Here is a 57,671-nt window from a genome sequence, read left to right as displayed (position 1 = left end):
CAGTGGACGTAGTTCAGCCCTTCGGGGAGGCCGTCGATCTCCTCGGGCGGGATCGGGAGCCATACGTCCTTCGGGGCGGGGTTCGGATCGGTGCGCGGGCCGGGGCGCCGGTCGGTTGATGCCATGGCCAGAGGCTATGCGAAGAGGCGTTCCCCTCAGACGTTAGTTTGGACTGGCCCTTGACCGGGGGCGAGGGGACGGAGGCACAACCAGGTGGAGCGCAGGACGATCGGCGCGGGGGCCCTCGAAGTGGGCGCCATCGGGCTCGGCTGCATGCCGATGAGCTGGGGGTACACCGAGTCGCAGCGGAGCGGGGAGGGCTCCCTGCGGGCCGTGCACGCCGCGCTCGACCGGGGCTGCAGCCTGCTGGACACCGCCGACATGTACGGGCCCTTCACCAATGAACTGCTGGTGGGCCGGGCGCTCAAGGAGCGGCGCGAGGACGCCTTCGTGTCCACCAAGTGCGGGCTCCTCGTGGGCGAGCAGCACATCGTGGCCAACGGGCGGCCCGGTTACGTCAAGCGGGCCTGCGACGCGTCGCTGCGCCGGCTGCAGACCGACCGTATCGATCTCTACCAGCTGCATCGCGCCGACCCCGAGGTGCCCATCGAGGAGACCTGGGGGGCGATGGCGGAGCTGGTGGCGGCGGGGAAGGTGCGGTCGCTGGGGCTGTGCGCGGTGGGCGCGCGGGCGGTGCGGCCGCCTCGGGCGGCCCGTACGGAGCGCCTGGCGGCGGCCGGCGGGGCGCGCGTACGGTCGCGGATGCATGACGGCACGCTGCGCCAACTGGAGCGTATTCAGCAGGTGTTCCCGGTCAGCAGTGTGGAGGCCGAGCTGTCGGTGTGGTCGACGGAGGCGCTGGAGGCGCTGCTGCCGTGGTGCGAGTCGCGCGGCGTCGGCTTCCTGGCGGCGATGCCGCTGGGCAACGGCTATCTGACCGGCACCCTCACCCCGGGGCAGGGCTTCGAACCGGAGGACATACGGGCCCGCCACCCGCGCTTCACCGCCGAGATGATGGCGGCGAACCAGCCGGTGGTGGCCGGGCTGCGGAGGATCGGCGCCCGGCACGGCGCAACGCCGGGCCAGGTGGCCCTGGCCTGGGTGCTGGCGCAGGGGCGGCATGTGGTCCCGGTGCCGGGCACGAAGAAGGAGCGCTGGGCGGCGCAGAACGCCAAGGCCGCGGATCTGGTGCTGACCCGCGAGGATCTGGCGGAGATAGCCGGGCTGCCGCCGGCGCGGGGGTCCTGGTACTGAGCCGGTACCGCCCGGTGCCCGCACCGGCCGCCGCGTACGACGACGCACTCCGCGCAGGCCCTCGTGCGCATCCCCGATCGCCCCGCCCGTCCCCGGATCCTGGCAGGTCGCGACGGGCCCGGAACCCCGAACGCGCGGCACCGGGCCGCGCGATGTGGTGTCCTTGTCCACGCCCTGCCGACGAGAGGACCCCCTGCCGTGCAACGCCGCTCCCAGACCGCCGTGTTGGCCGCCGCTTCGCTGCTTCTGGCAGCGGGCTGCTCGTCCGGCGGCGCGCAGCCCGAGAAGGGCGGGCCGTCCGCGGATGCCACCGCCAAGAGCCCGGGGGCCTCCGCCGCGCCGGCCTCGCCGAAGGCCACGCCGTCGCCCGCCGCGCCGCCCGCCAAGGGGTCGGTGAAGGTGACGGCCACGCTAACCACCGGGCTGAAGTCGCCGTGGGGCGTGGCGCCGCTGCCGGGCGGGGATCTGCTGGTCGCCTCCCGTGACACCGGGGACATCTTCCGTATCGCGGCGGACGGGAAGAAGACCCTGCTCGGGTCGGTGCCAGGGGTCGAACCCGGCGGTGAGGGCGGCCTGTTGGGGCTCGCGGTGTCGTCGGACTTCGGCGCCGACCATCTGGTGTACGCGTACTTCACCACGGCGACCGACAACCGCATCGCCCGCATGATCTACGACGAGAAGCGGCCGCCCGGCATTCAGCTCGGCCAGCCCGACACGATCTTCAAGGGCATTCCCAAGGGCCAGATGCACAACGGCGGCCGGATCGCGTTCGGCCCGGACAAGATGCTCTACGCCGGTACCGGCGAGACCGGTGACAAGGGCCTGGCACAGGACAAGGAGTCCCTGGGCGGCAAGATCCTGCGGATGACACCGGACGGCGAGCCGGCGCACGGCAACCCCTCGGCGGACTCCGTGGTGTACGACTACGGCCACCGCAATGTGCAGGGGCTGGCCTGGGACGGCGAAAAGCGGCTGTGGGCCTCGGAGTTCGGGCAGGACACCTGGGACGAGCTCAATCTGATCGAGCCGGGCAAGAACTACGGCTGGCCGGAGGTCGAGGGCCGGGCCAAGGGCGCCGAGGGGAGCGGGGCGGGCTTCGTGGACCCGGTCGCCCAGTGGAAGCCCGCGGACGCCTCGCCCAGCGGTATCGCGTACGCCAAGGGCTCGATCTGGATGGCCGGGCTGCGCGGCGAGCGGCTGTGGCGGATCGCGCTGAAGGGCACCAAGCCGGTGGGCGCTCCGCAGGCGTTCCTGAACGGCGAGTACGGGCGGCTGCGGAGCGTCGTCGCGGCCGACGACGGGGGGTTGTGGCTGGTCACCAGCAACACGGACGGACGGGGCGACGTCCACAAGGGCGATGACCGGATTCTCCACCTCAAGGTGACCTGATCCCTTTTCGCGTGACCTGCCTACACTCGGGTAATGGGGGGCGGGTCACGTCGATAGGGGGCACATTGTTCAACGTCGTCGAAGAGCTTTTCGCACCCGGCCGCAAGCACACGGACGAGGAGCGGCAGAAGATGTCGCTCGTCGTCGACGATGTGGGGGACAGTGACCCCGGGGAGGGCCCGATAGACCTTTCGTCCGGCAAGGTCGTCGTCAGGGCACGACAGAGCTCGGACTCGGCCGGCGACACCGGCTGAGTACGGCCCGGTGGGGCGCGGCCCAGGAGGTGCTCCGTCAGCTCGCTGCCGGCTCACTGAACAGCCGCAGGCGGTGGGCCAGGGCTCCCGCCTCGCCGCGGCCGGAGACGCCCAGCTTGGCGAGGATGTTGGAGACATGGACGCTGGCGGTCTTGGGCGAGATGAACAGGGCGTCGGCTATCTGGCGGTTGCTGCGGCCGTCGGCGACCAGGCGGAGCACATCCCGTTCCCGTGGGGTGAGGCCGAGGGACTCGGCGGGCGCGACACAGCCGGCCGGGCCGGCCGCGTCGGATATCTCCTCCGGTGCGGCGGACGCGGACAGACCGGGGAGCGGGATCCGGGCGCGCTGGGCGAGGAGTTCGAGTTCGGCGATCAGCGGGCCGGCGCCCATCCACGAGGCGGCGGCATGCGCCTGGACGAGGAGCAGTCCGGCGGCCTCTCGGGGCGTACGGCCGTCCAGCCCCTCGGTCGCCCGCTCGGTGCCGTGGAGCAGTGATTCAGCCCAGCGGTAGCAGCACCTGGCGAGTTCGTGCGGACGCTCCAGGGGGCGGAAGGCGGCGACCGCCGCGGCCCAGGCGTCCGGTGTCTCCCGGCCCTCGGCGCGCCGGAGTTCGGCGTCGACGGCGCACCCGTACGCCTCCCAGACCGGGGAGAGCCGGGGCAGTTTCCTGGCGGCGTCCCGGATGCGGGCCACGATCGCGGCCCGGCCCGGCTCCGCGGCTGGCAGACCGCGGGCGTCCGCCTCGGTGGCGGTGGCCGACCACAGCAGCGGCCAGGCGTAGCGCTGGGTGCCGGGCGGGAATCCGGCGTCCAGCGCCTGCTGGAGGATGTCGCGGGCGTCGAGGACCCGGCCCTGGTGGGCGGCGATCCGCAGGGCGTGCCGGGCCAGCGGGATGACGTGCTGCGGCTGGGGGTCGTGGGTGCCGTAGTGCTCCCGGGCGATGGCCAGCTCCCGCTCGGCCTCCGCCAGCTCGCCCCGGTCCAGGGCGAGGTCGGTGAGGCGGCTGGAGGCCAGCGCGGTCGACCGGGCGCTCTGGGAGAGGCCGCGGGCGTCGGCGGCGGCACGGGCGGCCTCCGCCCAGCGGCCGAGCGACTGGAGCGACTCGGCACGGTTGCCCGTCACCCAGCTGGTCGCATCCTTGAGGCCGTAGCGGGTGGTCAGTTCGACGCCCCGCTCGGTGACCTCGACGGCTTCACGGGAGCGGCCGACGCCTTCCAGGGCGGACGGCAGGTTCACATGGCCGCGGCCGATCACGGCCATATAGCCGCGGTCGACGGCGAGATCGAGGGCCGTACGGAACGCGGCGATGCCGTCGTCGACCTCGCCGGCGTCGACACGCAGGCCCGCCAGCGTCAGCCGGGAGTTCAGCTCGGCCTCTTCGTCGCCCACCAACTGGGCGAGTTCCACGGCCCGTTCGGCGGTGGCGAACGTGCCGGGGCCCGGTTCGTGCAGCACCGCCCAGCTGGCGACGGCGGCCATCACCTCGGCGTGCACGGACGACGGCGGCAATCCGCGCATCAGCTCCTGCGCCTTGCCCAGGTCCTCCCAGCCGTTGCCGCGGCCGGTGCCCTGGACGAGCCGGGAGCGCTGCACCAGGAACCATGCCTTGCGGGGGGCGTCGTCCTCGTCGCGCAGCGCGCGCAGGGCGCGCTTGGTGATCGTGAAGGCCCGCTCGCTGTCGCCGGACAGCCGGGCGGCGACCGCGATCTCGGCGAGCAGGTCCAGGAACCGCAGGGCGTCGTCGTCGCAGCCGCAGGCCGGATAGGCCTCGGCATAGTCCACCGGGCGGACCCCCTGGCGGACCTCCTTGGGCACGTCGTCCCACAGCTCCAGGGCGCGGTCCAGCAGCCGCAGTTGTTCGGCGTACGCATGGCGGCGGCGGGCCTTGACGGAGGCGGCGAGGACGGCGGGCAGCGCCTTCGCCGGGTCATGGGCCTTGTACCAGTAGCTGGCCAGGCGGGCGGCGCAGGCGTCGGAGGAGCGGACCAGGGAACGGTCGGCCTCCAGCGCCTCGGCGTAGCGGCGGTTGAGGCGGGTGCGCTCTCCGGGCAGCAGGTCGTCGACGACGGCCTCGCGGACGAGGGCGTGCCGGAAGCGGTAGCCGGTGCCGTCCTGGGTGGGCACCAGGGTGTTGCTGCCGACGGCGGACCGCAGCGCCTCGATGAGGTCGTCCTCGGGCATCTGGCAGACGGCGGCGAGGAGTTCGTGCTCGACGGTGGAGCCGCCCTCGGCGGCGATCCGCACGACCTTCTGGGCGTCCTCGGGCAGCGCCTCGACACGGACCAGCAGCAGATCCCGCAGCGGGTCGCTGAGGCCGTGCAGACAGCCGTCGGCGAGGCTGCGGGCCAGCTCCTCGACGAAGAAGGCGTTGCCCTCGGAGCGCTTGAAGACCCGGTCGACGGTGTCCTCTTCGGGCTCGCTGCCGTTGATCCCCGCTATCTGGGAGCGGACCTCGGACCGGTTGAAGCGGGCCAGCTCGACGCGCCGGACGGTGCGCATCCGGTCGATCTCGGCGAGGAAGGGGCGCAGGGGGTGCCGGCGGTGGATGTCGTCGGAGCGGTAGGTGGCGACCAGCAGGACGCCGGCGGCGTGCAGCGCGCGCAGCAGGTAGGCGAGGAGTTCGCGGGTGGAGCGGTCCGCCCAGTGGAGGTCCTCGATGACGATGACGAGCGTGCGATGGGCGGCCAGCCGCTCCAGGAGGCGGGCGGTCAGCTCGAAGAGGCGGGCGCGGCCGATCTCCTCGTCGTGTGTCTCGCCGGCGGTCTCCCCCAATTCGGGCAGGATGCGGGCGAGTTCGCCCTCCTGGCCGGCGACGGCGGCGGCGAGCTCGTCGCGCAGATGCACATGGAGGGTGTGCAGGATCGCGGAGAAGGGCGCGAAGGGGAGGCCCTCGGAGCCGATCTCTATGCAGCCGCCGAGCGCGACCAGCGCCCCCTGGGAGCGGGCGGATTCGGTGAACTCCTCGATGAGCCGGGTCTTGCCGACCCCGGCCTCGCCCCCGATCAGCAGGGCCTGGGGCTCGCCGGACGCCACGGTCCGGGCGAGCGCGTCGCCCAGCGCGGCGAGCTCGGCCGCTCGGCCGACGAACACGGGACTGACTGACCTGTTCTCCACGCTGCCGAGCATCGCACAGGGGTCCGACAATCCGGCAGCGGGTTTCGCCACGCGAAACACCCGGCCCGGTGCGTTGCGCACCTGGGGCCGGGCGAACGGTGGTTGGGCGGGCGGCGAGGCCGGCATGTACGACTGCGGTCGGGGCGGCACGTGGCACGGCACGCGAGCCGCCGGCGGTCAGGCGGCGGCGCGGCGTGCCCGCGCCCACCGGTTCCGCTTGCGGCTCACCCGCCCTTCGGGATCGTTCGCCCCGGACCGGGCCGCGGCCCGGCGCGCGGCGCGCTGCCCCTCGGTCGCCTCGCGCACCAGGCGGTGCCGGTCGGCCTCGCGGCGCAGTTCCTCGTAACGGACGCGGAGTTCCAGCTCGGAGCTGTACATGGTGTCTCTCCCCTGAAGGCGGTGTCTCGTGACTCGACAGTGCGTCGATGTCGTCAAGCCTCGTCTCCAAGGTGGCCCCGGCACATCGGGAGAGTTCCCGATCTCCGCGCCCGTACGGTCCTTAGAATCCCGCGCCGCCGCGCCCGCGCTCCTTAGGCACAGCCCCCGGCGCCCGTAGGGGGCTTAGGAGCCCGCTCCGGCGCCCTTAGGGATGCTGGGCAGACTCGCGAACAGGTCGAGATACATCCCCGCGGAGATCAGCAGCCCCAGCACGCCGAGCGCCAGCCCGCCCCATGCCACGGCCCGTACCCAGGTGGTGCGCGGCCGGCTCAGCACCACGGTGGCGACGAGCATGGCGAGCAGCGCGAACAGGCCGTTGACCAGGGCGGTGGTGTGCCACGGGGCACCGTAGACGGTGCCGATCTGGTCGGTGGCCCGGCCCGACTGGAGCTTGATCTGGCCCAGCAGGGTCTGCCGCTCGGCCATCAGCGTGCCGAGCCAGGTGCCGGTGACGGAGGCGAGGCCCAGCCCCGCGGCGACGACGGAACCGGCGCCGGCGGCGACCCCGGCGGGCGGTTCGGCGGCGTCGGCCTCGATGTCGAGGTCGTCCGCGTCCGCGTGGGGCTCGGCGTCCTCGGCCTCGGTGATGTTCTTGTTGTCGGTGGTATCGGCCTCCGCGGCGGCGGCCTGGCCGGGCACCTTCCCGTCCTCGGCCCGCTTGTCGGTCGGCCCGGTCGGCTCGGTCGTCGCGGTGTTCTCGGTGGTCTCAGTGGTCCTGGTCGTTCCCATGCCCGCGACCGTAGGGGCCGCGTCTGAGAGTCCTATGAGAACCGCCGTCGCTACACGCCGACCAGCGGGCTCTCCCCGTCCCGCGGGCTCTCGCCATCCCGTGGGCTGCCCCCGTCCCGGGGGCTGTCCCCGTCCCGGGGGCCCGGCAGCGCGGCCGCCGGGTTCGGCTCGGGCGGCGGTTCGATGCTGATCCGGGGCAGCCACCGGTCCAGCCAGCCGGGCAGCCACCAGTTCGCGCCGCCGAGCATATGCATCAGGGCCGGGACCAGCAGCGTACGGAGGACGAAGGCGTCCAGGGCGACCGCGGCGGCGAGTCCGATGCCGAACATCGCGATGATCCGGTCGCCGCTGAGGACGAACGCCGCGAACACCGCGATCATGATGACCGCCGCCGAGTTGATCACCCGGCCGGTCTCGGCGAGGCCGACCCGTACCGAGCGGCGGTTGTCCCGCGTCAGCTGCCACTCCTCGTACATCCGGCTCACCAGGAACACCTGGTAGTCCATGGAGAGGCCGAAGAGCACCGACACCATGATGACCGGCAGGAACGGCTCGATCGGGCCCCCGCTGCCCAGTCCCAGCGCCTCGCTCCCCCACCCCCACTGGAAGATCGCGACGACGATCCCGAAGGACGAGGCGACGGCCGCGACGTTCATCAGCGCGGCCTTGAGCGGGATGCCGATACTGCGGAAGGCGAGCAGCAGCAGGATCGAGCCGAGCGCGATGACGACGCCCACGAAGAGCGGCAGTTTGCCGACGATGAGGGACGCGAAGTCGTCGTAGCTGGCGGTGACGCCGCCGACGTGCACCTGCATGGTGGTGCTGCCCGCGGCCTCGGGGAGAACCTCGGCGCGCAGTCGTTCCACCAGGTCGGAGGTCTGCTGGGACTGCGGTGAGCTGGTCGGTACGACCGTGATGACGCCGGTGTCGCGGCTGCCGTTGAACTCCGGGCCGCTGACGTGCGCGACCCCGGGCGTGTCCCGCAGCTCGTCCGGCAGCTTGTCGAAGGCCAGCCGGTCCTTGGCGCCGTCGAGGCTGCCGACCAGGGTCAGCGGCCCGTTCACGCCGGGCCCGAAGCCGTGCCCCGAGCCGCCGTGTCCGCTGCCACCGCCCGCCAGCAGGTCGTACGCCTGCCGGGTGGTGGATGTGGCGGGGTTGTTGCCCTGGTCGGAGGTGCCGAGGTGGAGGCCGAGGGTGGGCAGCGCGAGGACGAGCATGACGGCGGCCGCGGCCCCACCCAGCAGCTTGGGGTGCCGCTCGACGAAGCCGGACCAGCGGGCGGCGATGCCGGCGCGCCGCGCGACCCGCGGCCCGCCCTCCGCCAGCCGCCGGCGTTCGCGGCGGCTCAGCGCCCGCATCCCGATCAGCCCGAGCAGGGCGGGCAGCAGGGTGATGGAGGCGGCGACGGTGAGGACGACGGTGAGCGAGGCGGCGAGCGCCACGCCGTTGAGGAAGCCCAGCCGCAGGATCAGCATGCCGAGCAGCGCGATGCAGACCGTGGCGCCGGCGAAGACGACCGCGCGCCCGGAGACCGCGACGGCCCGTTCGGCGGCCTCCTGGACCGACAGGCCGGATTTGAGGCCCTTGCGGTGCCGGGTGACGATGAACAGCGCGTAGTCGATGCCGACGCCGAGGCCGATGAGCATGCCCAGCATGGGGGCGAAGTCGGCGACCGTCATGACGTGGCCGAGCAGCGTGATCCCGGCCGAGGCGGTGCCGACGGCGGCCAGCGCGGTGATGATCGGCAGGAAGGTCGCGGCAAGCGAGCCGAAGGCGAGGAACAGCACGACGGCGGCGGCGCACAGGCCGATGATCTCCGGGAGCTGGGCGCGCGGCGCCTCGGTCAGTGCGATCCCGGCGCCGCCGAGTTCGACCCGCACCCCGTCGCCGGCGGCCTGCCGTGCGGTGTCGACGACCTTCTGGACCCGGCCCGCGTCGAGATCATCGGTGGGCACGTCGAAGACGACGGATGCGTAGGCGGTGTGCCCGTCCTCACTGATCTGCCGCGCGCCGTGCGCACCGTAGGGGCTCAGGACCTCGGAGACGCCGGGCAGCCCGGATATCTCCTTCAAGGTGCGCGTCATCTTCTTCTCGACCGCGCCGGACCGTACGGTCCCGGAGTCGGTGTGCCAGACGATGCTGTCGGTGTCACCGGACCGGTCGGGGAACGCCTCCGCCATCAGAGCGCCGGCCCGCCCGGATTCGGTCCCCGGGACCTCGTAGTTGTTCGAGTACGCGGACCCGGCCACCCCCGCGGCGACGGCGACCCCCGCGAAGGCGGCAAGCCAGAGGACGATCACCACGATGCGGCGCCTGAGGCACCACCTAGCCAGAGCCGTCACGGATCTCGACCGCTTCCCGGGTTGTGCGTCGATGACTCCGGGGTGACCGGTGATGCCGAACGCGGATGTACGGGGTCATGGCGGACCCGCCGCGACCGATCGAGGAAGCGGCGGGTCCACATTTCTTTCAGCAGGGTGACAGGCCGAAAAGATCCTTTGCGGCTTTTGTGGATTACCCCACAAGAGGAGCAATAGGGGACCAGGTGATCGAATCCGCCTCCGGTGCGCGGATCGGCCCGTAAACGTTTCTCCGCCCGCACCGGAGAACTCCCGCGGAAACGGCTGATGCGGCCCCCCTCGCCTACGGGGGACCGCATCACCATGCGCAGCGGCAGAGGCCGGAGGATCAGCCCTCCACGCCCAGCTTCTCCAGGATCAGTTCGCGCACCCGCGCCGCGTCGGCCTGGCCGCGTGTGGCCTTCATGACGGCGCCGACCAGTGCGCCCGCCGCCGCGACCTTGCCGCCGCGGATCTTGTCCGCGATGGCCGCGTTGGCCGCGATGGCCTCGTCGACGGCGGTGCCGAGGGCGCCCTCGTCGGAGACGACCTTCAGGCCGCGCTTCTCGACGACGGTGTCCGGGTCGCCCTCGCCCGCGAGCACGCCCTCGATGGTCTGGCGGGCCAGCTTGTCGTTGAGGGAACCGTCGCTGACCAGCGCGGTGATCCGGGCGACCTGCCCGGGGGTGATCGGCAGGGCGGCCAGCTCCACGCCGTCCTCGTTGGCGCGGCGGGCCAGTTCGCCCATCCACCACTTACGGGCCGAGGCGGAGTCCGCACCGGCGTCGACGGTGGCGGTGATCAGGTCGACGGCGCCCGCGTTGAGGATGGACTGCATGTCGTGCGCCGAGATGCCCCACTCCTCGCGCAGCCGGTTACGGCGCACTCGCGGCAACTCGGGCAGCGTGGCCCGCAGTTCCTCGACCCACTCGCGGGAGGGGGCCACCGGCACCAGGTCCGGCTCGGGGAAGTAGCGGTAGTCCTCGGCCTCTTCCTTGACCCGGCCGGAGGTGGTGCTGCCGTCGTCCTCGTGGAAGTGGCGGGTCTCCTGGATGATCGTGCCGCCGGAGGAGAGCACCGCCGCGTGGCGCTGGATCTCGTACCGAGCCGCACGCTCCACGGAGCGCAGCGAGTTGACGTTCTTCGTCTCCGAGCGGGTGCCGAACTTCTCGGTGCCCTGGGGGCGCAGCGACAGGTTGACGTCGCAGCGCATCTGGCCCTGCTCCATGCGGGCCTCGGAGACGCCGAGCGCCTTGATGAGCTCGCGCAGCTCGGCGACATACGCCTTGGCGACCTCGGGGGCTCGCTCGCCCGCTCCCTCGATCGGCTTGGTGACGATCTCGATCAGCGGGATGCCGGCCCGGTTGTAGTCCAGGAGGGAGTGCCGGGCGCCGTGGATACGGCCGGTGGCACCACCGATGTGGGTGGACTTGCCGGTGTCCTCCTCCATGTGCGCGCGCTCGATGTTCACACGGAAGATCTCGCCGTCCTCCAGCTGTACGTCGAGGTAGCCGTCGAAGGCGATCGGCTCGTCGTACTGGGAGGTCTGGAAGTTCTTCGGCATGTCCGGATAGAAGTAGTTCTTCCGGGCGAAGCGGCACCACTCGGCGATGGTGCAGTTCAGGGCCAGGCCAATCTTGACGGCGGACTCGACGCCGGTCGCGTTGACGACCGGCAGCGAGCCGGGCAGGCCCAGGCAGGTGGGGCAGGTCTGCGAGTTGGCGTCGGCGCCCAGGGTGGTGGAACACCCGCAGAACATCTTGGTCTTGGTGCCGAGTTCGACGTGTACCTCAAGACCCATCACGGGGTCATAGGCGGCCAGCGCGTCCTCGTACGACACCAGGTCGGTGACAGTCACGGTGAAACTAACCTCTCAGGTCCGGCGCCGGTCAGTCCGCGAGGACGTCGCCGCTGTCGATACGGCGCAGTTCGCGGATGAGCAGGGCGACGCCGGTGACGATGGCGGCGGCGGAGACGACGGCGTCGACGAGCTGGAGCGTGTCCTGCTCCGACTTGGCCTTCTTCGCCTGCTTGACGACGCTCACCGCGCCGAACAGCGTGGTGCCGATGGACAGATACGTACCGGGCTTGGACTTCTTGAAGCCCTTGGCCTTCGCAAGCGTTCCACTCACAGTGACGGTGCCTCCTCAAGCAGCGGGTGGCCCCAACGCTCGGTGAACGCGGCCTCGACCGCGGCACCGACCTTGTAGAGCCGGTCGTCGGCCATGGCGGGGGCGATGATCTGCAGACCCACCGGCAGGCCGTCCTCGGGGGCCAGGCCGCAGGGCAGCGACATGGCGGCGTTGCCCGCCAGGTTGACGGGGAGCGTGCAGACATCGGCGAGGTACATCGCCATCGGGTCGTCGACCCGCTCGCCGATCGGGAAGGCGGTGGTCGGCGTGGTCGGCGAAACGATCACGTCGACCTGCTCGAAGGCCTTCTCGAAGTCGCGGGTGATCAGCGTCCGCACCTTCTGCGCGGAGCCGTAGTACGCGTCGTAGTAGCCGGAGCTGAGCGCGTACGTACCGAGCATGATCCGGCGCTTGACCTCGGCGCCGAAACCGGCCTCGCGGGTCAGGGCGGTGACGTCCTCGGCGGACTTCGTACCGTCGTCGCCGACCCGCAGGCCGTAGCGCATGGCGTCGAAGCGGGCCAGGTTGGACGAGCACTCGGACGGCGCGATCAGGTAGTACGCGGCCAGTGCCAGGTCGAAGGAGGGGCAGTCCAGCTCGACGATCTCGGCGCCCAGCTCCTTCATCAGCGCGACCGACTCGTCGAAGCGCTGGAGCACGCCCTCCTGGTAGCCCTCGCCGCGGAACTGCTTGACGACGCCGACCCGCATGCCCTGGACCGAGCCGTTGCGGGCCGCCTCGACGACCGCCGGGACCGGCGCGTCGATGGAGGTGGAGTCCAGCGGGTCGTGCCCGGCGATCACTTCGTGGAGCAGCGCCGTGTCCAGGACCGTACGGGCGCAGGGGCCGCCCTGGTCGAGGGAGGACGAGAAGGCGACCATGCCGTAGCGGGAGACGCCGCCGTAGGTGGGCTTGACGCCGACCGTGCCGGTGACGGCGGCGGGCTGGCGGATGGAGCCGCCGGTGTCCGTGCCGATGGCGAGCGGGGCCTGGTACGAGGCGAGGGCGGCGCTGGAGCCGCCGCCGGAGCCGCCGGGGATCTTGGTCAGGTCCCAGGGGTTGCCGGTCGGCCCGTAGGCGCTGTTCTCGGTGGAGGACCCCATGGCGAACTCGTCCATGTTGGTCTTGCCGAGGATGACGACGTCGGCGGCCTTGAGCTTCTTGGTCAGCGTCGCGTCGTACGGCGGGATCCAGCCTTCGAGGATCTTCGAGCCGACGGTGGTGGGAATGCCCTCCGTGGTGAAGATGTCCTTGAGCGCGAGCGGCACGCCGGCCAGCGGGCCGAGCTTCTCGCCGCGGGCCTTCTTCTCGTCCACGGCGCGGGCCTGGGCGAGCGCGCCCTCGCGGTCGATGTGCAGGAAGGCGTGCACCTTCTCGTCGACGGCCTCGATCCGGGCCAGATGGGCCTCGGTCACCTCGACGGCGGTGAGCTCGCCGGAGGCGATCTTCGCCGCGATCTCGGCGGCGGTGAGCTTGATCAGGTCGGCCATGTCGGTCACTCCTCCCCCAGGATCTGCGGCACCTTGAAACGCTGCTGCTCCTGGGCCGGGGCGCCGGAGAGCGCCTGCTCGGGGGTCAGCGACGGACGGACCTCGTCCGGGCGCATGACATTGGTCAGGGGCAGCGGGTGGGAGGTCGGCGGTACGTCTTGGTCGGCGACCTCGGAGACGCGGGCGACCGCGCCGATGATGTCGTCGAGCTGTCCGGCGAAGTGGTCGAGCTCTTCGTCCTTCAGCTCCAGACGTGCCAGCCGGGCGAGGTGGGCGACCTCCTCGCGCGTGATGCCAGGCATGCAGCGATCCTCTGGTGTTCTTGGCGGAGTGTTTCTCTGAGCTTTTTCGGCCCAATCCTATTGCCAACGCAATGAGGATCGCGCAGCCCTTTCCACCAGGGCGCCGGCGGCGGACGTCCCGCGGATCGCCGACGGGCACCCGGCCGGCTAGGGAGCCTCCGGCTCGCCGGGCGCGGTGGGCGCGTCGGGGCCCTGGGGCGCGTCGGGTGCGTCCGTGTCTTCGGCCTTGCCCGACGCGCCGGGTGCGCCGGACCGATCAGCCGTACGGGACTCGTCGGACTCGCCGGACTCGCCGGACTCGTCGGACTCGCCGGATGTCGACGGCGCCTCGGACTCTCCGGGCGGAAGCTCTGCTGCTGGTGACTGCGAGGGTTTTTCGGAGCGGGGACACGGGACGGCCGGTGGCCGGGTCGTCAGTTCAGGACCTGTCCCGAAGGGCTTTCAGCTGCCTTCTCCGCCGCCAGGGCGGCCGTCTCCGACTCGCGGTGCCAGCCGTGCTCGCCGCGGGCTCGTAGCCATGCCGTGGTTTCCTCCGGTGGCATCGCGGCGGCCACCAGCCAGCCCTGCACGGCGTCACAGCCGAGGTCGCGCAGCCGCTCCCAGGTCTCGTCGTCCTCGACGCCTTCGGCGACGACCAGCAGGCCGAGCGAGTGGGCGAGATCGAGGGTACAGCGGACGATCTCGGCGTCCTCGTTGTCGACGGCCAGCCGGGCCACGAACGACCGGTCGATCTTGAGCTCGCTGACCGGGAGGCGGCGCAGATGGACGAGGGAGGAGTAGCCGGTGCCGAAGTCGTCGAGGGACATCTTCACACCGTGGGCGGTGAGTCCCGCGAGGGTGTCGGCGGCCCGCTGCGGGTCCTCCAGGAGGACGTGTTCGGTTATCTCCAGCTGGAGGGCGCCCGGTGGCACCCGATGGCGGGCGAGCCGGGCGGCGACCGCGCCGGCGAAGCCCGGGGAGTGCACGTCGCGCGGGGAGACATTGACCGCGACCGGCACTTCGAGGCCCATCCCCCGCCAGCGCGCCACCTGGGCGAGGGCGGTCTCCAGGACGTACTCGGTCAGCCGGGGCATCAGGCCGGAGGACTCGGCGATGGCGATGAACTCGTCCGGTGGGACTCTGCCGCGGTCCGGATGCACCCAGCGGACCAGTGCCTCCAGCCCGGCGACATGCCCGTCGAAGCCGACCTTGGGCTGGTAGTGCAGCTCGACGTCGCCGGCGTCCAGGGCGCGCCGCAGATCGCCCAACAGGCCCAGCCGGTCGGGGGTGTTGCCGTCCCGCTTGGCCTCGTAGAGCTCGACGCCGCTGCGGTCCCGCTTGGCCTGGTACATCGCCACATCGGCGCGGCGCAGCAGGCCTTCGGCGTCGAGGGCGTGGTCGGGGAAGACGGCGACGCCGGCGCTGGCTTCGAGGACGAGGGTCAGGCCGTCGAGGTCCAGCGGGGAGCCGAGGGCCGCGACGAGGTTGCGGGCGACCCGCTGGGAGCTGGTGAGGGAGTCGGTGGCCGGCAGGAGGACGGCGAACTCGTCGCCGCCGAGCCGGGCGGCCTCGGCGCCGCGCGGGAGGGCGTGCCGCAGGCGGTCGGCGATCTGGAGGAGCAGGCGGTCGCCGGCGAGGTGGCCGAGGGTGTCGTTGACGGAGCGGAAGCGGTCCAGGTCGATGAGGACGAGCGCGGAGCGGACGTTGACGCGCTCGGCCTCGTCCAGCGCGCTCCATGTGCGCTCCAGCAGCCACTGGCGGTTGGGCAGGCCGGTGAGCGGGTCGCGCAGCTGCTCCTCGGCGCGGGCGCGGGCTATCCACAGGGTGGAGTCCAGCGCGATGAGCGGTACCGCGAACAGCGGGAGCAGCAGCGGCGCGTGGACCGCGCACACCGCGATCAGGGGGGAGATGCCGAGCAGGGCGATTCCGACGAGAACCTGCCGTACCAGGGCCGTTCGGGCGATGCTGGGCAGTCCGCCGGACCGCGGGGCCAGGCTGAACCAGAGCAGCGCGCGGCTGACGAGGAGGTAGCAGCCGGTCGCGGTGACGACTTCGGGCAGGACGGTGAGGTCCCAGGCGTCCGGTGTCCAGGGGTGGCGCACGCTGGAGACGACGCCGAAGACGGCGAGGCCGAGGGCCGCGGCGCCGATGCCGAGGATGTCCACGGCGCCGTGGACCACGGCCTGGCGCCAGCGGTGCCGGCGGGCCGCGGCGACGAGCACCACGACGGCGAGGCTCACCAGGACGGCGGCCACCCAGCCGTAGAGGAACAGGACGGCGAGGGCCAGGGCGGCACCGGAGCCCGTGCCGCCCCACCAGCGGTCCCGGCCGAGGGCGACCAGGTGGCCGACGATGACGCCGGTGAGGATCGCCAGCGCCCAGCCGACGGACCCGCCGGGGAACAACGCCTCTTGTCGGCCGAGGGTCCGGATCACGCCCGTGGCGAGCGCGAGGCTCGCCACGGTGACGATGGTCGCGGGCACCGCGGGCACGACGAGCTGCCGGAGCCGCGACGCCGGAGCGGCGCTGTCGGTCGGTTTCATTCCGATCCCTCTCACAGCCGGCTGTGCCCGCGCCACGGCAGGCGCACCCCTCAACAGTAGGCCGCGGAAGGCCGCCACGGGCAGCGATCGGCAACGGTTGCCCGAATGCGACCTGGCCTCCCCGAACAATCTGGTATGCGCCGTTGGGGTGACGCCTCACTCCTCCTCAGGTGGAGTGACCGCTACCGCTCGCGCCGCGTCGGGACCCTGTTCCAGCAGCACCGCGAAGCCGTCATCGTCCAGCACAGGGACCTTCAGTTGCATGGCCTTGTCGTACTTCGAACCAGGGTTGTCGCCCACCACCACGAAACCGGTCTTCTTCGAAACGGAACCGGTCACCTTCGCTCCGAGTCCTTGGAGGGCCTCTTTCGCGCCATCTCTGGTGTGTGACTGAAGTGTGCCCGTCACCACAACGGTGATGCCTTCCAGGGGTCGCGAGCCTTCATCGCCCGTTTGTTCCTCTTCCATACGGACGCCGGCCGCCCGCCAGCTCTCGATGATTTGCTGGTGCCACTCCTCGGCGAACCACTGCTTCAGCGACGCGGCGATGGTCCCGCCGACGCCGTCGACGGCGGCCAGCTCCTCCTCGCTCGCGTCCCGGATACGGTCCAGCGAGCGGAACTCCCGAGCCAGCGCCTCCGCGGCCACCGGTCCCACATGGCGGATCGACAGCCCCGTGATGATCCGGGCCAGCGGGCGCTGCTTGGCGGCCTGGATGTTCTCCAGCATGGCGAGGGCGTTCTTCTTCGGCTCGCCCTTCTGGTTGGCGAAGAAGGTAACGACCTTCTCCTCGCCGGTCTTCGGGTCGCGCTTGGGCAACCCGGAATCGGGGTCGAGGACATACGACTTGATGGGCAGCAACTGCTCGATGGAGAGGCCGAAAAGGTCGCCCTCGTCCTTCAAAGGCGGCTCCGCGGGCTCCAGCGGCTGGCTGAGCGCCGTCGCCGCCACATAGCCGAAGTTCTCGATGTCCAGGCATTTGCGGCCGGCCAGGTAGAACAGCCGCTCACGGATCTGGGCGGGGCAGGCGCGGGCGTTGGGGCACCGCAGGTCGATATCGCCCTCCTTGGCGGGCTGCAGCGCGGTGCCGCACTCGGGGCACTCGGCCGGCATCACGAACTCCCGCTCGCTGCCGTCCCGCAGGTCGACCACCGGGCCGAGGATCTCCGGGATGACATCGCCCGCCTTGCGCAGCACGACCGTGTCACCGATGAAGACGCCCTTGGCCTTGACCACGTCCTGGTTGTGCAGGGTGGCGAACTCCACCTCGGATCCGGCCACCGTCACCGGCTCGACCACCGCATACGGGGTGACCCGGCCCGTGCGGCCGACGCCGACCCGGATGTCCACCAGCTTGGTGTTGACCTCCTCCGGCGGGTACTTCCAGGCGATCGCCCACCGGGGAGCGCGCGAGGTCGAACCCAGCCGGCCCTGGAGCCGGATCTCGTCCAGCTTGACGACCACACCGTCGATCTCGTGCTCGACGGCGGTGCGGCGGGTGTCGGGGTCGCCGTAATGGGCGATGAACTCGCGTACCTCGGCGAGGGAGTCGACGACCTTGGCGTGCGCGGCCGTCGGCAGGCCCCACTCGCGCAGGATGCCGTACGCCTGCGACTGGCGGTCGATGTCGAAGCCCGTGCGGGCGCCGGTGCCGTGCACGACCATGTGCAGCGGGCGGCTGGCGGTGATCTTGGGGTCCTTCTGGCGGAGCGAACCGGCGGCGGCGTTCCGCGGGTTGGCGAACGGCGGCTTGCCGTCGGCCACCAGGCGTTCGTTGAGCTCCAGGAACTTCTCCATCGGGAAGTAGACCTCCCCGCGGACCTCGACCAGCTCGGGGATCCGGTCGCCCTTCAGGCGGTGCGGAATCTCGGCGATGGTGCGGACGTTGGGGGTGATGTCCTCCCCCGTGCGGCCGTCGCCGCGGGTGGCGGCGCGGGTCAGCCGTCCGTGCTCGTACGTGAGGTTGACGGCGAGGCCGTCGACCTTCAGCTCGCACAGGAAGTGGTACCCGGCACTCTTGGGGTCGCCGCCCAGTTCACCGGCGAGGCGCTCGGCCCAGGCCGCCAACTCCTCCTCGTCGAAGGCGTTGTCGAGGGACAGCATCCGCTCGCGGTGCTCGACCTCGGTGAACTCCGTGGCATACGCCCCCGCGACCTTCTGGGTCGGCGAATCCGGGGTGCGCAGCTCCGGGTGCTCGTCCTCCAGCGCCTCCAGGGAACGCAGCAGCTTGTCGAACTCCGCGTCGCTGACGACCGGGGCGTCCTTCACGTAATACCGGAAGCGATGCTCCTCGATCTGCTCAGCGAGCTGCGCGTGCTTCTCCCGCGCCGCTGCGGGCACCTTGGATACCGCTGCGTGCTGTTCGCCAGCCACCGTCTTGTCCTCCCGTGGTCCTTGAGTGCCGTCACTCAGGGTTGTCTGCGAGCGATCTCGCCGCCCGGACGCAGTGGGCGAGAGCCGATCGGGCATATGCGGGCGAAGCGCCCGCGAGCCCGCACGACGGAGTGACGACCACGGACTCGGCGAGAGTCCCCGGTGTCAGCCCCAGCCTGCGCCACAGCGTCCTGACACCCATGACGCTACCGGCAGGGTCTGACAATCGACCGTCCACGCCGGGCACCACGCCCGCGAACAGCGCCGTACCGGCCTCGACGGCCTCGCCGATCGCCTCCTCCTCACGCTCGGTGAGCAGCCCGAAATCGAACGAGACGCCCGCGACACCGGCCCGCCGCAGCAGTCCGAACGGCACTGCCGGTGCGCACGAGTGGACGACGACGGGACCGTCGCCGGCGACTCCGACAAGATCGCGCAACGCGCCCTCGACGACGGCCCGGTCCACCGCCCGGTGGGTGCGGTAGCCGCTCGCGGTCTTCACCCGGCCCTGGAGCACCGACGTCAGCGACGGCTCGTCGAGCTGAAGCACGACCTGGGCGCCGGGCACCCGCCGCCGTACGTCCGCGAGGTGGCCGCGCAGCCCCTCGGCCAGGGACGCCGCGAGATCCCGGCAGGCACCGGGGTCGCCGAGGGCGGCCTCGCCGTTGCGCAGCTCCAGGGAGGCGGCGAGCGTCCACGGGCCGACCGCCGAGACCTTCAGCGGCCCCTCGTACCCTTGCGTGAACTCCTCCAGCGCGTCGAGGTCTTCACCGAGCCAGGAACGGGCGCGCCGGGTGTCGCGGCCCGGCCGGTCGCTGATCCGCCAGCCGCTGGGCTCCACATGGGCGTAGACCTCGACGAGCATTCCGAGGGTCCGCCCGATCATGTCGGCGCCGGGGCCCCGGGCCGGCAGTTCCGGCAGATGCGGGAAGTTCTCCAGCGACCCGGTGACGGTTCTCGCCGCCTCCCGCGCATCGCCGCCGGGCATCGACCCGATCCCGGTCGCCGCGGCCGCGGGCCATTTCTGCGTGCTGTTCTCGCTCACCTTGGAAGGGTATGCGGCGGGGCGGGAGGGTTGGGTGAGGGGTGAGGCGGTACGGGGGATGAGTGAGGTGCGGAGGGATGGGATGGGACGGGTGATGAGTGAGCGCTGGGCGCCCTCTCACCCCCGGGTCCGTACGCCCAGCCACCCGGCCACCGCCGCGACGGCCAGCGCCCCCGCCGCCAGCGCGAAGGCGTACGCCGCGCCCTGGTAGCCACCGCCCGCCCCGGTCAGCACCGCGCCCATCCCGGCGATCCCGACCAGCGAGCCGATCTGGCGGTTGGCGTTCAGCGTCGCGCTGCCGATGTCGGTGTGCTCCCGGCCCGCGGCCTCCATCAGGACGCCCGTCATCGCCGGGGAGCTGACGCCGGCGCCGATGTTGGTGAGGGCGAGGACCACCGCAAGCACCCCGTACGGAAGGCCGGGCGCGACGAGGAGGAACAGGACGAGATAACCCGTTGCGGACAGCGCCAGTGAGCCGGCCAGCGCCGCCCGGTTGCCGATGCGCGGCCCGATCCGCGCGTAGAGCATGTTGCCGAACGGGATGACCAGGACGGCGGGCAGCATCTGGAGTCCCGCGGTCACCGGGCCGGAGCCGCGCGCGGTCTGGAGGAAGAGCCCGAGGACGAACAGCGCCCCGTAGAAGGCGAAGTTGAAGAGGAAGCCGACCACGTTGGCGGCGGAGAAACGGCTGTCCGCGAAGAGCGCGACCGGCAGGATCGGCGCGTTCGCGGTCCGTTCGCGGACCACGAACCCGGCCGCGGCCAGCACCGCGACCGCGAACGCCGCCAGCACCCAGGTCGAGGTCCAGCCCCTGTCGGGGCCCTCGATGAGCGCATAGCTGAGCGAGCCGAGGGCGAGCAGCCCCAGGACGTGTCCGGCGCCGCCGAGGGCGGAGTCGCGGGCCGGGATCGCCGCGATGACCCGCCGGGTGAGCAGCAGTCCCGCGATCCCTATGGGGAGGTTGACGAGGAAGATGCTGCGCCAGCCCAGGGTGCCGACCAGGAGGCCGCCGATGGTCGGGGCGAGCCCGACGGACGTCGAGATGATCGCCGACCAGATGCCGAGGATCTTCGCCCGGCGGGCCGGCTCGGGAAAGGCGTTCATCAGGAGGGACAGCGAGCTGGGCATGAAGAGCGCCGCGCCGGCACCTTGGGCGAACCGGGCCGCCACCAGGACCGCGCCGTTCGGTGCGGCGGCACCCAGTAGGGACGCGGCGGTGAAGACGGCGAGGCCGATGAGGTAGATCCGCCGGGCGCCGAACCGCTTGGCCAGCGAGCCGGCGAGGAGGAGCAGCGCGGCGAAGGCGAGGACATAGCCCTCGACGACCCAGGTCAGGCCGGACATGCTCAGGCCGAGCCGGGTGTGCAGCTCGCTGGAGGCGACGTTCATGATGCCGGTGTCCAGGCTCGCCATCACGAAGCCGAGTGCCAGGACGAGGAGTTGGACCGCGCCGCGGGGCTTCCGGGAGGTGCGTTCCGGGCTCGCCGTCGTACGCGGCGCCGCTTTCTCAGTGATCATGGATTTAGTTAAAGCTGTAGCCATCCCCGGGCGCAATGGTTATAGCTATAACTTTACTGAAGGCGTGCGAACCGGCCCCGGAGACGCCGAAGGCCCCGGGGTACGCCCCCAGGGCCTCGGTTCGGCTGATGCCGGTGGCTACCGGGGCGGCTCGTCCCGCCCCAGCGCCTTCAGCAAGTCGTCGCGCAGCGCCGCCCGCTCCTCGTGCGAAAGGTGATCCAGCGGCGATTCCGTCCCCATCCGGCGCAGCAGATCGAGCCGCAACTCCCGCCCCGCCTCGGTCAGTACGAGCTGCTTGGCACGCCCGTCCAGCGGGTGCGGCTGCCGTACGACCATGCCCTGTTTCTCCAGCTTGGAGATGACATAGGTGACGTTCGGCGGCTCGCAGCACAGCGCCCCGGCCAGCTCCCGCGCCGTCTTCGGCTCGCCGAGCTCCTCCAGCGCCTTCGCCTGCGTCGGCGTCAGATCGAGCTCGGCGATCCGGCCGCGCTGATGGGCGTCCAGCCGGCGGCTCAGCTCGGTGACGAGCCCCCGGATCTCCCGGAACCCGCACCCCGCCGCCGCGGTCGGCTTCGCTTCATTGGTCACTCAGGCAGCGTACGTCGCCGCGGCGGAAGCAAGCCGTCCGGAAACCGAAGGAACCAGGGGCGGCCCCTACGGGGTCAGCGCCCCGGCCGCACCGACACATCGTTGATCTCCGCGTCCCGCGGCAGATCGATGGTGGCGAGGATGGTCGTGGCGACCGACTCCGGGTCGATCCAACGGGACGCGTCGTACTCCTTGCCCTCCTGCCGGTGGGTGCTCTCCTGCATGGGCGTGGCGGTACGCCCGGGGTAGACGGAGGTGACCCGGACGCCGTTGCCGTGCTCCTCCGCCCGCAGCGAGTCGGCCAGCGCCTTCAGACCGTGCTTGCTGGCGGCGTACGCGCTCCACTGGGCGTGCGCGTTGAGCCCCGCCCCGGAGTTGACGAAGACGATGTGCCCCTGGGCGGCCCGTACCCGCGGCAGCAGCAGCCGGGTGATCTCGGCGGGCGAGACGAGGTTGGCGGCGAGCTGCCGCTGCCACGCCCCGGCGGGCAGGTCACCGACCGCGCCGAGTTCGATGACACCCGCGATGTGCTGAAGCGAATCGATACGGTCCGGCAGCGGCTGGCCGTCGAAGGCCGCGGCGAGCTGCTCGGGAGCGGCGAGGTCCGCCACGATGGTGCGGGCACCGGGGAACTGCGCGCCCAGCTCCTTCGCCCGGCCCGCGTCCCGGGCCAGCAGCCACAGGTCCTCCCCGCGCTCCGCCAGCCGCCGTGCGACCGCCGCCCCGATGCCCGATCCTGCGCCCGTGATCAAGTGCGTACCCATGGGCCGATCCTAACGAGCGCGAGGGCCGGAAAGTGGGGCGATGGGGGCACCTCCCACATCCTTGCGGCGTGCGGGCGGCGCCTCCGGGGCGCCCGCCGGGTCCGCGCCCTCAGCCCCGCACGCCCGCCGTCTCCTCCAGGTAGGCGAGCGCGCCCACCTCGTCCTCCGCGAAGAAGACCAGGTCGGTGAGGGGAAGCGGCAGGAACCCCTCGGCGTCCATCCGCCGGAACTGCTCCTTCAACCCGTCGTAGAAACCGGCGGTGTTCAGCAGCACCACCGGCTTGGTGTGCATCCCGTGCTTGCGCAGCTCCAGGATCTCGGTGGCCTCGTCCAGCGTGCCCGTGCCGCCGACCATGATGACGACGGCGTCGGCGCGTGCCAGCATCTGCGCCTTCCGCTCGGCGAGGTCCTTGGTGACGATCATCTCGTCCGCACTCGCGCGCGCCTTGGCCGCCAGGAACTCCACGGATACGCCGATCAGCCTGCCGCCGGCCTCCTGCACACCGTCCGCCATGACCTGCATCAGGCCGCTGTCTGAGCCACCCCAGACCAGCGAGTAGCCGCCCTTGCCGATCAGCTCGGCGAACCGGCGGGCCGGGGTGACATAACGGTCATGGAGGTCGGCGGCGGAGCAGAAGACGCAGATGTTCATGCGGGCCACCTTACGGCCGGGGCCGCCGCTCGCAGCGGCTCCGCGAGCGGGTCGGGTCCGGTGACCGGGCGGGGCCTGGTGCCGGGGCGGGTCATTCCGGCAGGGGTGGCTCCTTGCGCCGGATCGCCCCCGCCGTCAGGTCACCCCCGCCCCCTCAGGTCGGCCCCGCCCTCAGGTCACCCCGCGAGGCCGCCCTTCGTCACCCCGTCCCCGTCAGATCAGTCCCTGGTCCAGCATCGCGTCCGCGACCCGCTCGAAGCCGGCGATGTTCGCACCCGCAACGTAGTCGCCGGGCAGACCGAACCGTTCGGCCGTCTCGTAGCAGGTGTCGTGGATCCCGCGCATGATCGCCGCGAGCTCGCCCTCCGTACGCTCGAAGGACCACACCTCGCGCGAGGAGTTCTGCCGCATCTCCAGTGAACTGGTCGCCACACCGCCCGCGTTGGCGGCCTTCCCGGGACCGAAGGCCACACCGGCGTCCTTCAGGAGGGCCACCGCATCGGGTGTGGTCGGCATGTTCGCGCCCTCGGACACCGCCTGCACACCGTTACGGATCAGGACCCGGGCGGCGTCCGCGTCCAGCTCGTTCTGCGTCGCCGACGGCAGCGCCACGTCGCACGGGACGTCCCACACCCGCCCGCCCGGCACATACGTGGCCGACACCCCGCGCCGCTCGGCGTACTCGCTGATCCGGCCGCGCTCGACCTCCTTGATCTGCTTGAGCAGCGGCAGGTCGATGCCCTTCTCGTCGACGACATAGCCGCCGGAGTCCGAGCAGGTCAGGACGTTGGCGCCGAGTGCCTGGGCCTTCTCGATCGTGTAGATGGCGACATTGCCGGAGCCGGAGACGACGACCTGCTGGCCGTCGAGCTCCTCGCCGCGCCGCTTGAGCATCTGCTCGGTGAAGAGCACATTGCCGTAGCCGGTGGCCTCCGTACGGGCCTTGGAACCGCCCCATGCGAGGCCCTTGCCGGTCAGCACACCGGCCTCCCAGCGGTTGGTGATCCGCCGGTACTGGCCGAAGAGATAACCGATCTCGCGGCCGCCGACACCGATGTCGCCGGCCGGGACGTCGGTGTGCTCGCCGAGATGCCGGTGCAGCTCCGTCATGAACGACTGACAGAACCGCATCACTTCGGCATCCGACCTGCCGTGCGGATCGAAGTCGCTGCCGCCCTTGCCGCCGCCGATGTTCAGGCCGGTCAGGGAGTTCTTGAAGATCTGCTCGAAGCCGAGGAACTTCACGATGCCCAGATTCACCGAGGGGTGGAAGCGCAGACCGCCCTTGTACGGGCCGAGCGCGCTGTTGAACTCCACCCGGAAGCCCCGGTTCACATGGATCGCCCCGGAATCGTCCTGCCAGGGGACCCGGAACATGATCTGCCGCTCCGGCTCGCACAGCCGCTCCAGGATCTTCGCCTCGACGAACTCCGGGCGGGCGGCGAGCACCGGGGCCAGCGTCTCCAGAACCTCCAGGGCGGCCTGATGGAATTCGGGCTCCCCCGGATTCCGCCGGACCAGCTCCGCGTGCAGGGATGCCGGCCCGGACGTATGGGCGCCGGGCGCGGCCCCGGTCCGAGGCGCGGTCTGGACCTCAGGTTGAACAGTCGACATAACTTCCGTTCCCTTCGTGGCCGTGGAACGCCGCCTGCGGTCCGGATCGCGGCATGTCCCCGGACCCTCGGCGCAGCGGCCTCTGCCCCCGTCGCTCCCTCGACCCTATTGGCCGCCCGCACACTCAACCGGCGATAGCCGAAGGAAACGCCGGCTCCTCACCACTTTGCCAACTTCCCTTTCCTCGACCCCCGTTGACTCTCCCGCCCCGCACTCCAGGTCAGCGAGCCGGCGACGCCCGCCCCCGCGCGCACACCGTCCCGACGGCCTGTGCGTCACTTCACAGCAGGCTCACTCCCCCGCGTCCGCTGCCGGTTGACCTCGGCCGGGTGCCCCCGCCAGGGGGTGGACACGCCGGTGCCCCCGTGCTCGTACGAGTACGGGGGCACCGGCGGGCGGGTCAGTGCTGCTGCGCCTTGCGGCGTCGGAACACCAGGTAGCCGCCGGCCGCGACCAGCGCGGCGGCACCCGCGGCCAGCGGGCCGACGGGAGCGCCGTTGCCGGTCTCGGCGAGGTCGCCGCCGCCCGGTGCGGAGGGCGACGACGAGGGGGAGGAAGCCGCGGGCGTCGGGGTGGCGGACGCGGGGGCGGACGAGGTGGCGGACGCCGACGGCTTGCCGCCGCCCGGCTGGGTCTCACCGGGCTGGGTGGCGTCCTCGCAGTCGGTCCAGAAGACCTTGTGCTTGGCACGGCCGTGCTCGCCGTCGAAGTTCCAGAACAGTTTGTAGTGACCGTCGGGAAGGGACTGGTCCGGGGTACGGCCATGTCCCTCGCCGTCGAGCGTCAGCGAACCGGACTTCACGGTCTCGCCCTTGACGTCGGCGGTCGGGGCCCAGCTCTCGATATGCCAGTCGACCTGCTGGCCGCCGTCGAAACCGAAGGCGTCGAGATAGAAGGTGCACACGTGAGGCTCGTTTTTGCGGAGCTCCTCACCGGTCTTGGCGTCGTGGATCTTCACGGTGCCGTTGTCACCGGGGCCGGTGGCGTAAGCGGAGGGTGCGAGCAGCAGGGCCGCGGTCACGGCGGCCGTGAGCGTGCCTGCGGAAACAAGCGGGCGCATGGGCAATCCAACTGTGAAAGAGGAGGGGTGCCGTGGGGGGCGGCTCAGCTTCCTGCGACCTCGGGGGACCGTCAAGGCACGCGAAAACGCTTATGCCACATAGGACACCGGTCGCCCCATTAGTCCCACATAACGATTAGGGATGGGGCCTTCTACGAGCCCTTCTACGATCCCTTTTCCAACCCCCTCTACGACCCCGTTCGCACGTGGCCGGGCATCCCGCCGGGCATGCCGGCCAGGCCCCGAAGGGCCTTCGTGGTGAAGTCGTCGAGCGGGTAGAACAGTTCGATCGCCAGCTCCGACAGCGTGACATCGGCCGGAGCGCCGAACGTGGCCATGGTGCTGAACATCGATAGCTCGCCGTGCGGTGTGCGGACTCTCAGGGGCACCTGCACCGGGCTCGGCCGCGCCCCCGGGGAGTCGGGCACGGCCGCCGTCTCCTCGTCCGGAGGGACGGGATGCCGGCGCACCTCCTCGTACAGTGCGCGCAGTTGCGCGTCCCCGGTGGCGCTGACCTGGCGCAGCAGTCAGGCTCCCTGACGGAATCCGACTACTACGGAATCCGACTACTGGAGGACCGGCTCGGCAACCTGGGCGTCCGGGGCAGCCATCCCCGCCTCGCCATGACGAGTGTCGGCGTCGCGCTTCACCTCGGCCTTGACCATCTTCTCCATCGGGTCGGCGCAGCTGCCGCCCGCGATGACCATCGCCAGCAGCAGGGCTACCACCGTCAGCACCGTGCCCAGCCAGACCATGGTGTGCACCGGCACGGTGTACGCGCCGATCACCTTCGCCACGCACTCGACCAGCAGCACGGTTCCCCATATCAGCGAGAACCGCCGCTCGGCACGGCGGAACGGCGCGGACTCGGCTATCAGCCGGTCCCAGGCCGCGTTGCCGGCCGCGCTCCCCTTCGTCACCCAGGGCTTGAGACCGGCGGTCATCAGGGGCCGCCCCATGAACACCGAGATGATCACGGCTATGCCGACCATGCTGCTCACCCCGCTGTCCTTGGCGAGCATCAGCCGCGCATCCCCGGACATCGTGCTCACGACCAGACTCGCGATGTTGACGATGAGGATCAGCAGGGCGAGGCCGTTGACGCCGCTGCCCCTGACCACGCCCCAGAGCGTACGGAGCGCCGGGAGCACACTGCTCCAGCCCAGCGCTGCCACCGTGCTCAAGCCGAAGCCGTCGCTGAGGATGTAGTAGGAGGCGAGCGGAATCGCCACATCCACAATCAGCGGCAGGAAGCTCTCCAGCAAGGGATTGCGGGCGGCTTTCGCGCCGCTCGGGTCGTCACTACCCCCGTCAGCGACGACCTGCCCCTTGCTGCCGCTCTGACTGCCGCTGTGACTCCGGCTCTTGATCTGAACGCTGCCCTGACTGCTCATGCGGGCTCCCCCAACTAACGCTGTGAACTGTGCCGTTACTGCGTCGGTCCGGACTGTGCCGGTCCGGCTTTTTTCGACACGTTCAGCTTCGGGCACAGCTCCGCCCCGCAACAGTCGCGCTTGTCCTCAGATCTTCATGACATTTGTCAGGGTCAGGCGACACCCGGCGGCACCATCTGGTGCCCGAAGTGGCGCGATACGGCCGCTACGAGCGCCGGAGCACCACCCCACCGGTTACGTCGCAAGCCTCCGGGGCAGCTACGTCCTCGCACAGCCAGCCCGATGACATCAGTGTGAGCGTCTGCCGACAGGAGAGACATGAACACCGAACTGGCGTGGTTCAAGAGCAGCTACAGCGTCGACGATGGCGCGTGCGTCGAGGTCGCCGCCGGCCCCTGCACCGTCCACATCCGCGACTCCAAGGACATCTCGATGCCCTCCATCGCGGTCACCCCCGCCTCCTGGGCGTCGTTCGTCGCATACGCGCAGGTCGCGCCGGAAGCCGGCTGACCGGACGCCGGTGGGGCGGCACCAGGTTCCGCCCCACCGCCCGCCGGTGACCCGGCCGGCCAACCAAAGAACCCGGGCAGAGAACCACACCCACCTACCGCCCCCACCGTCGCCAACTCCTCACCCCATCGGGTGACTTGGGCGTGGGGGCGTCCGGAATGCGGTTACTCTCGGTGCGGATCCAGCACCACGAACGCTGCGATCTGCGACCACAATCCGAAAGAGAACGGCCCCCGGCGGGATGGCAGTCCCGAACCCGAGGGCCTCATCACAGGAAGCAAGCCCTTCCCAATGACTTCAGCGCATTCTAACGCGCCGTCGGCCGCATCCAGCGGCGTCATTCACATCCGCGCGCGCCAGACGTCCCACTTCACCGTTCTCGCCAACCGCCTTGCGCAGCGCGCCGGTAGCGCGGTCACGGTCGGCGTCGCCGCGTACATCATGTCGCTCCCCGACGGGGCATCGATCACCATCCAGGCCCTCTGTGCGCACTTCGCCGAGGGGAAGATCACCATCGCCGAGGCGTTACGCGAGCTGGAGGACGAGGGCTGGCTGGAGCGGCGCGTCGTACGCGGGCCGCACGGCCGGATCATCACCCGCACGTTCGCGTACGACCTGCCGGGGGCCGCCGGGGACATGGCCGATGGTGAGGCCGGGGCGGATGGTGAGACCGCGTCCAACGGCGAGGCCGGGACCGATGGTGGGGCCGGTGCCCATGACGTTGCCCGCGCCTCAGAGCCGCCCCGCACCCCCCGCCCCGCACGCGCACCCGAGCCGGAAACCACGCCGGAATCAGCCCCGGACACAGCCCCGGAACCAGACCCTGAACCCCAGGCCGTCGACCTCCTGGCCCGTCTCCACCATCGGGACCGCCGCCTGCTGCTCTCCGGCCTGCCGCCATCCCGCTCCAGAACTGCGACGGCTGCGATCGCGCGTTCCGCGCCGACCGCCCTGGACGCTGCCGCGACTGCAGCGACTGCCGTACCGCCGCGAGGGAGGTGCGAGCGGCCGCCTGAACGGACCTGAACGGACCACGCACCCACGACGCCCCACGACCATCACCAGCCCGCATCAAGAACCAAGCCCGTAGCCTGAGAGGACACCAATGAGTTCCGCACTCGCCGAGAAGGGGTCGCCCATGACGTCTTCACCGCCCCATGACGAGCCGCACCGGACCGGCGGCCGTAAGAGCACGCATCCGCTGCGCACCATTCGCGAAATCCGGGATTCACTGCCCGAGGATCAGCTGCATCACTTCGACGCCGAACTCTCCGAGACCGACATCGACGACCTCCCCGCGATGCTCACCCGCTGGGCGAAGCTGGGGAACGACGGGTTCATGGAGTTCCTGCTCTCGACCCCGTTCGAGGGACTGGAATTCGGCGAGCGGTCCTACGACGAGCAGGATGACAGCAAGTGATCTATCTCCTGGACACCAACGTCATCTCCGAGATCTCCGTCAGGCCCAGGCCGGCACCTGAGGTCGTCGACTGGGCGAAGTCCATCCCGGCCGCCGACGTGTACATCAGCGTCATCACCATCGCCGAGATCGAAGCAGGCATCGCGGCAGCTCCCGACATCACCCGTCGCGCGCGCTACGCCCAAGCCCTGGACGATATGCGCCAGGAGTATCAAGATCGCATCGCCGTCATCGACGAGCCGGAGGCGATCGCGTACGTCAAGCTGCATCGGCATCTCAAGGCCACGGGAACAGGCATCGACCCACCCGACGCCCTGATCGCCGCGACCGCACTCGCCAACAACTGGACCGTGGCCACCAGGAACGCCAAGCACTTCGAGCGCACCGGGGCCGCCGTCGTCAACCCTTGGGAGCACGCCGCATAGCCCAGGTCAGGCCAGGCCCCGCCGCAGCCCCCGTTACGCCTCCGCCCGCACCCGCCGGTCCGTAGTCGCGATCGTTGCCGAGCCGACGACCCGGGTGCCGTCGTAGAGGACGATCGCCTGGCCGGGGGCGACGCCACGCACCGGCTCCGTGAAGGTCACCTGGACTTCGGTTTCGTCGATCAGCTCGGCGGTGACCTCCGTCTCGCCGCCGTGGGCGCGGAGCTGGGCGGTGTAGGTGGCGGGTCCGGCGGTCGGGGGGCGGCCGCACCAGCGGGGCCTGATGGCGGTCAGGGCCGTGACGTCGAGGGACTCGACGGGGCCGACCGTGACGGTGTTGTCGACCGGGGAGATGTCCAGGACGTAGCGCGGCTTGCCGTCGGGGGCCGGGTGGCCGATGCGGAGGCCCTTGCGCTGGCCGATCGTGAAGCCGTACGCGCCCTCGTGGGTGCCGAGGACGGCGCCCGACTCGTCGACGATGTCGCCCTCGGCCGCGCCGAGGCGCTTGGCGAGGAAGCCCTGGGTGTCGCCGTCGGCGATGAAGCAGATGTCGTGGCTGTCGGGCTTCTTGGCGACGAACAGGCCGCGGCGGGCGGCCTCTTCGCGGATCTCGGGCTTGGTGGTGATCGTGTCGCCGAGCGGGAACATGGCGTGCGCCAGCTGCTTCTCGTCGAGCACGCCGAGGACGTAGGACTGGTCCTTGGCCATGTCGGAGGCGCGGTGCAGCTCGCGGCTGCCGTCCTCGCGGAGGACCACCGTCGCGTAGTGGCCGGTGCACACGGCGTCGAATCCGAGGGCGAGGGCCTTGTCCAGCAGCGCGGCGAACTTGATCTTCTCGTTGCAGCGCAGGCAGGGGTTCGGGGTGCGGCCGGCCTCGTACTCCGCGATGAAGTCGTCGACGACGTCCTCACGGAAGCGCTCGGCGAGATCCCAGACGTAGAAGGGGATGCCGATGACGTCGGCGGCGCGGCGGGCGTCGTGGGAGTCCTCGATGGTGCAGCAGCCGCGGGCGCCCGTACGGAACGATTTCGGGTTCTCGGACAGGGCGAGGTGGACGCCGGTCACGTCGTGGCCGGCCTCGGCGGCACGGGCGGCGGCGACGGCGGAGTCGACGCCGCCGGACATGGCGGCGAGTACGCGGAGGCGGCGGGGAGCGTCGTCAGTCATAACCTCTCCAGAGTAGACGGAACCACCGACAGCGCGGAAAGCGTTAAGCAGCGCATGGGGAAGAGAGATCACGAGGCGGGGCCGGGGGACGGTCGGGAAGCGGCCGCCGGGACGGGGGTCTCGCGGCGGCGGGCGCTGTGGATCGGGGGCGGCGGGCTGGTGGCGGCCGGGGCTGCGGCGCTGGGGGCGCGGGAGGAGCTGGCGCACTTGTGGTGGCGTCTGCCGGGCCATGACAAGCCGCGCAAGCCGGGCGAGGTCGACTACCGGGGCGCGCAGTGGGTGGCGGCGTCCACGGAGAACTGGCGGCGCGCGGACCGGCCCGCGGACTACGAGATCGACCGGGTGGTGATCCATGTCGTCCAGGGAAGCTACGCGACCGCGCTGAAGGTCTTCCAGGATCCGGATCACGAGGCCGCCGCCCACTACGTCATACGCAAGGACGGGCATGTCGCGCAGCTGATCCGCGAGCTGGATGTGGCGTTCCACGCGGGTGATCGCGGCTACAACGAGCGCAGTGTGGGGATCGAGCACGAGGGGTTCGTGGACCGGCCGGAGTCGTTCACGGATGCCATGTACGCGTCGTCGGCGCGCCTGACGGCGGGGATCTGCCTGCGGTACGGCTTCCCCGCGGACCGGGAGCACATCGTCGGGCATGTGGAGGTGCCGGGGACGGATCACACCGATCCGGGGCCGCACTGGGACTGGGGGCGGTACCTGCGGCTCGTACGGGCGGAGATGCGGCGGGCGGGGTCGCGGAAGGCGTGAGCGGTGACGGGCGGACGGGGCGCGGGCAACCCCGGCCCCCGCACCGCCCCCGCTAGCTGAGGCCCGCGCTGCGTGCCCGTTCCACCACCGGGCCGATGGTCTGGGCCAGTGCCGCGACATCCGCGGCGGTGGAGGTGTGGCCGAGGGAGAACCGCAGGGTGCCGCGGGCCAGGCGCGGGTCCATGCCGGTGGCCAGCAGGACGTGGCTGGGCTGGGCGACACCGGCCGTGCAGGCGGAGCCCGTGGAGCACTCGATGTCCTGGGCGTCCAGCAGCAGGAGGAGGGAGTCGCCCTCGCAGCCGGGGAAGGAGAAGTGGGCGTTGGCGGGGAGGCGGCCCGCGGGGTCCGGGTCGCCGCCGAGGACGGCGTCGGGCGCGGCGGCGCGGACGGCCTTGATCAGGTCGTCGCGGAGGGCGCCGATGTCGCGGGCGAACTCCTCGCGGTGCTCGGCGGCATGCCGGCCGGCGGCGGCGAAGGCGGCGATGGCGGGGGTGTCGAGGGTGCCGGAGCGTACGTGCCGCTCCTGGCCGCCGCCGTGCAGCACCGGCACCGGGGCGTACTCGCGGCCCAGCAGCAGCGCGCCGATGCCGTACGGGCCGCCGATCTTGTGGGCGGAGACGGTCATCGCGGCGAGCCCGGAGGCGGCGAAGTCGACCTCCAGCTGACCGAACGCCTGGACCGCGTCGGCGTGCAGCGGGACGTCGAACTCCCTTGCCGCCTGGGCGAGTTCACGGACCGGCTGAATGGTGCCGATCTCGTTGTTGGCCCACATGACCGTGGCCAGCGCGACATCGTCGGGGTTGCGGGCGATGGCGTCGCGCAGCGCGTCGGCGTGCACCCGGCCGTGGCCGTCGACCGGCAGCCATTCGACGTTCGCGCCCTCGTGCTCGGCGAGCCATTCCACGGCGTCCAGGACGGCATGGTGCTCGACGGGGCTCGCGAGGACGCGGGTGCGCGCCGGGTCGGCGGCCCGGCGGGACCAGTACAAACCCTTGACCGCGAGATTGTCGGCCTCCGTGCCGCCCGAGGTGAAGACGACTTCGCTCGGGCGCGCGCCCAGGGAGGCGGCGAGCGATTCCCGCGACTCCTCCACGGCACGCCGGGCCCGCCGGCCGGCGGCGTGCAGGGAGGACGCGTTGCCGGTGACGGTCAGCTGGGCGTTCATCGCCTGCACCGCCTCCGGGAGCATCGGAGTGGTGGCGGCGTGGTCGAGGTAAACCATGGTGGGCTGATTCTACGAGGCGGCGCCGGGGCGCACGCCCGGCGCGGGGGTGCATGCGTTCGACGGGGGCGGCGTGGGGCTCGGGCTTGCGAGGTCCCGACCGGCCATGGGGCCCGACCCCACCCGGCGCGGCCCCACCCCGGCACGGTCCGCACGTGGTCTGAAGCCCGGTAGGCCGGCACTCTCGACAGTGCCGTAAGGAGTAACTAGCCTTACGGTCATGACACAGTGGCTTCTGGACCGTACGTTTCGCAGCTCGGCCGGTGAGGTGCGGTGGGCCGTGCTCGGCGAGGACTCTGGGGCGCCGCCGGTGGTGCTGCTGCATGGAACGCCGTTCTCCTCGTATGTCTGGCGGGGTGTCGCACGGTCCCTCGCCGGGCGGCATCGCGTGTTCGTGTGGGACATGCCGGGCTATGGCGCATCGGAGAAGCGGGCGGGCCAGGACGTCTCGCTCGCCGCGCAGGCGGTGGTGTTCGGGGAGCTGCTGGCGCACTGGGGACTGGCCCAACCGGCCGTCGTCGCCCATGACTTCGGTGGTTGTGTCGCGCTGCGGGCACATCTGCTGCATGGCGTGCGGTACGACCGACTGGCGCTCGTCGACCCGGTGGCAATGGCGCCCTGGGGATCGCCCACGTACCGGCTCATGGGTGCGCATGCCGGGGTCTTCGCGCAGTTGCCGCCGGACCTGCACCGGGCGCTGGTCAGGGAGTACGTCTCGTCGACGAGCCATCCGGGCTTGCATCCGACCGTCCTCGACGCGCTGGTCGAGCCGTGGTGCACGGAGGACGGACGGCCCGCTTTCTACCGGCAGATCGAGCAGAACGATCAGCGGTTCACGGATGAGATCGAGGGGCGCTACGGGGAGATCGCGCCGCCGGTGCTGATCTGCTGGGGCACGCAGGACAGTTGGACCCCGGTGGCCAAGGGCCACGAACTGGCCGCGCGGATCCCCGGCGCGCGCCTTCGGCTCATCGAAGGGGCGGGGCATCTTGTGCAGGAAGACGCGCCCGCGGAGCTTGCGGGCGCGTTGGCGGAGTTCCTGCGGGCGCCGGGGGCGGGGGCTCGTGGCTAAGGGCCGAGCCGGCGGTCGACCTCGCGGGCCGCGTCGATGGTGGCGGCCGGGAGTGCCTCGGAGGCGGTGACCGCGTCCACCACGGTGCGCAGTCGGTCCAGGTCGGCCCCGGGCGGCCGTGCCAGCCGGCCGGTGCGCTCGAAGTCGCCCACTCGGCCGTCGAGTTCGGCTTCGGCGGCTTCGAGGATGACGAGGTGGGTGTCGAGGTCGGGGGTGTCGATGTACGGGGCGCCGGGGTGCGGGGTGTCGGGGTGCGGGGTGCCGGTGTGCGGAGTGTCGGCGTGCGGGATGTCAGCGTCGGGGGTGGCGGAGGGGAGCACGTGGGCGGCGGCCTGTAGGCGGAGTTGGTCGCGCAGGGTGCGGACGGCCGCGGTCAGGTCGCGGAGGGCGGTGCCGGCTCTGGCCGTGTCGGCGGTGCGGGACATCTTGCGGGCGGCCGACGACGACGGCGCGTCCTTGTCGCGCAACAGGGCGCGCGTGCCGTGCGCCTCCGGTGCGCCGAACGCCTCGTACACGGCGAGCGCCTCGCGCCAATGCGCCTGAGCGCTCTGCTTGCGCCCCAGCGCGGTCTCCGCGTGCCCCAGCGCGAGCAGCGCGTCGGCACGCCACCGCTCCCCGCCCGGCACCAGCAGCCGCGTCGCCGCGTCCTGAGCCGCGGCCTCCGCTTCGCTGGGCCGGATCAGCGAGACCATCGCCTCGGCCGTACGGCACCGGGTCCGGCCCGCCCAGAGCCACTGCCGGTCCGCCTCGAAGAGCGGCAGCGCCTGGAAGAGCTCACGGAGCGCATCCGCGTACCGGCCGCTCGCCAACAGCGCCTCGGCCAGCGCGTACAGCCCGTGCGCGAGCCGCGGGCCGGCGCCGCCGACCCGTCGGTGGATGGCCACGCTCCGCTCGGCGAAGAGGACGGCCTCGTTGCCGGTACCGGTCGCCGCCCAGAGCCGGGCCAGCGCGGCCAGCACGGCGGCCTCGCCCAGCTCGTCGTTGCGGGTCCGGCAGTGTTCCCAGGCCTCGGTGAGATGGCGCTCGGCGTCATCGTGGCGCTGCTCGTGGAGCGCGCCGAGGCCGGCCGCGAGCGGGGCGCGAAAGCCGGTCAGGGGGTCGTGGGAGGCGCGGGCGAGACGGCCCGCCTCCTGCGCCTCGTGCTCGGCCTCGGCGAACCTCCCCACCGCGAGGTATGCCTCGGCGAGCGCGACCCTGGCCCGGCCCTCCGCCCTGCCGTCGCCCTCCATCGCCGCGCGCGTCGCCACGACACGCGCGGCCGGCTCGAACGCGGCGGCGTGCGCCCCCGACTCCGCCGTCACCTGGACGAGGAGCAGGAGATCGGCGGCGTGCCGGACGCTCCCCGCGTTCCCGACCATGGCCTGGCGGACCAGCGTGAGGACGTCGGGCGTCTCGTCGGACCAGTCGGCCAGGGCCTGGGCGCCATCGGTCACGGCCGGCAGCTCGTCGGTGGAGGCTCGGGCGAGGTCGTTCACCATCCGGTCGCCCGGGTACCGGATCTCGTGCACCTGCCGGCCCATGGCCAGATGGCGGGCGAGCCGGTGGGACAGCGTCTCGTCGTGCTGCGCGTCGGGCGGCTCCGTCGAGGCCATCGGCGCAACGGCGCTCGTCTCCGCTTCCTGCCGCTCGAAGGGCCGGTACGCCGCGTCCTCGAAGGGCCGGTACACCCCGTCCATGAGGTCCTGCCGCCACCGCTCCAGACGCTCACGCTGCGCCTGTGCGAACGGTCCCGGTAGGCCGGCCAGCGGCTCACCGTCCCACAACGCCAGTGCCCTGTCACGCAGTTGGCGGGCGGCGTCCGCGTTCCCGGCGTCGCGTGCCTGCTGGATCAGTCGCTCGGCCTGTGCGAGGTCGAGGGCGGGCGGGCTCCCGTCGGGGGCGCGGAGCGCGAAGCCGTCCGCTTCCCGGATGAGGGCTACCGGGTCGTCACGGAGTTCCCTGCGCAGCCGCGCGGTATACGCATACAGCGAATTGCGCGCGGCCTGCGGCGGTTCGTCGCCCCAGAGGGCGTCGATCAGTTCCGCCTCGGTGGCGGGGCGCCCCCGGCCGAGCAGGAGCGCGGCGAGCAGCGTGCGCTGCCGCAGGGAGCCGGACACGAGGGGGGTGTCCCCGCGCCAGGCCCCTACGGGACCGAGCACGGTGAAGCGCAGCTGCCGCGGGGAGGGGGAACGGGGCGGGGACTCCACGGTCGCGGGCGGCGCGGGCGTCGATGTCGCGGCCCCGGTGGCCGGCGCGGACGCAGCGGACGGCGCGAACTCCGGCGCCGTCCCGCCCATGCGCTCCAGCACCGGACTCGCCAGCACCGCGAACGCGCGGGCCGACCGATGCAGCCGCAGCTCCCCGGCCGCGTCCCCCATCAGGACCGGGAAGTCCGGCAGCCGTCCCATATACGGTTCGAGGGACCGGCCGACCGACTCGACGACCTCCACGGCCTGTTCCGCGCCGAGCCCGCTGAACAGCAGCTCGCGCACCCCGGGGCGGAAGTCGTAGACGGGCTGGACGAGTTGGCCCGGCGGCATGCCCAGGGCGCGGTCCAGTGTCCGTGCGGCGGCCGCCGGCCCGTCCTCGTCGGCACGGTCGGCGCGTTCCAGCAGGCCGCCGAGGAGGATCTCCGCGACATGGGTGGGGCCGGCGTCGCGCATCGTCGCGGCGCGCACCAGCTGCATCAGCGGCGTGGTGAGCGGCCTGATCGCGGACAGGCGGACGGCGAGACGGTACGCCTCGGGCGAGAACGCGCCTCTGAAGTGCGCCACCAACTCCTCGGCGGTGCCGTGCGGTCGGTGCGGCGTCCGCGCCGGAGCCTCGGCCAGCAGCGCGGTCTCTACGAGATGCGGAACGCCGGGGCGCGTCAGCAGGCCGGCCCACTGGCCGACGGCGGAGGCGGTCGGGTGGAGGACGGGCAGCGCGAGGGCACCGGCCGCGTCCGGATCGGGCTCGCCGCTCAGCGGGTCGCAGACGACGAGCCGCCCGACGGGATCGAACGCGTCCGGTGCGGCCAGCAGCCGGGGCCGTGCATCCAGGGCGGTGCCCCGCCACAGCCGCCGCGGCAGCGGGTTCAGTACGGCCATCGGGCCGCCGCGCGCCCATGCGGACAGGGTGCGTACGGCCTGCGGACCGCGCCACCCGTGGCTCGTGCCGTCGGTGAGGAGGAAGGTCACCGCCGCGCCCGCCGCCTGTTGGTGCCGCACCGGGGCGCCGGGATTCTGCGGGTCGATCGTACGGAGCCGGACCGAGCGGAAGACGGTGCTGCGGCTGAGCAGGTGGCGGAGCTCGGCGGCGAGCGATCCCCACACCTGCATGGACGGGGAGCAGTCCACCAGGAGCACCGCCGACCAGCGGCGTTCCTGGTCGGGCCGGGAGACGATGTCGAGGAAGCCGGTCTCGGCGGCGAGCCGGACGGTGGCCTCGATGTCGGTGACGGTGCGGTGCGGGTGGTCCCGGGACCGGCGCAGCGGACGCAGCGCCCGGCCCAGCTGCTGGGCGTCGGAGAGCGCACGCCTGCCGGGGGCCCGCGCGGGCCGGGCGCGCTCACCACCTGCACCGCCGCCCTGGCTGCCGATGGCGTAGAGGGCGCGACGGGGCGGGGTGTCGGGGGCGAGGCGGGTGATGGGGTCAGCGGGGTCGGTGGAGCCAGTGGAGTCGGCAGTGTTGAGGGGGTCGGTGGGGCCGGTGGGACCCGTCCGGCCGTCGGGGACGGCCGGATCCGCGTACTGCGAGCAATCCGCCGCCTCACCAGACCCGGCGCATTCCGCTCCCTCAGCATCCTCCGCGCCCGCCGCTCCCTCAGCGCCCTCGGCAAGCTCACCGGATTCAGCAACCTCACCGGACTCGGAGCCCGCAGCAGCCGACCGGGCCGGGTCGGCCGGGTCGGCCCCCTCAGTCTCCCCTCGCTCCCCCGCGCGCCCCTCCATCACCCGTGCCAGCCACAGCACATCGAGGAGTTCCGTGGCGCCGAGGTCGTACCCGGCGGCCGACATCGCCTGTCGCAGTCGGTCGATCATGGCGACATGGGCTCGTCGAGGCGGTGCAGCACGGCGGCGAGCAGTTCTTCCTTCGTCAGGTCCGCGCCGCTGAGCCGCAGATGCACCGCGGCCAGCAGCTGGTCGGTGGCGAGCGTCTGGGTCTGGGAGCGCTGGTGGAAGACCTCGATGAGGTCCTCCGCCGCCGCCAGCGCCCGCTCCCCCAGGTTGTGTTCGATGATCTTCCGCAGCCGGTCGCCGGTCGGCTCCGGAAGATCCAGCCGTACGCAGCGGCGCATGAACGCGGGTGGGAAGTCCCGCTCGCCGTTGCTGGTCATGATGACGATCGGGAAGTGGGCGCAGCGGACCACCCCGCGGTGGACCGCGACCCGCTCGCGGCTTCCGCTGAGCAGGACCTGCACCTCCTGCTGGTGCTCGGGCAGCCGGGCCAGCTCCGGGATCTCGAACTCGCCTTCCTCCAGGACGACCAGGAGGTCGTTGGGCAGATCGATGTCGGCCTTGTCGAGCTCGTCGACGAGCAGCACCCGGGGCCGGTCCGCCGCCAGTGCGCTGCCCAGCGGGCCGAGCCGCAGATACTGGCCGATGTCGCTGCCGGCGGCCGAGCGCCGGGCCCTGGGGCGGCGCGCGGAACCGCCGCGCTGCTCGCGCTCGCGCCGTAGCGAGGTCTCGCGGAGGCGGCCCACCGCGTCGTAGCGGTACAGGGCGTCCTGGAGGGTGGAGCGGCTGTTCACCGACCAGCGCAGTACGTCTCCGAGCCCCAGCTCTTCGGCGACGGCGCGGGCCAGCGAGCTCTTGCCCGCGCCGGGGCGGCCGGTGACCAGCAACGGGCGGTGCAGATGCAGTGCGGCGTTGACGACGGAGATCTCATTGCGTTCCAGGAGGTACGGGGCGCGGTCCCGGCCTTGCCGGGTGGCGGGAAAGCGTCGCCACGGCGGCGGGGCGGGCAGGTCGGAGGGGCCGCGGAACACCCACCAGTCCTCCGGCGCCGCCGCCGGGTCGTCGGGTGCGCCTGTCGCGCTCTGTCCGGTCACCGCGCGGTTCTCCTCGTTCGTGGCTGGGTTCACGACTGCGTTCATGGCTGGGTTCACGGCTGCGTTCATGGCTGCGTTCGTGGCTGGGTACGTTGCTGCGCTCACGGCTGGGTCAATACCCACGCATCGGGCGCGAGTTGCGGCGGCCGGTGATCCGGCGCGTCATACAGCAGCGAGAGCCGGCGGCCATGATGGGAGGCGCTCTCCGGCTCGGCCATCGCCTTGGCCCGCTCCAGGCGTACCGCCTCGGGGACCTGGGTGTGATCGGTGCCCTCCACGATGGCCAGCAGGTCCCGGGCGATCTGCGCACCGTGTTCGGCGCGATGCCACAGGACGGTGTGCACCCCGGCCTGGACGCATTGCCGCAGCAGCGTTCCGTGGTGGTGCGGTTCGCAGCACAGGATCACCGTGCCGGCGTCGCGGTGCACTTCGAGCTGTGCGCGGGCCACCTTGCGGTCCGTGTGCCGGTGGTCGAGGACCAGGCGCTTGGCGTGCGGAAGGGCGGCGGTGCGCTGTTTCCAGCCGGCGTAGCTCTCCCGTGAGCGCTCGGTCGTGCGCACCACCACGCGACGGGTGATGCCCGGCGCGAACGGCCCGTCCTCGTCGCTGTCGCACGACTCCCAGGAGTCCACCTCGAGACCGAGCCAGGCGGACGGCAGGAAGTACTCCACCAGCGCGGTCTCCGGGTCCTCCCGCACCTCGGTGCGCAGCACCCGCCGGATGTCGTCGACCACCTGCTCGCTGCCCGCCTCCGCGTCCCTGACCAGGGCGAGCCGGTGCGACTGGCGGTCCGCCCAGGCCCAGATCTGATAGGTGAAGCGGCGCCCGGTGGCCGTCGGCAGCAGCTCCACCTGGACGCGCGGGGCGGCGGCCGGTTCGTCCGTGCCGTTGATCCGGGCGGTGGCGCCGCCGGGCGGCGTGGTGGGGGCGGCGGCCGCGAGGTCCGCCCGGAACTGGCTCACCGCCGCGTCGTCCACGCCGCAGCGCGCGGCGACCCGTTCGACCCAGGCGTCCAGGTCCTCGGCCGGGTAGAACGCGCCGGCCGACCGCTCGTCGGCGCTGATCCGCACCACGCCCTGGAGCAGCGGCGGTACCGGCGCCCCCGCGGTGGAGCCGAACCCTTCGAGCGCGTCCACGGCGTCGGCCAGGCCGGTCACGGCGGGGAGTTCCGGCGCGTGCGGGAGGACGCCCTCCAGGAGGGCCCTCGGGTCCGTGCGGGTGCAGTAGGCCAGCAAGCCGGAGAGATCCCGCCGCTGACGTGTCGTCAGAAATTCGCCGGGGCGGACGGCGCGGGCGGCCCGGCGCAGCCGCTCCCAGTCGTCGCGGGCGGCGTAACCGCCGGCGCGTGCATGCGGATCGTAGCGGTCGGCGCCGTACGGATCGCCGCCGTAGGGGACGTGGTCCCGTACCAGATCGAGGAGTTCGGGGATGCCGCGGCGGACGCCCACCGCCAGGCCCACCAGCCGTTCCAGGTCGGCGGCCGGGCCGGCCGAGGGCCTGCCGAGGCGGGCGGCGAGCCGCTCCTCGCACGCCAGGACCGCCTGCCTGCCCTGCAGTACCCGCTCCAGCGCCACCAGCAGCTGCTGCACTCCACGCCGGGCGGTGGGCACCGCCGAGGGCGGCAGCGTGGGGAGTTCGGCTTCGATGGCCGGCACGCTGATGGCGTACATCGTCGCCGGCGGCGCCCCGGGGGCGGCCGGCTCGGGAGCCCGGTGCACGGCCGCGACCAGGCCGACCACCGCCTGGCGTTCGCGGTCCCACAGCGGCCCGCCGCTGAACCCCTCGGTGACCTGGGCGCCGCCGGTCACATCCAGCGCGATCCAGGGCGGTGCCGAGACCCGGGGCACCGCGCGCACGGTGGGCAGCGGATTGCCGCTGGCCCATAACGCGATGACGTCGTTGCCGTAGTGGTGCAGCAGGAAGGGAGCCGGTGCGGCCCCGGCCGGCGGGTCGGCCGCCAGCTCCAGGACCGCGAGATCGCCGTGGTAGGGCAGGCTGCCGGGGACGACCGGATCGCCGCCCCGGGCCGTGGCACGCGGCGGCACCCACATCTCCCGTACGACCCGTGCGGTCAGGTCCCGGCCGGCCGCGACATGCGGCAGCCGGACCGTGACGGTGTCGTCGTGACCGGGTGTCTGCTGGACGAAACGGCCCCTGCCCAGCGCACTGTTGACGACATGCGCGCAGGTAAGAACGAGGCGCTCGGCCACCAGTACGCCGGCGCCGACCGCCTGCCCGCCGTCGCGTACGGAGGCGAAGGAGAGGTGGAGCGGGGTGTCGGGGCCGGCGTCTGCGATCACGGCGCGGCTCCTCCGGCCCCGGTCGCTGCGCCCGCATCGCCCCGCGCCGCCGCGTCCCGGTCCAGGTTCCAGGTGGCCGACACGGTGAAACTCGCCTCGCCCTTGCCGGCGAACACCCCGAGCTTGAGGTCCGAGCCGAGCGTGACACCGAACTGCACCGTGACCTCGTCCGGGCGGTGGCTGCTGCCGGCGATGGAGCGGTGGATCTGACCGAGCACCCCGCCGAGCGGGCGCAGCGCCTCTTCCAGGACCTCCCCGCCGCGGCCCAGCGCACGGCCCAACCGGCTGTCGACGCTGACGGGCTGGGCGGAACCGAACGCGTCGGGCAGCTCCAAGTCACCGTCGGCGTCCGGCCGCTGATCCGCGCTCGGGCCCGGCGGCGCGGTCGGCTTCGTCTCGTCGGAGCCGGGAGAGTCCAGAGGATCAGCCCGCAGCCATACGACGGTGTCGTCATCGATTCTGAGCGCCAGGTCCCCCATGGCGATCAGTTTGGCACGAGCGCGCCGGGAGCCGCCGTCTCTTTTCCGTCAGGCGAACGGCGATTCGGCCACCGGCGACGGAGGACCCAAGGGGCCGGCGACGGAGGACCGAGGGGGCCGCCGGGGGCACCGCCGCGCCGCATGTCTGCGCTGCTCAGTCCGTCAGGAGTGCCCGTGCCAGCTGGCGGGACTGCGCGACGAGCCGGTCCTCGGAGTCCCAGACCTCGGCGTCCTCCTCCAGGAAGCCGCCCGCCAGGTTGCGGGTGGTGATGGCGACCCGGAGCGGTCCGGGCGCCGGGCGGCGCCGGATGTGGGTGGTGAGTTCGACGGTGGGCACCCAGCCGGACAGGCCCATCTCGAAGGCGGTGGGCGGCAGCGCGTCGACCGTCAGCAGGAGCGAGAGCGGGTCGGGCGCGCGGCCGTCGGCCAGGCCGAACCAGGCGCGCATCTCCCCCTTGCCGGACGGCGCGCCGACGGCCCAGCCCGCGGTCGCCGGGTCCAGCCGGAGGGCGAGGCGGTCGGCGATGGCGGTGCTGCCGGGGATGGCCGGTTCGCCGTCGGGGGCGCTGTCCGTACCCAGGCAGTGTTCGTACGGGGGGATGGCCGGCGGCTTGGCGGTCGTACGGACGTCGTCGGGCAGGGTGTCGAGGTCGCCGTAGGCGGCGAGCACCCGCAGCCGCTCGACCTCGGTGCCGTCCTCGGCGAACTGGACGAGGGTGGCGGTGCCGGTGGACATCGTGCGGCCGGTGCGGACCACCTCGGTGCGGATGACGGCCGGGCCCGGGACGGAGGCCGTCAGGTAGTGCGCGGTGACCGACATCGGGTCGGGGTGCGGCAGGGCGTCGCCCAGTGCGCGGCCCATGAGGGCGAGCAGATAGCCGCCGTTGACCGCCTGGATGATCGTCCACCCGGCGGAGAGGCGCGCGTCGTAGACGCCGGGGGCGCGGCGGGTGACCGCCGTATCGCGGTCGAACTCGCTGTTACCGATGGTCGCCTTTGCCATGGCGGGCACGCTACAGGGAAAAGTTACCGACCGGTAGTACTAATTTTTCACAGTCATGAACGACCTCGACCGGAGCCATTCGTTCCGCCCCTGCGATGATGGGCGCCATGCTTCATGTGCTCTACCTGGTCGGTGTCTCCGCCTTCGCCGCGAGCGGGGTGCTGGCCGCCTACCGCGCCAACATGGACCCCTTCGGCGGGCTGGTGCTCGCCTTCGCCGCGTCCATCTCCGGCGGCACGCTGCGCGACCTCATACTCGACCGGCAGCCGCTGTACTGGACACACGACTGGGTACTGCTCACGGTGATCATCTGTGTCGGCGTCGGCACCATGGCCTATCTGCGGTTCTGGTCGCTGCCGCACAAAGCGCTGCTGGTGGTGGACGCCCTCGGCCTCGCCGTCGTCACGGTGATCGGGGCCCGCGCCGCCATCGAGGCGGGCGCCACCCCGCTCGCGGTGATCATCCTCGCGGTGCTGACCGGTGTCACCGGTGAGGTGGTCCGCGATGTGCTGTGCGGGGAGTTCCCGCCGCTGCTGCTGCGCGAGGACGTGTACGCGATCGCCGCGCTGGCCGGCGCCTGCTGCTATCTCGCGCTGTTCCACCTCGGCACCGGGGCCACCCCCGCCGCGGCGATCTCGGCGGGGGTGGTGTTCGCGCTGCGGATGGGCGCGGTCTACCTCGGACTGCACCTGCCCCGGCCGCAGCAGCTCGCCAAGCGGGGCGGGCCCGACGCGGACTGACGCCGACTGACGGCGACCGACGCCGGGCCCGCCGGGGGCGACCGCCCCTCCGCTGGCGGCTACTTCCCGGGCAGCGCCGGCCTGCTGTCCGTGTTCAGCCAGGTGTCGAAGAGGTCGTCCAGCTCCTGGCCGGAGATCTTCTCGGCGAGCGCGATGAACTGGGACGTCTCCGCGTTGCCGTACCGGTGCGCGGCGGTCCAGGCCGGCAGCAGCGTGAAGAACGCCTTGTCGCCGATCCGCTCGCGGAGCACCTGGAGCGTCATCGCGCCCCGCTCGTAGACCGCGCCGTGGAACATGGTGTCCCGCTTCGGGTCGGCGATCTTCACCTTCCAGAAGTCGTCGCCGGCCGGGATCTCCTTGTACGCCTCGCGGAACGCGTCGTGGGCGCTCTTGGTGCCCTTGTGCTCGTCCCACAGCCACTGCGCGTAGCTGGCGAAGCCCTCGTTGAGCCAGATGTGCTGCCACTGCTTGACGGAGACCGAGTCGCCGAACCACTGGTGTGCCAGCTCGTGGACGATGGTCGTCTCGTTGCGCACCGCCGAGTAGACCGGCTTGGACTGCACCTCCAGGGAGAAGCCCGCCTGCGGCATGTCGTCGACGATGGCGCCGGTCTCCTCGAAGGGGTACGGGCCGAACACCTTGGACCAGTAGTCGGTGGCCGCGGCGGTGATGCCGTAGACGTCGACCTTGCCGGTCGGCAGGGTCGGGTCGGTGGCCACGTAGATGGGGGTGCCGCCCGGGGTGGTGCCGGTGCGGACGTCGAACTTTCCGACGGTGGCGGTGGCCAGGTACGTCGCCATCGGCTTGGTCTCGCGCCAGTGGAAGTAGGAGCGGCCGCCCTTCTCGTGGGAGCCGACCAGCCGACCGTTGGAGATACCGGTCAGGCCCTTGGGGGCGTCGATGCGGATGTCGTAGGTCGCCTTGTCGCTGGGGTGGTCGCTGGAGGGGAACCAGGTCGAGGCGGCGTTGGGCTCGCAGGCGACGAAGACACCGTCCTTGGTCTTCATCCAGCCGTAGTCGGAGCCGAAGATGATGGGGCCGCTGAGCGGCTTGGGTATGCCGGCGTAGGCGACGGAGACGGTGAACCGCTCGCCCTTGCGGAGGCGGGCGGTCGGGGTGACGGTGAGCTCGTCGCCGGATCTGGCGAAGGCCGCCTTCCTGCCGTTCACCTTGACCGACTCGACCCGGAGCTTCTGCAGGTCGAGGTCGAACCTGCTGAGGTTCCCGGTGGCCTTGGCCTTGATGGTCGTACGGCCTTCCAGGAGGCCGCTGTCGGGGTCGTAGCTGACGCCGAGGTCGTAGTGCAGGGCGTCGAAGCCGCCGTTGCCGAGCTTGGGGAAGTAGGGGTCGCCGACACCGGGCGCGCCGGGCGAGGCGCCGGGGGCGGCGGCGATGGTGGCGGCCGAGGCGACCGCGGTGGCGAGGGCGAGCAAGCGGGGGGTGCGACGCACAGAACGGGAGAGCGCCATGAGTCGTCCTTTCGAACACACGGATGAAGGAAACAGCCGCGCTGACTCTGCACTCTCCCGTCCCTTTTTGCTCAGGACTTTGCCAATTCCTCAGGCTTTACTGATCATTTGGTGCGTTCTCCGGGTGGTGGCATGCCACCTGGTGCCCGGTGCGCAGTGCGACCAGCGGTGGTTCGGTGGTCGTGCACTCCTCGGTCGCCTTCCAGCACCGGGTACGGAACCGGCAGCCGGACGGCGGGTTGATCGGCGAGGGCACATCGCCCTTGAGCAGGATCCGGTCGCGCTGGGTCCGCCGCTTGGGGTCGGGCACCGGCACCGCGGAGAGCAGCGCCTTGGTGTACGGATGCATCGGCGAGTCGTAGAGCGCCTTGCGGTCCGCCAACTCCACGATCTTGCCGAGGTACATGACCGCGATCCGGTCCGAGACATGCCGGATGACGGACAGGTCGTGCGCGATGATCACATACGTCAGCCCGAGCTCCTCCTGGAGGTCGTCCATGAGGTTGACGACCTGCGCCTGGATGGAGACGTCGAGGGCCGAGACCGGCTCGTCGGCGACGACCAGCTTCGGCTTGAGGGCCAGCGCCCTGGCGATGCCGATGCGCTGCCGCTGACCGCCGGAGAACTCGTGCGGATAGCGGTTGTAGTGCTCAGGGCTCAGGCCCACCAGCTCCAGCAGCCGCTGCACCTCCTTCTTCACACCGCCCTCGGGCTCGACGCCCTGGAGGCGGAAGGGGGTGCCGACGATGCCGCCGATGGTGTGCCGGGGGTTCAGCGAGCCGTACGGGTCCTGGAAGATCATCTGGACGTCGCGGCGCATCGGCCGCAGCCTGCCCTGGGACAGATGGGTGATGTCCCGGCCCTCGAACTCGATGGAACCGCCGGTGGGTTCGTCGAGCCGGGTGATCAGCCGGCCCATCGTCGACTTGCCGCAGCCGGACTCGCCGACGACGCCGAGCGTCTCCCCCGGCCGAACGTCGAAGTCGATGCCGTCGACCGCCTGCACCGCCCCGACCTGCCGCTTGAGCAGGCCCTTGGTGATCGGGAAGTGCCGGACCAGACCGCGTACGCGCAGCAGCGGCTCGGGTCCTGCGGCGGCCGGCGCTGCCGTCGGCGGAGCTGCCTCGGCGGCTTCCTGGGGGGCGTCGCCGGCCGACTTCTCGACGGGGATCTTCTTGCTGTCGTCTGTCTCGGTCACAGCTTCGGCGCAATCTCTTCGGTCCAGATACGCTCCCGCTCCTCCTGCGACATATGGCAGGCGGAGTAGTGCCCGCCGTCGACCTGGCGCAGTTCGGGGCGCACCGTGCGGGTGGCGTTGTCCTTGGGGACGTCCGCGTACGGGCAACGGGGGTTGAAGGCACAGCCGGACGGCACGTTGATCAGGCTGGGCGGCGACCCCTTGACGGGTATCAGCCGGTCGGTCTGGTCACGGTCGATCCGTGGCATGGAGCCGAGCAGTCCCCAGGTGTAGGGGTGCTGGGGCGCATAGAAGACCCGCTCGGCCGGCCCGCGCTCCACGCACCGGCCGCCGTACATCACCAGCAGGTCGTCGGCGAGCTCGGCCACCACACCCAGGTCGTGGGTGATGATGATGACCGCCGAGCCGAACTCCTTCTGCAGATCGCGGATCAGGTCGAGGATCTGCGCCTGGACGGTGACGTCCAGGGCGGTGGTCGGCTCGTCGGCGATCAGCAGCTCCGGGTTGTTGACCAGCGCCATCGCGATCATCGCGCGCTGGCGCATACCGCCGGAGAACTGGTGCGGATGGTCGTCGACCCGCTTGTCGGGCTGGGGGATGCCGACCCGGTCGAGCATCTCGATCGCCCGCCTGCGCGCGGTCTTCTTGTCGACGTCGTGGTGGACGCGGTACGCCTCCACGATCTGCTGGCCGACGGTGTAGTAGGGGTGCAGCGCGGACAGCGGGTCCTGGAAGATCATCGCCATCTCCCGGCCGCGCAGCCGGCGCACCTCGTCCGGATCGGCGGAGACCAGCTCCTTGCCGTCCAGCCAGATCTCGCCGGACATGCTGACCTTGCTGCGCTGCTGGCGGGAGGCGCGGTGCAGGCCCATGACGGCGAGCGAGGTCACGGACTTGCCGGAGCCCGACTCGCCGACGATGCCGAGGGTCTTGCCCTTCTCCAGGCTGAACGTGAGCCCGTCGACGGACTTCACGATGCCGTCGTCGGTGGGGAAGTGCACCTTCAGGTCCCGCACTTCGAGGAAGGCGGAGGGCGGCCGCGCCGCTGCGGGTGTCGGCTCGCCGGGTGCGGCGCCGGACTTGTCCAGGTCGGTCACGAGAGCCTCACCCGCGGGTCGACGGAGGCGTACAGAACGTCCACCACCAGGTTGCACAGGACGATGAAGAACGCGGCGAGCAGGGTGACGCCGAGAATGTTCGGCAGGTCGTTGGCGTTGATCGCCTCGACGGCGAAGGCGCCGACTCCCTTGAGCGAGAAGACCTGTTCGGTGATCAGCGCGCCACCGAGCAGCAGGCCCAGGTCCATGCCGAACACGGTGATGATCGGGGTGAGCGCGGCGCGCAGGCCGTGCCGTACGACCACCTTGCGTTCGCGCAGGCCCTTGGCGCGGGCCGTGCGGATGTAGTCCTCGCTCAGCGTCTCCAGCATGCCGGCCCTGGTGAGCCGGGCGTAGAGCGCGGAGTAGAGGAAGGCCAGGGTCACCCAGGGCAGGACCAGGGTCCGCGCCCACAGGAACGGATCCTCCATCAGCGGCACATAGTCGCTGCGTTCGAAGATCGGCCACTGGTAGGTGAAGAGGGCCAGCGCCAGGGCGCCGGTGAAGAACATGGGGAGGGAGACACCGGCCAGGGCGACGCCCATGGCCATCCGGTCGAAGAGCGAGCCGGGGCGCAGCGCGGACAGCACACCGGTGGCGACACCGGAGACGACCCACAGCACGGCGGCACCGGCGGCCAGCGACAGCGTCACCGGGAGCCTGGACTGGATTTCGGGCCAGACCTCGATATGCGTTTTGAAGGAATAGCCGAAGCACGGCACATGGCATTTGGCCGCTTCCGGACCGAATTTGTAGTCGACGCCGACGAAAATGCCCTTGAGGAAGTCCCAGTACTGCTCGTACACGGGCTTGTCCAGGCCGAGATTCTTCTTCACCGCGGCGATATCCGCGGGCGTGGGGGCCTTTCCGATGTACTGCTGGGCAAGCTGGTCGGTGCTCTGCCCGGCCAGTTTCGGCAGCAGGAAGAAGATGCCGAAAGTGACCGCGCTGACGATCAGCAGCAGGATCACTGCGCTGATCAACCTGCGGATGATGTACGAGAACACGGGGATGCGGCGCCGGTGCCGCGGGCCGGCCGGAACCGGCCCGCGGACACCAATGCCTTCACCTGCCTTCCAGGGCTGCTACTTCTTGACGCCGACGTTGAGGTAGTCGTACTCACCGCTGAAGGCCGAGGTGGACACCAGGTTGGTGGCCTTGGGCGAGCGGTACATCAGGACCTTGAAGTAGGTGAGCGGGACCATCGCCGCCTGCTCCATCGCCTTCTTGTCGATCTCGGCGTACGCCTTCTCGCGCGCGGCCTTGTCGGTGTTGGCGATGGCGCTGTCGAGCAGCTTGTTGATCTCCGGGTCGTCGAGCTCGGAGAGGTTGGTGTTACCGGACTGGCTGATCGCCTTGCCGTTCAGGATCTGCTGGAGGTAGCCGTAGCCGGTCGGGAAGTCCGAGCCCCACTGCATCATGATCAGGCCGACGTTGTTCTTCTTGTTGAACTTCGGCACACCCGCGTAGTCCGAGAAGTACTTGCTGGTCGGGTAGCTCTGGATCTTGGCGTTGACGCCGATCTTCTTGAGCGAGTCGATGACCGAGGTCGCCGCGTCCACCTCGTCCTGGCGGTCGTTGCGCGCCAGGATGGTGGTGTCGACCTTGCCGGCGCCGCACTTGTCCCAGTGCTTCTTGGCCTCGGTCAGGTCCAGCTTGTCGCCCTTGTACTTCTGCGGGTACAGGTCGTACTTCTGGTAGCCGTCGAGGTCGCTGGGCAGGACCGTGGAGGCGATCTCACCGCGGATCGGGCCGCCGAGCGAGGTCTGCACGGCCTTCTTGTCGATGGCGTACTCGACGGCCTTGCGGCACTCGATGTTGTCGAACGGCTTCACCTTGGTGTTGATCGCCGTGTAGACGAGGCGCTGGCCGAGCGCGTTGTCGGTGTTGGCCTTCTCCTTGGAGTCCACCAGGAGCTTGGCCTGCGTCTGGCCGTCGACGCCGCGGCCGGCCAGGTCGACATGGGTGGTACCGGACTGGAGGTCCTTGTCGATGGTCGACTGGGCGACCTTCAGCTTCAGGACGATCTTGTCCGGCAGCTGCTTGCGCAGCGGGTCGGTCTTCGCGGACCAGTGCGGGTTGCGGACGAGGGTGAGCTGCTTGCCCTCCTCGTAGCTCTCGTACTTGTACGAGCCGCTGGAGACCACGGACTTGGTGTAGTCCGCGCCCTTGTCCTTGGCCTGCGGCACCGGGGCCGTCTGCGGGGCGCTGACCAGGTAGTCGAACTCGGCGAACGGCTTCTTCAGGTGGAAGACGATCGTCTGGTCGTCGGGGGTCTCGATGGACTTGAGACCCTCCTTGCCCTTGTCCTTGTAGGGACCCTTGTAGCCGCCGTCGTTGTCCTTGAGGAACTGCTGGAAGTAGTTCGGGCCCAGCGAGAGGGTGTCGCGCGCGAAGTTGCTGCGCTCGACGGCGTACTTCACGTCCTTCGAGGTGATCGCGGAGCCGTCGTCGTACTTGAGGCCCTTGCGGATCTTGTACGTCCAGGTCTTGCCGCCGTCGGAGGCCTTGCCCATCGACTCGGCGAGGTCCGGGACCAGCTCGTTGCCCTTGGCGCCGGGGCCCGGCTTGAAGGTGGTCAGCGGGCGCGCGTAGAGCCGGCTGAAGTTGTAGATGAAGGCGTAGTACGTGTTGCCCGGGTCGAACGACTCGGGAGCGTCACTCAGGGCGTAGTTGAGCGTGCCGCCCTTCGTGTCCGAGGCGTTGACGACGCCCTTGGTCGCGGCGTTGGCCTCGGCCGAGCCGCTTCCGGAGTCCTTGCCCCCGCTGCAGCCGGCCAGCAAAAGGCCCGCACTGGTGATGGCCGCTATGGTCGCGACCGGAACTGACCTTCGCATGATGGTCGGTCTCCCCTTCGTTCGTCGAGAAACGTCGGAACGTCAGAACGTCAAAACACTGTTGAGGCTGTTGAGGCTGCTGGGCAGGTGCCCGCGTGCTGTCAGCGGCTGCGCGGGTCCAGCGCGTCCCTCAGTCCGTCACCGAGCAGGTTGAACGCGAGCACGGTGACGAAGATCGCGAGGCCGGGGACGATCATGTACTGAGGGTCGACCTCGTAGTACTTGACCGCCTGGTTGAGCATTCCGCCCCAGGACGCCTGGGGCGGCTGGATGCCGACACCGAGGAAGCTCAGCGCAGCCTCGAACAGGATGTTGGAGGGGATCAGCAGCGTCGAGTAGACGATCACCGGACCCACCAGGTTGGGCAGCAGTTCCCGGAAGAGGATGAACGGCCCGCGCGCACCCATGCCGCGGGCGGCGTCCACGAATTCGCGTTCCCGCAGCGACAGGGTCTGGGCGCGCACGATGCGTCCCATGTACGGCCAGTTGAAGAAGCCGATCACGAAGATCAGCACCGAGATGTGCAGCGGCAGGCCCTCCATGCCGAACGCGCCGCCCTGGAGGGAGGCGGAGATGGCGATGGCGAACAGCAGCAGCGGGAAGGCCAGGAAGACGTCCATCATGCGGCTGATGAACGCGTCCACCCGGCCGCGGTAGAAGCCGGCGACGACGCCGAGGACGGTGCCGATGGCGACCGACAGCAGCGTCGCGCCGAAGGCCACGATCAGCGACACCCACGAGCCCTCGAGGATGCGGGCGAGCAGGTCACGGCCGAACTTCGGGTCCACACCGAGCGGGTGGTCCCCGCTCATACCGCCCAGGTCGCCCTTGGGCAGCGTGGTGTTGGGGTCGATCAGCGACTGGTTCGGGCTGTTCGGGTCCAGGCCCAGCAGGGCCTGCAGCGGGCGGGACAGCGCGGCGACCACGACGAGCAGGAGGACGACGATGGCGCCCGCTACCGCGACCTTGTCGCGGCGGAAGCGCAGCCACGCGATCTGGCCGAGCGAGCGCCCTTCGATGCGCTTGCCCTCGACGCCTTTCAGCACCGCTTCCGGCTGCGCCTCAGCAGCCGCCCCGGTGGTCTCGATCGGTGCGGTCACGGTGCCCTTGACCCCTCTCGGCCGGCGGTGGCCGGCCCCAAATGCCCGCCGCGGATAGCGGACTGGTTCACATCACTGGTGCAAGTGGTGCATACATCGCGGAAGTTCGCCCCGTGGAATTCTTCGCCCCGTGGAAATAGAGATTCACGCGATGCTGGTCTGAATGACGCTCGTACAAGGAGCCGAAGCTCTCTTGAAGCCGGAGTCTTCATCCGATTCGCGATCACTCACCAGTCCTCGCGATGAAAGGATGCGCAACTGTGATGTGGTCCACAGGCTTCCGTTATACGGACAGCCGGCCCGGCTGAGCGGAATGATCAACCGTGAAAGAGGGATTCAACCGGTGGGCGCATGGGGTGAATTCACCCCAAAGAAATGCGCGCTGCCGTGGTTTCGGGCGCTGGCCCGGACCAACGCGGATCAGTACGGACGGGGATATCCGTAGCCGTAGGAAGGGGCGGGAGCGGGACCCGGACCGGGCGCCTGGGCGTAGCCGTCGCGGTCGAAGAACGGACGCGTGGAGGCCCGCATCCACATTCCGACGGGGTCGTATTCATCGTTCATCGCGACGGTCGATACCGGCAAACCGTCCGGAACCGCGCCGATCGACTGCTGGATCATCAACCGCACCGAATCCACCGCGTGTTGGCCGGTGTCGTACAGATCCAGCCCGATCGCCAGATACGGGGCACCCAGGGCGGGCTGCACCCAGGCCCGGCGCAACGACCGCACAGCGGGCGTCCGGTGGGCGTTCTGGGCCAGGAGGGCATAGAACTGCGGGATGTCGATGACCGGTTCCGAGATCCGCAGCGGTCCGGCCGGCAGCCGGTCGAGGCCGCCGGCGATACGGCGCAGATCCAGCCAGGGAATGCCGACACCGCCGCCGGGAGCGTGCGGATTCAGCCACAGACCCCAGCGGTCGGGGAAGAGCGTCGCGGCGATGTCGGGGCCGGTGACGAGTTCGTGGTCGCGGCTCCAGCCGGAGGCGGCGAGTTCGGCGGCCGAGGTCACACACGGCGCATAGCCGAGGCCGTCGACCTCCATGTTCCCGTACTGCGCGTCGGGCATCCCGGCCCGGCCCTGCCAGAGCAGCATCCAGACCTGCCCCGCGGCGAGCGCCTGCAGCAGCGCCTCGTAGGCGTCGTAGCGGCCGGGCGCGACCTGCTGCAGCATCTGCTCGACCTGCCCGGCCGCCGCCGCTCCCTGATGCCCGCCCGCGCTCACCTGGTCCGTCCCTTCTGTCGGCAGGGCACGTGGGGCGCCCGCCCGTCATCCAACCAGCTTACGAGTGCTCCCGAGAGTAGAAGGGCCGCACACGCTCCAGCATCCAGTCGGCGACCGGGTCGCCCTGGGCGATGTCGAGCATGACGAGCTGCACGGGCCAGGGCACCGGGACCGCGCCCAGCGCACGTCCCAAGGCCTGCAGGGCCCCTTCGCGGGCGGCGCCGTCCTGTAGCGCGGCGGGCGGCACCTCGACCTGAACTCCGACGAACAGCGCGGGCGTGTCGCCCTCCACACTTGCCAGGACACGACGGGCAGTTAGGACAAAACCGGCGGCGGAGAACTCCAGCCCGGCAGCGGCCAGGAAGTCCACCGGCTCGTGCTGCCAGTCCGGCTCGAAGAGCCGCACCCGACCACCGCTCGGCAGCCCGGCCGACTCATGCCCCTTCTCCCTGCACAGTTCGGCCACCGCGGCCGGCGGCAGCGGAACACCGACCATGCCGTCCGGATTGACCGCGATGCCCAGCTTCGCGGGCAGTCCGCGGGCGAACTCCCGGGCCGGCGCGACCGTGAAGGACATATGCGAGCCGACGACCCGCAGAAACTCCTGCTCGGAACTGAAGACCGGCACATACGCCGCGCCGCCGATCTCCACGGTGGCCAGATCGAGGCCGCCGGCGCCCGGCCCGGCGCTGTCGGGGCCGCCGCCGTTGGGCAGCGGCACCCACACCCGGCTGCGGCCCAGCACCTCGACGATCCGGCCGCCCGCGCCCGGGTGCCCGACCGACGCGGCCAGCACCTCTTCGAGCTCGTTCGCCGGCCACGCCAGCTCCGGTATCCCCTGCTCCGGAAAGTTCATCTCACCCACCCGTTCGCACCGCCCGGTTCACACCGCGCTTTCTGCCCGAAGACCCTAAACGAGAAGGGAGCGAATCGGCGCCACGGGGCTTCCGGGCCGGCGGGGGCCGCGGGGCTTCCGGGCTGCGCTGCCGGGCTGCCGGGCTGCCGGGCTGCCGGGAATATCGCCCCGCGCCCCCCGCGTTGTGGACCCGCAGGGGGCCCTCGCATCCCCTAGGGGATCTGTTCGAACATCCCCTAAGGGTCACAAGCACCCCCCAAGGGACACCAGCAACGCCCCCCGCCCGCCCCTCAGCCGAAGCTCACCGTCTCCAACGCGCTCGCCGCCCCCCGGTCCAGCAGCACCGCGGAGTCGAAGCCCTTCGGCAGCCGGGCCGCCTCCGCCCCGCTCACCAGACGGGCCACCGCCCTGCGGTGCCGCGCGAACGCGTACCCCGAGACGCCGCGCCCCCGGGACTCCTGCCCGGACAGCGCCACCTCGGGCGATACGTCCAGCAGCACCAGATGCAGCCCGCGGCCGCCGCGCCGGGCCGAGCGCGCGATCCAGCGGCGCACCCACGCCAGCGTCCCGCAGTCGTGCACCACCACGCTGTGGCCGGAGCGCAGCGCACGGCGCAGCCCCAGGTAGTGGGAGGCGCGGACCATCGGGCGGTAGAGGCCGTACGGCAGCCGGCGCAGCCTGCCGCGTTCCCAGCGCTCGCGGACGTCCTGCGAGTCGATCCGGTGCACCGCGGCGCCCCGGGCGTCCAGCGGCGGCACGATGCGGTGCATCAGAGTGCTCTTGCCGCTGCCCGGCAGGCCGGAGACCACGACGAGATCACCGGCCGGAAAGCGCATCTCGGCCGCCGGGCGGCCCTGGCGTGCTCCCCTCAAGTCCATGACATCGGCGTTGCGTCCTGGCCTGACGACGGCCGGGGACGTGCGTCCGGGGCGGGGTATCGCGGCGCCCGCGACCCCCGCATTCGTCGCGAATGCGGCTTCCCTGTGCACCGTGATCGCCCCTCCCGGTCCGGTTCGAGTCCGGTTCGAGCCCGTTCTCTACCCGCACAGTGTCAAGAAAAGGTAATACCAATCAAGGCGATTGTCCGGTCCGTCCGCCCCGTGGACGTGGACCGGCGCCGGATCGCGGGACGCCGGAGCCCCGGTCCGGAGCGGGGCGACGACCAGGACTCCTGCATCCGGCGATCCCGTGCAATGATGTCGGCGCCAACGTGCACACAAGTTCGTCACCCGTGCACGGCCAACTCCATACCGGCCGCTTGAATCCGCGCGGGAGAGTCCCCGGCCGCCACGGCGGGGCGCCGAAGGAGCAAGTCCTCCCTTGAATCTCTCAGGCCCCTATACCGCGCGGGCGAGGCAGATCTGAAAAGCGAGCCACCGCCCGGCCTACGGGGGCGGCTCCACCCAAGGTGCAAACCGGGTCCGTTCGCGGGATCCCGGTGAACCTCTCAGGTTCCGATGACAGATGGGGAGAACGTCTTGTCACCCATGCCTGGGAGCCCAGAACCATGACTGATGCCCCCCGCCGTACCGCGCTGGATGCCACGCATCGTGCGCTCGGCGCGACCATGACCGACTTCGCCGGCTGGGACATGCCGCTGCGCTACGGCAGCGAGCGGGACGAGCATGTCGCCGTCCGCACCCGCGCCGGCCTGTTCGACCTCTCCCACATGGGCGAGATCACCGTCACCGGCCCGCAGGCCGCCGACCTTCTCGACTACGCGCTGGTGGGCAACATCGGCGGCGTCAAGACGGGCCGCGCCCGCTACACCATGATCTGCGAGGCCGGGGGCGGCATCCTCGACGACCTGATCGTCTACCGGCTCGAGGACCAGGAGTACATGGTCGTCGCCAACGCCTCCAACGCCCAGGTGGTGCTGGACGCGCTGACCGAGCGCGCGGCCGGTTTCGACGCCGAGGTCCGCGACGACCGGGACGCGTACGCGCTGATCGCGGTCCAGGGCCCGGAGTCCCCCGGCATTCTCAAGGGGCTGACCGACGCCGATCTGGACGGCCTCAAGTACTACGCGGGCCTGCCCGGCACGGTCGCCGGTGTGGAGGCGCTGATCGCCCGTACGGGATACACCGGCGAGGACGGCTTCGAGCTGTTCGTACGGCCCGCGGACGCGGTCGCCCTCTGGGAGGCGCTGACCGCGGCCGGCAAGGACGTCGGGCTGGTGCCGTGCGGTCTGTCCTGCCGTGACACGCTCCGCCTGGAGGCGGGCATGCCGCTGTACGGGCACGAGCTGACCACCGCGACCACGCCGTTCGACGCCGGTCTCGGCCGGGTCGTGAAGTTCGAGAAGACCACCAACAACGGTGACTTCGTGGGCCGCGCCGCGCTGACGGCGGCCGCCGAGCGGGCCGAGGCCAGTCCGCCGCGCAAGCTGGTCGGCCTGATCGCCGACGGGCGCCGGGTGCCGCGCGCCGGATACCCGGTCGTCGCGGCCGACGGCACGGTCATCGGCGAGGTCACCTCCGGGGCGCCGTCCCCCACCCTGGGCAAGCCGCTTGCCATCGCGTACGTCGACGCGGCGTACGCCACGCCGGGCACCGAGGGTGTCGCGGTGGACATCCGTGGAAGCCATGAGCCGTATGAGGTCGTCGCGCTGCCCTTCTACAAGCGGCAGAAGTAGCCGTAAGAGGCCGTAGAAGTAACGCTTCGCCCACGGCTGTCGTGTCACGGCGCGCCTCACGCGTCTCACTGTGCAAGACCCCATTCACGATCACACCCTCGCGTACAGGAGAATCGAGCCATGAGCAACCCCCAGCAGCTGCGCTACAGCAAGGAGCACGAGTGGCTGTCGGCCGCCGAGGACGGCGTCTCGACGGTCGGCATCACCGAGCACGCGGCCAACGCCCTCGGCGATGTGGTCTACGTGCAGCTTCCTGAGGTCGGTTCCACGGTCAAGGCGGGCGAGACCTGCGGTGAGCTGGAGTCGACCAAGTCGGTCAGCGACCTCTACTCGCCCGTCGAAGGCGAGATCACCGCGGTCAACGACGATGTCGTCGCCGACCCCTCGCTGGTGAACTCCGCCCCGTTCGAGGGCGGTTGGCTGTTCAAGGTGAAGGTCAGCGGTGAGGGCGAGCTGCTCTCGGCCGACGAGTACGCCGCCTTCATCACCGGTTGAGCCGGAGCCGTCCGGACCATCTCCCGCCCTCGCCCGAGTGGGAGCTCCCCCAGACTCCGTCCGGGGGACCCCATCGCGCCCCCTGACCCCTCAGGAAGACTCATGTCGCTTCTCAACAGCTCCCTCCATGAGCTCGACCCCGACGTCGCCGCCGCCGTCGACGCCGAGCTCCACCGTCAGCAGTCCACCCTCGAAATGATCGCGTCGGAGAACTTCGCTCCGGTCGCCGTCATGGAGGCGCAGGGCTCCGTCCTCACCAACAAGTACGCCGAGGGCTACCCCGGCCGCCGCTACTACGGCGGCTGTGAGCACGTCGACGTCGTCGAGAAGATCGCCATCGAGCGGATCAAGGCTCTCTTCGGCGCCGAGGCCGCCAACGTCCAGCCGCACTCGGGCGCGCAGGCCAACGCCGCCGCGATGTTCGCGCTGCTCAAGCCGGGCGACACCATCCTGGGTCTGAACCTCGCGCACGGCGGGCACCTGACCCACGGAATGAAGATCAACTTCTCGGGCAAGCTCTACAACGTGGTCGCCTACCACGTCGACGAGAAGACCAACCTGGTCGACATGGAAGAGGTCGAGCGCCTCGCCAAGGAGCACCGCCCCAAGCTGATCGTCGCCGGCTGGTCCGCCTACCCGCGGCAGCTGGACTTCGCGGCCTTCCGCCGGATCGCGGACGAGGTCGGCGCGTACCTGATGGTCGACATGGCGCACTTCGCCGGTCTGGTCGCCGCGGGTCTGCACCCCTCCCCCGTGCCGCACGCGCATGTCGTCACCACCACCACGCACAAGACCCTCGGCGGTCCGCGCGGCGGTGTGATCCTGTCCACCCAGGAGCTCGCCAAGAAGATCAACTCGGCGGTCTTCCCGGGCCAGCAGGGCGGCCCCCTGGAGCATGTCATCGCGGCGAAGGCGGTGTCCTTCAAGGTCGCGGCGTCCGACGACTTCAAGGAGCGCCAGCAGCGCACCCTCGAAGGCGCCCGCATCCTGGCCGAGCGGCTGATCCAGCCGGACGTCACCGAGGCCGGTGTGTCCGTGCTGTCCGGCGGCACGGACGTGCACCTCGTCCTGGTCGACCTGCGCAACAGCGAGCTGGACGGCCAGCAGGCCGAGGACCGTCTCCACGAGGTCGGCATCACGGTCAACCGCAATGCCATCCCGAACGACCCGCGGCCGCCGATGGTCACCTCGGGTCTGCGGATCGGCACGCCGGCGCTGGCCACCCGCGGTTTCCAGACCGAGGACTTCCGCGAGGTCGCGGACATCATCGCCGAGACGCTGAAGCCGTCGTACGACACCGAGTCGCTCAAGGCCCGGGTCTCGGCGCTGGCGGAGAAGCACCCGCTGTACCCCTCGCTGTGATGCCTTATCCGTCGCTGTGACGAGGCGTGTCCCGGCGGCGTCCTGTGACGGACGACGCTCTGTGACGCGCGTCTCCCCCTGAGGGCCCGGCCCGCCGGATGTCCGGCGGGCCGGGGACGGACGGGCCTCGGGCCCGGGGCCGCGCGCCGGCCCCGGGCCCGCGCCCTGTCCGGCCGTTCTTCCGCGCGCTCCGGCGCCCGCCCCTTGCCCGCGCTCCACACGACATCCGCCGTTCCCCCTCGCGACGGCCGTCCGACGGTTTCCGTCCGGCGAGGCCGCGCCGCGTCCGGGTTACGCTCGACAGCCGGCGCAGAA

The 57,671-nt window shown here is 71.2% G+C and carries 49 protein-coding genes and 2 riboswitches (1 of these 51 only partly in view); of the genes, 13 read left to right on the top strand and 36 right to left on the bottom strand.

Features of this window, described 5'->3' with window-relative positions:
* A protein-coding gene (locus FCH28_RS26895; RefSeq protein ID WP_136742738.1) for a 2-hydroxyacid dehydrogenase crosses the window boundary here: on the bottom strand, window positions 1-125 show its 5' portion. Its footprint begins 862 nt before the window's first position; the window shows 125 of its 987 coding nt (coding positions 1-125); its start codon is at window positions 123-125; the stop codon falls past the left edge of the window.
* An 88-nt stretch (window positions 126-213) separates the two neighbouring features.
* On the opposite strand from FCH28_RS26895, the gene FCH28_RS26890 reads away from it, so the two are divergent.
* From FCH28_RS26890 to FCH28_RS26880, 3 genes are all read left to right on the top strand, one after another.
* Window positions 214-1,254, top strand: coding sequence for an aldo/keto reductase (locus FCH28_RS26890; protein ID WP_187363931.1), 1,041 nt, complete (start codon window positions 214-216; stop codon window positions 1,252-1,254).
* Window positions 1,255-1,452: 198 nt separating this feature from the next.
* Window positions 1,453-2,643 carry a PQQ-dependent sugar dehydrogenase gene (locus FCH28_RS26885; protein WP_136742737.1) on the top strand — a complete coding sequence of 397 codons (1,191 nt, stop codon included), beginning with the start codon at window positions 1,453-1,455 and terminating at the stop codon, window positions 2,641-2,643.
* A gap of 65 nt (window positions 2,644-2,708) precedes the next feature.
* Window positions 2,709-2,897 (top strand): DUF6191 domain-containing protein, encoded by a 189-nt coding sequence (locus FCH28_RS26880; RefSeq protein WP_136742736.1) that lies wholly within the window; start codon window positions 2,709-2,711, stop codon window positions 2,895-2,897.
* 37 nt (window positions 2,898-2,934) lie between these two features.
* On the opposite strand, the gene FCH28_RS26875 is transcribed toward FCH28_RS26880, so the two are convergent.
* From FCH28_RS26875 to FCH28_RS26785, 19 genes are all read right to left on the bottom strand, one after another.
* Window positions 2,935-6,024 (bottom strand): helix-turn-helix transcriptional regulator, encoded by a 3,090-nt coding sequence (locus FCH28_RS26875; RefSeq protein WP_136742870.1) that lies wholly within the window; start codon window positions 6,022-6,024, stop codon window positions 2,935-2,937.
* A gap of 165 nt (window positions 6,025-6,189) precedes the next feature.
* Entirely contained in the window at window positions 6,190-6,390 is a 201-nt protein-coding gene (locus FCH28_RS26870; protein WP_136742735.1) for a hypothetical protein, read from the bottom strand.
* Window positions 6,391-6,573: 183 nt separating this feature from the next.
* Entirely contained in the window at window positions 6,574-7,179 is a 606-nt protein-coding gene (locus FCH28_RS26865) for a hypothetical protein (protein WP_136742734.1), read from the bottom strand.
* A gap of 50 nt (window positions 7,180-7,229) precedes the next feature.
* On the bottom strand, window positions 7,230-9,521 hold the full coding sequence (locus FCH28_RS26860; protein ID WP_136742733.1) for an MMPL family transporter: 2,292 nt from the start codon (window positions 9,519-9,521) through the stop codon (window positions 7,230-7,232).
* Window positions 9,522-9,867: 346 nt separating this feature from the next.
* Complete coding sequence (gene gatB, locus FCH28_RS26855; RefSeq protein WP_136742732.1) at window positions 9,868-11,376, bottom strand: Asp-tRNA(Asn)/Glu-tRNA(Gln) amidotransferase subunit GatB; 1,509 nt, start codon at window positions 11,374-11,376, stop codon at window positions 9,868-9,870.
* A 31-nt stretch (window positions 11,377-11,407) separates the two neighbouring features.
* On the bottom strand, window positions 11,408-11,650 hold the full coding sequence (locus FCH28_RS26850) for a hypothetical protein (RefSeq protein ID WP_136742731.1): 243 nt from the start codon (window positions 11,648-11,650) through the stop codon (window positions 11,408-11,410).
* Complete coding sequence (gene gatA, locus FCH28_RS26845) at window positions 11,647-13,140, bottom strand: Asp-tRNA(Asn)/Glu-tRNA(Gln) amidotransferase subunit GatA (RefSeq protein ID WP_136742730.1); 1,494 nt, start codon at window positions 13,138-13,140, stop codon at window positions 11,647-11,649. Before gatA ends, FCH28_RS26850 begins: the two co-directional genes overlap by 4 nt.
* 5 nt (window positions 13,141-13,145) lie before the next feature.
* Window positions 13,146-13,442 (bottom strand): Asp-tRNA(Asn)/Glu-tRNA(Gln) amidotransferase subunit GatC, encoded by a 297-nt coding sequence (gene gatC, locus FCH28_RS26840; protein ID WP_043266233.1) that lies wholly within the window; start codon window positions 13,440-13,442, stop codon window positions 13,146-13,148.
* Window positions 13,443-13,855: 413 nt separating this feature from the next.
* A complete protein-coding gene (locus tag FCH28_RS26835; RefSeq protein WP_136742729.1) occupies window positions 13,856-15,964 on the bottom strand; it encodes a putative bifunctional diguanylate cyclase/phosphodiesterase in 2,109 nt (702 codons plus the stop codon).
* 156 nt (window positions 15,965-16,120) lie between these two features.
* Window positions 16,121-18,337, bottom strand: a complete 2,217-nt coding sequence (ligA, locus tag FCH28_RS26830; protein ID WP_136742728.1) for an NAD-dependent DNA ligase LigA — start codon at window positions 18,335-18,337, stop codon at window positions 16,121-16,123.
* 31 nt (window positions 18,338-18,368) lie between these two features.
* Window positions 18,369-19,325, bottom strand: a complete 957-nt coding sequence (locus FCH28_RS26825; RefSeq protein ID WP_425472009.1) for a methionine synthase — start codon at window positions 19,323-19,325, stop codon at window positions 18,369-18,371.
* A 174-nt stretch (window positions 19,326-19,499) separates the two neighbouring features.
* Window positions 19,500-20,900 carry an MFS transporter gene (locus FCH28_RS26820; RefSeq protein WP_136742726.1) on the bottom strand — a complete coding sequence of 467 codons (1,401 nt, stop codon included), beginning with the start codon at window positions 20,898-20,900 and terminating at the stop codon, window positions 19,500-19,502.
* 138 nt (window positions 20,901-21,038) lie between these two features.
* Complete coding sequence (locus FCH28_RS26815) at window positions 21,039-21,488, bottom strand: MarR family winged helix-turn-helix transcriptional regulator (RefSeq protein ID WP_425472006.1); 450 nt, start codon at window positions 21,486-21,488, stop codon at window positions 21,039-21,041.
* 74 nt (window positions 21,489-21,562) lie between these two features.
* A complete protein-coding gene (locus FCH28_RS26810; protein ID WP_136742725.1) occupies window positions 21,563-22,252 on the bottom strand; it encodes an SDR family oxidoreductase in 690 nt (229 codons plus the stop codon).
* 109 nt (window positions 22,253-22,361) lie between these two features.
* Window positions 22,362-22,904, bottom strand: coding sequence for an LOG family protein (locus tag FCH28_RS26805; RefSeq protein ID WP_136742724.1), 543 nt, complete (start codon window positions 22,902-22,904; stop codon window positions 22,362-22,364).
* Between the two features lie 213 nt (window positions 22,905-23,117).
* Window positions 23,118-24,518, bottom strand: a complete 1,401-nt coding sequence (gene gdhA / locus FCH28_RS26800) for an NADP-specific glutamate dehydrogenase (RefSeq protein ID WP_246103238.1) — start codon at window positions 24,516-24,518, stop codon at window positions 23,118-23,120.
* A 400-nt stretch (window positions 24,519-24,918) separates the two neighbouring features.
* Window positions 24,919-25,578 carry an LPXTG cell wall anchor domain-containing protein gene (locus FCH28_RS26795; RefSeq protein WP_136742723.1) on the bottom strand — a complete coding sequence of 220 codons (660 nt, stop codon included), beginning with the start codon at window positions 25,576-25,578 and terminating at the stop codon, window positions 24,919-24,921.
* Between the two features lie 188 nt (window positions 25,579-25,766).
* Window positions 25,767-26,102, bottom strand: coding sequence for an MmyB family transcriptional regulator (locus FCH28_RS26790; protein WP_281289766.1), 336 nt, complete (start codon window positions 26,100-26,102; stop codon window positions 25,767-25,769).
* A gap of 42 nt (window positions 26,103-26,144) precedes the next feature.
* A complete protein-coding gene (locus tag FCH28_RS26785) occupies window positions 26,145-26,972 on the bottom strand; it encodes a VC0807 family protein (RefSeq protein WP_246103235.1) in 828 nt (275 codons plus the stop codon).
* Between the two features lie 318 nt (window positions 26,973-27,290).
* Here FCH28_RS26785 and FCH28_RS26780 point away from each other — a divergent pair, with 318 nt between their 5' ends.
* From FCH28_RS26780 to FCH28_RS26765, 4 genes are all read left to right on the top strand, one after another.
* Window positions 27,291-27,482, top strand: a complete 192-nt coding sequence (locus FCH28_RS26780; RefSeq protein WP_136742722.1) for a DUF397 domain-containing protein — start codon at window positions 27,291-27,293, stop codon at window positions 27,480-27,482.
* A 291-nt stretch (window positions 27,483-27,773) separates the two neighbouring features.
* On the top strand, window positions 27,774-28,508 hold the full coding sequence (locus FCH28_RS26775) for a GntR family transcriptional regulator (RefSeq protein WP_246103233.1): 735 nt from the start codon (window positions 27,774-27,776) through the stop codon (window positions 28,506-28,508).
* A 112-nt stretch (window positions 28,509-28,620) separates the two neighbouring features.
* Window positions 28,621-28,902 (top strand): hypothetical protein, encoded by a 282-nt coding sequence (locus FCH28_RS26770; protein ID WP_136742721.1) that lies wholly within the window; start codon window positions 28,621-28,623, stop codon window positions 28,900-28,902.
* Window positions 28,899-29,327, top strand: a complete 429-nt coding sequence (locus tag FCH28_RS26765; protein ID WP_136742720.1) for a type II toxin-antitoxin system VapC family toxin — start codon at window positions 28,899-28,901, stop codon at window positions 29,325-29,327. The genes FCH28_RS26770 and FCH28_RS26765 overlap by 4 nt, the downstream gene beginning before the upstream one ends.
* Before the next feature lie 33 nt (window positions 29,328-29,360).
* Here the strand turns inward: FCH28_RS26765 and mnmA are convergent, their stop codons facing one another.
* Entirely contained in the window at window positions 29,361-30,491 is a 1,131-nt protein-coding gene (mnmA, locus tag FCH28_RS26760; protein WP_136742719.1) for a tRNA 2-thiouridine(34) synthase MnmA, read from the bottom strand.
* A gap of 54 nt (window positions 30,492-30,545) precedes the next feature.
* Between mnmA and FCH28_RS26755 the strand changes: the two genes are divergently transcribed.
* Window positions 30,546-31,256, top strand: coding sequence for an N-acetylmuramoyl-L-alanine amidase (locus tag FCH28_RS26755; RefSeq protein WP_136742718.1), 711 nt, complete (start codon window positions 30,546-30,548; stop codon window positions 31,254-31,256).
* A gap of 52 nt (window positions 31,257-31,308) precedes the next feature.
* On the opposite strand, the gene FCH28_RS26750 is transcribed toward FCH28_RS26755, so the two are convergent.
* The gene (locus tag FCH28_RS26750) at window positions 31,309-32,478 is read right to left on the bottom strand and encodes a cysteine desulfurase family protein (RefSeq protein ID WP_136742717.1); all 1,170 of its coding nucleotides are present in this window, start codon (window positions 32,476-32,478) and stop codon (window positions 31,309-31,311) included.
* Window positions 32,479-32,698: 220 nt separating this feature from the next.
* Here FCH28_RS26750 and FCH28_RS26745 point away from each other — a divergent pair, with 220 nt between their 5' ends.
* Window positions 32,699-33,550, top strand: a complete 852-nt coding sequence (locus FCH28_RS26745) for an alpha/beta fold hydrolase (protein WP_136742716.1) — start codon at window positions 32,699-32,701, stop codon at window positions 33,548-33,550.
* Here the strand turns inward: FCH28_RS26745 and FCH28_RS39760 are convergent.
* From FCH28_RS39760 to FCH28_RS26720, 5 genes are all read right to left on the bottom strand, one after another.
* Window positions 33,547-37,551, bottom strand: a complete 4,005-nt coding sequence (locus FCH28_RS39760) for an SAV_2336 N-terminal domain-related protein (RefSeq protein WP_136742715.1) — start codon at window positions 37,549-37,551, stop codon at window positions 33,547-33,549. The genes FCH28_RS26745 and FCH28_RS39760 overlap by 4 nt on opposite strands.
* Window positions 37,548-38,561, bottom strand: coding sequence for an AAA family ATPase (locus FCH28_RS26735; RefSeq protein ID WP_136742866.1), 1,014 nt, complete (start codon window positions 38,559-38,561; stop codon window positions 37,548-37,550). Before FCH28_RS26735 ends, FCH28_RS39760 begins: the two co-directional genes overlap by 4 nt.
* A gap of 101 nt (window positions 38,562-38,662) precedes the next feature.
* Window positions 38,663-40,861, bottom strand: a complete 2,199-nt coding sequence (locus FCH28_RS26730) for a VMAP-C domain-containing protein (protein WP_136742714.1) — start codon at window positions 40,859-40,861, stop codon at window positions 38,663-38,665.
* A complete protein-coding gene (locus FCH28_RS26725; RefSeq protein WP_222852453.1) occupies window positions 40,858-41,340 on the bottom strand; it encodes a CU044_2847 family protein in 483 nt (160 codons plus the stop codon). Before FCH28_RS26725 ends, FCH28_RS26730 begins: the two co-directional genes overlap by 4 nt.
* 154 nt (window positions 41,341-41,494) lie before the next feature.
* Entirely contained in the window at window positions 41,495-42,343 is an 849-nt protein-coding gene (locus tag FCH28_RS26720) for a thioesterase family protein (RefSeq protein WP_136742713.1), read from the bottom strand.
* 107 nt (window positions 42,344-42,450) lie between these two features.
* On the opposite strand from FCH28_RS26720, the gene FCH28_RS26715 reads away from it, so the two are divergent.
* Window positions 42,451-43,083 carry a trimeric intracellular cation channel family protein gene (locus FCH28_RS26715; RefSeq protein WP_169314258.1) on the top strand — a complete coding sequence of 211 codons (633 nt, stop codon included), beginning with the start codon at window positions 42,451-42,453 and terminating at the stop codon, window positions 43,081-43,083.
* A 59-nt stretch (window positions 43,084-43,142) separates the two neighbouring features.
* Here the strand turns inward: FCH28_RS26715 and FCH28_RS26710 are convergent, their stop codons facing one another.
* The 9 genes from FCH28_RS26710 to FCH28_RS26670 form a co-directional block, all read right to left on the bottom strand.
* On the bottom strand, window positions 43,143-44,552 hold the full coding sequence (locus tag FCH28_RS26710) for a M1 family metallopeptidase (RefSeq protein WP_136742711.1): 1,410 nt from the start codon (window positions 44,550-44,552) through the stop codon (window positions 43,143-43,145).
* Between the two features lie 97 nt (window positions 44,553-44,649).
* Window positions 44,650-45,723, bottom strand: coding sequence for an ABC transporter ATP-binding protein (locus FCH28_RS26705; protein WP_136742865.1), 1,074 nt, complete (start codon window positions 45,721-45,723; stop codon window positions 44,650-44,652).
* A gap of 23 nt (window positions 45,724-45,746) precedes the next feature.
* Window positions 45,747-46,847, bottom strand: a complete 1,101-nt coding sequence (locus tag FCH28_RS26700) for an ABC transporter ATP-binding protein (protein WP_136742710.1) — start codon at window positions 46,845-46,847, stop codon at window positions 45,747-45,749.
* Complete coding sequence (locus FCH28_RS26695; protein ID WP_136742709.1) at window positions 46,844-47,854, bottom strand: ABC transporter permease; 1,011 nt, start codon at window positions 47,852-47,854, stop codon at window positions 46,844-46,846. Before FCH28_RS26695 ends, FCH28_RS26700 begins: the two co-directional genes overlap by 4 nt.
* A 78-nt stretch (window positions 47,855-47,932) precedes the next feature.
* Complete coding sequence (locus tag FCH28_RS26690; protein ID WP_136742708.1) at window positions 47,933-49,684, bottom strand: ABC transporter substrate-binding protein; 1,752 nt, start codon at window positions 49,682-49,684, stop codon at window positions 47,933-47,935.
* A gap of 101 nt (window positions 49,685-49,785) precedes the next feature.
* Window positions 49,786-50,784: an ABC transporter permease gene (locus FCH28_RS26685; protein ID WP_136742707.1), complete on the bottom strand. Its 999-nt coding sequence runs from the start codon at window positions 50,782-50,784 to the stop codon at window positions 49,786-49,788.
* 420 nt (window positions 50,785-51,204) lie between these two features.
* A complete protein-coding gene (locus FCH28_RS26680) occupies window positions 51,205-52,008 on the bottom strand; it encodes an enhanced serine sensitivity protein SseB C-terminal domain-containing protein (RefSeq protein WP_136742706.1) in 804 nt (267 codons plus the stop codon).
* A gap of 58 nt (window positions 52,009-52,066) precedes the next feature.
* A complete protein-coding gene (locus FCH28_RS26675) occupies window positions 52,067-52,864 on the bottom strand; it encodes an enhanced serine sensitivity protein SseB (RefSeq protein WP_136742705.1) in 798 nt (265 codons plus the stop codon).
* Between the two features lie 290 nt (window positions 52,865-53,154).
* The gene (locus FCH28_RS26670) at window positions 53,155-53,742 is read right to left on the bottom strand and encodes an AAA family ATPase (protein WP_136742704.1); all 588 of its coding nucleotides are present in this window, start codon (window positions 53,740-53,742) and stop codon (window positions 53,155-53,157) included.
* A 381-nt stretch (window positions 53,743-54,123) separates the two neighbouring features.
* Window positions 54,124-54,219, top strand: a riboswitch (glycine riboswitch).
* Window positions 54,220-54,338, top strand: a riboswitch (glycine riboswitch).
* Between the two features lie 33 nt (window positions 54,339-54,371).
* On the opposite strand from FCH28_RS26670, the gene gcvT reads away from it, so the two are divergent.
* From gcvT to glyA, 3 genes are all read left to right on the top strand, one after another.
* Complete coding sequence (gcvT, locus tag FCH28_RS26665; protein ID WP_136742703.1) at window positions 54,372-55,499, top strand: glycine cleavage system aminomethyltransferase GcvT; 1,128 nt, start codon at window positions 54,372-54,374, stop codon at window positions 55,497-55,499.
* Window positions 55,500-55,619: 120 nt separating this feature from the next.
* On the top strand, window positions 55,620-55,994 hold the full coding sequence (gene gcvH / locus FCH28_RS26660; RefSeq protein ID WP_136742702.1) for a glycine cleavage system protein GcvH: 375 nt from the start codon (window positions 55,620-55,622) through the stop codon (window positions 55,992-55,994).
* Window positions 55,995-56,096: 102 nt separating this feature from the next.
* Window positions 56,097-57,356, top strand: a complete 1,260-nt coding sequence (glyA, locus tag FCH28_RS26655) for a serine hydroxymethyltransferase (protein WP_136742701.1) — start codon at window positions 56,097-56,099, stop codon at window positions 57,354-57,356.
* Window positions 57,357-57,671: the final 315 nt, after the last annotated feature.

Source organism: Streptomyces piniterrae (genome assembly GCF_005048155.1).
Taxonomy (GTDB): Bacteria; Actinomycetota; Actinomycetes; order Streptomycetales; family Streptomycetaceae; genus Streptomyces; species Streptomyces piniterrae.
This window is presented reverse-complemented; position numbering and strand designations above follow the sequence as displayed.

Excerpts from the sequence above, each read along its gene's own strand:
- FCH28_RS26875 (WP_136742870.1), bottom strand. The coding sequence starts at position 6,024 with ATGCTCGGCAGCGTGGAGAACAGGTCAGTCAGTCCCGTGTTCGTCGGC.
- FCH28_RS26870 (WP_136742735.1), bottom strand. The coding sequence starts at position 6,390 with ATGTACAGCTCCGAGCTGGAACTCCGCGTCCGTTACGAGGAACTGCGC.
- FCH28_RS26865 (WP_136742734.1), bottom strand. The coding sequence starts at position 7,179 with ATGGGAACGACCAGGACCACTGAGACCACCGAGAACACCGCGACGACC.
- gatA (WP_136742730.1), bottom strand. The coding sequence starts at position 13,140 with ATGGCCGACCTGATCAAGCTCACCGCCGCCGAGATCGCGGCGAAGATC.
- gatC (WP_043266233.1), bottom strand. The coding sequence starts at position 13,442 with ATGCCTGGCATCACGCGCGAGGAGGTCGCCCACCTCGCCCGGCTGGCA.
- FCH28_RS26835 (WP_136742729.1), bottom strand. The coding sequence starts at position 15,964 with ATGAAACCGACCGACAGCGCCGCTCCGGCGTCGCGGCTCCGGCAGCTC.
- FCH28_RS26825 (WP_425472009.1), bottom strand. The coding sequence starts at position 19,325 with ATGCCCGGCGGCGATGCGCGGGAGGCGGCGAGAACCGTCACCGGGTCG.
- FCH28_RS26820 (WP_136742726.1), bottom strand. The coding sequence starts at position 20,900 with ATGATCACTGAGAAAGCGGCGCCGCGTACGACGGCGAGCCCGGAACGC.
- FCH28_RS26810 (WP_136742725.1), bottom strand. The coding sequence starts at position 22,252 with ATGGGTACGCACTTGATCACGGGCGCAGGATCGGGCATCGGGGCGGCG.
- FCH28_RS26805 (WP_136742724.1), bottom strand. The coding sequence starts at position 22,904 with ATGAACATCTGCGTCTTCTGCTCCGCCGCCGACCTCCATGACCGTTAT.
- gdhA (WP_246103238.1), bottom strand. The coding sequence starts at position 24,518 with ATGTCGACTGTTCAACCTGAGGTCCAGACCGCGCCTCGGACCGGGGCC.
- FCH28_RS26795 (WP_136742723.1), bottom strand. The coding sequence starts at position 25,578 with ATGCGCCCGCTTGTTTCCGCAGGCACGCTCACGGCCGCCGTGACCGCG.
- FCH28_RS26785 (WP_246103235.1), bottom strand. The coding sequence starts at position 26,972 with ATGAGCAGTCAGGGCAGCGTTCAGATCAAGAGCCGGAGTCACAGCGGC.
- FCH28_RS26780 (WP_136742722.1), top strand. The coding sequence starts at position 27,291 with ATGAACACCGAACTGGCGTGGTTCAAGAGCAGCTACAGCGTCGACGAT.
- FCH28_RS26775 (WP_246103233.1), top strand. The coding sequence starts at position 27,774 with ATGACTTCAGCGCATTCTAACGCGCCGTCGGCCGCATCCAGCGGCGTC.
- FCH28_RS26770 (WP_136742721.1), top strand. The coding sequence starts at position 28,621 with ATGACGTCTTCACCGCCCCATGACGAGCCGCACCGGACCGGCGGCCGT.
- mnmA (WP_136742719.1), bottom strand. The coding sequence starts at position 30,491 with ATGACTGACGACGCTCCCCGCCGCCTCCGCGTACTCGCCGCCATGTCC.
- FCH28_RS26755 (WP_136742718.1), top strand. The coding sequence starts at position 30,546 with ATGGGGAAGAGAGATCACGAGGCGGGGCCGGGGGACGGTCGGGAAGCG.
- FCH28_RS26750 (WP_136742717.1), bottom strand. The coding sequence starts at position 32,478 with ATGGTTTACCTCGACCACGCCGCCACCACTCCGATGCTCCCGGAGGCG.
- FCH28_RS26745 (WP_136742716.1), top strand. The coding sequence starts at position 32,699 with ATGACACAGTGGCTTCTGGACCGTACGTTTCGCAGCTCGGCCGGTGAG.
- FCH28_RS39760 (WP_136742715.1), bottom strand. The coding sequence starts at position 37,551 with ATGATCGACCGACTGCGACAGGCGATGTCGGCCGCCGGGTACGACCTC.
- FCH28_RS26725 (WP_222852453.1), bottom strand. The coding sequence starts at position 41,340 with ATGGGGGACCTGGCGCTCAGAATCGATGACGACACCGTCGTATGGCTG.
- FCH28_RS26720 (WP_136742713.1), bottom strand. The coding sequence starts at position 42,343 with ATGGCAAAGGCGACCATCGGTAACAGCGAGTTCGACCGCGATACGGCG.
- FCH28_RS26715 (WP_169314258.1), top strand. The coding sequence starts at position 42,451 with ATGCTTCATGTGCTCTACCTGGTCGGTGTCTCCGCCTTCGCCGCGAGC.
- FCH28_RS26710 (WP_136742711.1), bottom strand. The coding sequence starts at position 44,552 with ATGGCGCTCTCCCGTTCTGTGCGTCGCACCCCCCGCTTGCTCGCCCTC.
- FCH28_RS26690 (WP_136742708.1), bottom strand. The coding sequence starts at position 49,684 with ATGCGAAGGTCAGTTCCGGTCGCGACCATAGCGGCCATCACCAGTGCG.
- FCH28_RS26675 (WP_136742705.1), bottom strand. The coding sequence starts at position 52,864 with ATGAACTTTCCGGAGCAGGGGATACCGGAGCTGGCGTGGCCGGCGAAC.
- FCH28_RS26670 (WP_136742704.1), bottom strand. The coding sequence starts at position 53,742 with ATGGACTTGAGGGGAGCACGCCAGGGCCGCCCGGCGGCCGAGATGCGC.
- gcvT (WP_136742703.1), top strand. The coding sequence starts at position 54,372 with ATGACTGATGCCCCCCGCCGTACCGCGCTGGATGCCACGCATCGTGCG.
- gcvH (WP_136742702.1), top strand. The coding sequence starts at position 55,620 with ATGAGCAACCCCCAGCAGCTGCGCTACAGCAAGGAGCACGAGTGGCTG.
- glyA (WP_136742701.1), top strand. The coding sequence starts at position 56,097 with ATGTCGCTTCTCAACAGCTCCCTCCATGAGCTCGACCCCGACGTCGCC.